Source organism: Noviherbaspirillum humi (assembly GCF_900188095.1).
GTDB classification, from domain to species: domain Bacteria; phylum Pseudomonadota; class Gammaproteobacteria; order Burkholderiales; family Burkholderiaceae_D; genus Noviherbaspirillum; species Noviherbaspirillum humi.
In genome coordinates, this window is sequence record NZ_FZOT01000018.1 from 56,446 (window position 1) to 105,985 (window position 49,540).

Annotated in this window: 37 protein-coding genes (1 of these 37 cut by a window edge); 26 read left to right on the forward strand and 11 right to left on the reverse strand. The window is 64.3% G+C overall.

Annotation, left to right across the window (positions count from 1 at the left end; genetic code table 11):
• Positions 1-23, forward strand: partial view of a PAS domain-containing protein gene (locus CHB88_RS20250; RefSeq protein WP_089401162.1) — the 3' end only. Its footprint begins 427 nt before the window's first position; only the last 23 of its 450 coding nucleotides appear in the window; the start codon falls outside the window, past its left edge; the stop codon is at positions 21-23.
• Positions 24-46: 23 nt separating this feature from the next.
• Here CHB88_RS20250 and CHB88_RS20255 read toward each other — a convergent pair whose 3' ends face one another.
• The 3 genes from CHB88_RS20255 to CHB88_RS20265 form a co-directional block, all read right to left on the reverse strand.
• Positions 47-283, reverse strand: coding sequence for a hypothetical protein (locus CHB88_RS20255; RefSeq protein ID WP_089401163.1), 237 nt, complete (start codon positions 281-283; stop codon positions 47-49).
• Positions 284-395: 112 nt separating this feature from the next.
• The gene (locus tag CHB88_RS20260) at positions 396-1,853 is read right to left on the reverse strand and encodes an aldehyde dehydrogenase family protein (protein ID WP_089401164.1); all 1,458 of its coding nucleotides are present in this window, start codon (positions 1,851-1,853) and stop codon (positions 396-398) included.
• 99 nt (positions 1,854-1,952) lie between these two features.
• Complete coding sequence (locus tag CHB88_RS20265; RefSeq protein ID WP_089401165.1) at positions 1,953-3,059, reverse strand: zinc-binding dehydrogenase; 1,107 nt, start codon at positions 3,057-3,059, stop codon at positions 1,953-1,955.
• Between the two features lie 248 nt (positions 3,060-3,307).
• On the opposite strand from CHB88_RS20265, the gene CHB88_RS20270 reads away from it, so the two are divergent.
• The 4 genes from CHB88_RS20270 (at position 3,308) to CHB88_RS24815 (ending at position 7,026) form a co-directional block, all read left to right on the forward strand.
• Entirely contained in the window at positions 3,308-3,775 is a 468-nt protein-coding gene (locus CHB88_RS20270) for a ProQ/FINO family protein (protein ID WP_089401166.1), read from the forward strand.
• A 457-nt stretch (positions 3,776-4,232) separates the two neighbouring features.
• Entirely contained in the window at positions 4,233-5,279 is a 1,047-nt protein-coding gene (locus tag CHB88_RS20275; RefSeq protein WP_089401167.1) for an aromatic ring-hydroxylating oxygenase subunit alpha, read from the forward strand.
• Between the two features lie 21 nt (positions 5,280-5,300).
• The gene (locus CHB88_RS20280; protein ID WP_089401168.1) at positions 5,301-6,065 is read left to right on the forward strand and encodes a GntR family transcriptional regulator; all 765 of its coding nucleotides are present in this window, start codon (positions 5,301-5,303) and stop codon (positions 6,063-6,065) included.
• A 658-nt stretch (positions 6,066-6,723) separates the two neighbouring features.
• Positions 6,724-7,026: a hypothetical protein gene (locus tag CHB88_RS24815; protein ID WP_143131389.1), complete on the forward strand. Its 303-nt coding sequence runs from the start codon at positions 6,724-6,726 to the stop codon at positions 7,024-7,026.
• A 156-nt stretch (positions 7,027-7,182) separates the two neighbouring features.
• Here CHB88_RS24815 and CHB88_RS20285 read toward each other — a convergent pair whose 3' ends face one another.
• Positions 7,183-8,370, reverse strand: a complete 1,188-nt coding sequence (locus CHB88_RS20285; RefSeq protein ID WP_089401169.1) for an ABC transporter substrate-binding protein — start codon at positions 8,368-8,370, stop codon at positions 7,183-7,185.
• 357 nt (positions 8,371-8,727) lie between these two features.
• Here CHB88_RS20285 and ku point away from each other — a divergent pair, with 357 nt between their 5' ends.
• The 3 genes from ku (at position 8,728) to CHB88_RS20305 (ending at position 12,878) form a co-directional block, all read left to right on the forward strand.
• Entirely contained in the window at positions 8,728-9,615 is an 888-nt protein-coding gene (ku, locus tag CHB88_RS20290; RefSeq protein WP_089401170.1) for a non-homologous end joining protein Ku, read from the forward strand.
• A 21-nt stretch (positions 9,616-9,636) separates the two neighbouring features.
• Positions 9,637-12,273, forward strand: a complete 2,637-nt coding sequence (ligD, locus tag CHB88_RS20295; protein WP_089401171.1) for a DNA ligase D — start codon at positions 9,637-9,639, stop codon at positions 12,271-12,273.
• Positions 12,274-12,476: 203 nt separating this feature from the next.
• Positions 12,477-12,878, forward strand: coding sequence for a hypothetical protein (locus tag CHB88_RS20305; RefSeq protein ID WP_143131390.1), 402 nt, complete (start codon positions 12,477-12,479; stop codon positions 12,876-12,878).
• 108 nt (positions 12,879-12,986) lie between these two features.
• Here the strand turns inward: CHB88_RS20305 and CHB88_RS20310 are convergent, their stop codons facing one another.
• The gene (locus tag CHB88_RS20310; RefSeq protein WP_089401174.1) at positions 12,987-15,503 is read right to left on the reverse strand and encodes a sensor domain-containing protein; all 2,517 of its coding nucleotides are present in this window, start codon (positions 15,501-15,503) and stop codon (positions 12,987-12,989) included.
• 395 nt (positions 15,504-15,898) lie between these two features.
• Entirely contained in the window at positions 15,899-16,561 is a 663-nt protein-coding gene (locus CHB88_RS20315; protein WP_089401199.1) for a GntR family transcriptional regulator, read from the reverse strand.
• A 178-nt stretch (positions 16,562-16,739) separates the two neighbouring features.
• Here CHB88_RS20315 and CHB88_RS20320 point away from each other — a divergent pair, with 178 nt between their 5' ends.
• The 8 genes from CHB88_RS20320 to CHB88_RS20355 all read left to right on the forward strand — a co-directional run bounded on the left by CHB88_RS20320 (position 16,740) and on the right by CHB88_RS20355 (position 23,936).
• Positions 16,740-17,708: a Bug family tripartite tricarboxylate transporter substrate binding protein gene (locus CHB88_RS20320; RefSeq protein ID WP_089401175.1), complete on the forward strand. Its 969-nt coding sequence runs from the start codon at positions 16,740-16,742 to the stop codon at positions 17,706-17,708.
• A gap of 84 nt (positions 17,709-17,792) precedes the next feature.
• Complete coding sequence (gene mdcA / locus CHB88_RS20325) at positions 17,793-19,460, forward strand: malonate decarboxylase subunit alpha (protein ID WP_089401176.1); 1,668 nt, start codon at positions 17,793-17,795, stop codon at positions 19,458-19,460.
• A gap of 18 nt (positions 19,461-19,478) precedes the next feature.
• Positions 19,479-19,820: a malonate decarboxylase acyl carrier protein gene (gene mdcC, locus CHB88_RS20330; RefSeq protein WP_089401177.1), complete on the forward strand. Its 342-nt coding sequence runs from the start codon at positions 19,479-19,481 to the stop codon at positions 19,818-19,820.
• The gene (locus tag CHB88_RS20335) at positions 19,817-20,716 is read left to right on the forward strand and encodes a biotin-independent malonate decarboxylase subunit beta (RefSeq protein WP_089401178.1); all 900 of its coding nucleotides are present in this window, start codon (positions 19,817-19,819) and stop codon (positions 20,714-20,716) included. Before mdcC ends, CHB88_RS20335 begins: the two co-directional genes overlap by 4 nt.
• Entirely contained in the window at positions 20,713-21,429 is a 717-nt protein-coding gene (gene mdcE, locus CHB88_RS20340; protein WP_089401179.1) for a biotin-independent malonate decarboxylase subunit gamma, read from the forward strand. Before CHB88_RS20335 ends, mdcE begins: the two co-directional genes overlap by 4 nt.
• Entirely contained in the window at positions 21,404-22,093 is a 690-nt protein-coding gene (mdcG, locus tag CHB88_RS20345; protein ID WP_245845109.1) for a malonate decarboxylase holo-[acyl-carrier-protein] synthase, read from the forward strand. The genes mdcE and mdcG overlap by 26 nt, the downstream gene beginning before the upstream one ends.
• Positions 22,090-23,004 (forward strand): triphosphoribosyl-dephospho-CoA synthase MdcB, encoded by a 915-nt coding sequence (gene mdcB / locus CHB88_RS20350; protein WP_089401181.1) that lies wholly within the window; start codon positions 22,090-22,092, stop codon positions 23,002-23,004. Before mdcG ends, mdcB begins: the two co-directional genes overlap by 4 nt.
• Positions 23,001-23,936 carry an ACP S-malonyltransferase gene (locus tag CHB88_RS20355; protein WP_089401182.1) on the forward strand — a complete coding sequence of 312 codons (936 nt, stop codon included), beginning with the start codon at positions 23,001-23,003 and terminating at the stop codon, positions 23,934-23,936. The genes mdcB and CHB88_RS20355 overlap by 4 nt, the downstream gene beginning before the upstream one ends.
• Before the next feature lie 40 nt (positions 23,937-23,976).
• On the opposite strand, the gene CHB88_RS20360 is transcribed toward CHB88_RS20355, so the two are convergent.
• Positions 23,977-24,423 (reverse strand): DoxX family protein, encoded by a 447-nt coding sequence (locus CHB88_RS20360; protein WP_089401183.1) that lies wholly within the window; start codon positions 24,421-24,423, stop codon positions 23,977-23,979.
• Positions 24,424-24,756: 333 nt separating this feature from the next.
• On the opposite strand from CHB88_RS20360, the gene CHB88_RS20365 reads away from it, so the two are divergent.
• From CHB88_RS20365 to CHB88_RS20385, 6 genes are all read left to right on the forward strand, one after another.
• Positions 24,757-26,538 (forward strand): N-acetylglutaminylglutamine amidotransferase, encoded by a 1,782-nt coding sequence (locus CHB88_RS20365; RefSeq protein WP_089401184.1) that lies wholly within the window; start codon positions 24,757-24,759, stop codon positions 26,536-26,538.
• A gap of 48 nt (positions 26,539-26,586) precedes the next feature.
• A complete protein-coding gene (gene ngg, locus CHB88_RS20370) occupies positions 26,587-28,314 on the forward strand; it encodes an N-acetylglutaminylglutamine synthetase (RefSeq protein WP_245845111.1) in 1,728 nt (575 codons plus the stop codon).
• A 7-nt stretch (positions 28,315-28,321) separates the two neighbouring features.
• Positions 28,322-29,548, forward strand: coding sequence for an osmoprotectant NAGGN system M42 family peptidase (locus tag CHB88_RS20375; protein WP_089401185.1), 1,227 nt, complete (start codon positions 28,322-28,324; stop codon positions 29,546-29,548).
• 163 nt (positions 29,549-29,711) lie between these two features.
• Positions 29,712-30,137, forward strand: a complete 426-nt coding sequence (locus tag CHB88_RS24820) for a hypothetical protein (RefSeq protein WP_143131391.1) — start codon at positions 29,712-29,714, stop codon at positions 30,135-30,137.
• A gap of 357 nt (positions 30,138-30,494) precedes the next feature.
• On the forward strand, positions 30,495-31,523 hold the full coding sequence (locus tag CHB88_RS20380) for a Bug family tripartite tricarboxylate transporter substrate binding protein (RefSeq protein ID WP_176442572.1): 1,029 nt from the start codon (positions 30,495-30,497) through the stop codon (positions 31,521-31,523).
• 27 nt (positions 31,524-31,550) lie between these two features.
• Positions 31,551-33,020 (forward strand): UbiD family decarboxylase, encoded by a 1,470-nt coding sequence (locus CHB88_RS20385; protein WP_176442573.1) that lies wholly within the window; start codon positions 31,551-31,553, stop codon positions 33,018-33,020.
• Between the two features lie 309 nt (positions 33,021-33,329).
• Here CHB88_RS20385 and CHB88_RS20390 read toward each other — a convergent pair whose 3' ends face one another.
• Both CHB88_RS20390 and CHB88_RS20395 read right to left on the reverse strand, forming a co-directional pair.
• A complete protein-coding gene (locus CHB88_RS20390; protein WP_089401188.1) occupies positions 33,330-33,905 on the reverse strand; it encodes a UbiX family flavin prenyltransferase in 576 nt (191 codons plus the stop codon).
• A 342-nt stretch (positions 33,906-34,247) separates the two neighbouring features.
• Entirely contained in the window at positions 34,248-34,481 is a 234-nt protein-coding gene (locus tag CHB88_RS20395; protein WP_089401189.1) for a DUF3072 domain-containing protein, read from the reverse strand.
• A gap of 236 nt (positions 34,482-34,717) precedes the next feature.
• Between CHB88_RS20395 and CHB88_RS20400 the strand changes: the two genes are divergently transcribed.
• Positions 34,718-35,650 (forward strand): LysR family transcriptional regulator, encoded by a 933-nt coding sequence (locus tag CHB88_RS20400; protein ID WP_089401190.1) that lies wholly within the window; start codon positions 34,718-34,720, stop codon positions 35,648-35,650.
• Positions 35,651-35,655: 5 nt separating this feature from the next.
• Here the strand turns inward: CHB88_RS20400 and CHB88_RS20405 are convergent, their stop codons facing one another.
• Positions 35,656-36,753, reverse strand: a complete 1,098-nt coding sequence (locus tag CHB88_RS20405) for a malate/lactate/ureidoglycolate dehydrogenase (RefSeq protein WP_089401191.1) — start codon at positions 36,751-36,753, stop codon at positions 35,656-35,658.
• A 63-nt stretch (positions 36,754-36,816) separates the two neighbouring features.
• The gene (locus CHB88_RS20410) at positions 36,817-37,800 is read right to left on the reverse strand and encodes a Bug family tripartite tricarboxylate transporter substrate binding protein (RefSeq protein ID WP_089401192.1); all 984 of its coding nucleotides are present in this window, start codon (positions 37,798-37,800) and stop codon (positions 36,817-36,819) included.
• Positions 37,801-38,097: 297 nt separating this feature from the next.
• Here CHB88_RS20410 and CHB88_RS20415 point away from each other — a divergent pair, with 297 nt between their 5' ends.
• From CHB88_RS20415 to CHB88_RS20430, 3 genes are all read left to right on the forward strand, one after another.
• A complete protein-coding gene (locus tag CHB88_RS20415; RefSeq protein WP_176442574.1) occupies positions 38,098-39,804 on the forward strand; it encodes a thiamine pyrophosphate-binding protein in 1,707 nt (568 codons plus the stop codon).
• 343 nt (positions 39,805-40,147) lie between these two features.
• The gene (locus CHB88_RS20425) at positions 40,148-41,137 is read left to right on the forward strand and encodes a Bug family tripartite tricarboxylate transporter substrate binding protein (RefSeq protein WP_089401194.1); all 990 of its coding nucleotides are present in this window, start codon (positions 40,148-40,150) and stop codon (positions 41,135-41,137) included.
• A gap of 192 nt (positions 41,138-41,329) precedes the next feature.
• Positions 41,330-49,540, forward strand: an 8,211-nt coding sequence (locus CHB88_RS20430; protein WP_176442575.1) for an MBG domain-containing protein, incomplete at its 3' end; no start/stop codon positions are given.

The window sequence follows — 49,540 nt, forward strand, 5'->3', positions numbered from 1 at the left end:
GCGGCGCTGGCGCGGCAGGCTGAACCGCCGCGTCAAACCCTGGAAATCAAATCCAGGATTCCCGCACCTGCGGATCGTCGCGCTCGCTGCGCTCCATGCGGAACAGGCCCTTGGGCAGCTTGCTGCGCACGTCGATCAGCGTATCGCCCACCACGAAATCGCTAGTCGGCTGATTCAGGTAGAGACGCCGGGCTACGTACTGGTCGGGGAAGTCGACGGGCGATTCATAGACGACCCAGATGGAGCCGTCGTCTTCGGAGAGGGTTGATTCTTTTTTCTTCATTGCTGGCACTTGTCAGGATAAGTCTTTGGGGTGAGCCGGTATGCGAAGCAACTGACCATCGCGGGCGGCAATAAGTTCGCCGCTTCACCCGGGGGCGAAGCGGCGAACTGTATCAGTAGGGCGCGGTCGGCGCCAAGCTCGGCGCATCCGGACGAAACTGGAGGGATTTGGTTTCCAGGAATTCTTCCAGGCCGTGGACGCCCATCTCGCGGCCATGGCCGGACTGCTTGTAGCCGCCGAAGGGCGCGAACAGATTGTAGGCACCGCCGTTGATGTCGACCTGGCCGGTGCGCAGGCGCCGCGCCACCTTCTGCGCCCGCTCGTCGCTGCCCGCCCACACGCCGCCGGCGAGGCCATATGGCGTGCCGTTGGCGATGCGTACCGCCTCTTCCTCGTCGCGGTAGGTGATGATGGACAGCACCGGGCCGAAGATCTCTTCCTGCGCGATGGTGCTGTCCGGCCGCACCCGGCCGAAGATCGTCGGCTTCACGTAATAACCTTTGGGCAGATCGGCCGGCGCATCCGGTCCGCCGCACAGCAGCTCGGCGCCTTCCTCCATGCCCGTGCGGATGTAGCCGCGCACGCGCTCGCGCTGCGCCTCGGAGATGAGCGGGCCGAGCTTGGCGCTGCCGCCGAAGGGATCGCCGACCGTGAACTTCTGCGCCGCCTCGGCCGCGAGCTTCGCCGCTTCCGCGTAGCGCGATTCCGGCACCAGCATGCGGGTGTGGGCGGAGCAGGTCTGGCCGCTGTTCAGGAAGCAGGCATTCACCGTGCCCTTCACCGCCGCGGCGAGATCGGCATCGTCGAGAATGACGGCGGCCGACTTGCCGCCCAGCTCCAGCGCCACCCGCTTGACGCCGGCGGCGGCGACCTCGGAGATGCGCTTGCCGGCGCGGGTCGAGCCGGTGAAGGACACCATGTCGACCTCGGGATGGCGCACCAGCGCTTCCCCGATCACCGGGCCGGTGCCGGTGACGAGGTTGAACACGCCCGGCGGCAGGCCGGCGGCATCGATCACCTCGGCCAGCACGAAGGCATTCAGCGGCGCCACCTCGGACGGCTTCAGCACCACGGTGCAGCCGGCGGCCAGCGCTGCCGCGACCTTGGCGGCGATCTGGTGCAGCGGATAGTTCCACGGCGTGATGCAGGCCACCACGCCCACCGGCTCGCGCACGATGCGCGAATTGCCGGTCACTTCTTCCCACGTGAATTCCCGGGCCAGTTTGGCGTAGTAGCCGAAGTTGGCGATGGGCGAGCCGACCTGGATGGCGGCGGACAGCTTCAGCGGCATGCCGACCTCGCCGCTGATGACCTGCGCCAGCTCCTCGCTGCGCGCCTTCAGGCCTTCCTTGATCCTGGCGAGGCAGTCGCCGCGCGTGGCCGGCGGCAGGGCGCTCCAGCTGTCGAAGGCGGCGCGGGCCGCGGCCACCGCCGCATCCGCATCCTTTTCGTCGCCCTCGGGAATGGTGGCCATCACTTCCTCGGTGGAGGCGTTGATGACGTCGATGGTCTTGGGGCCGGAGGGCGCGACCCATTGGCCGTTGATGTAGAGCTTGTCGCGTTGCTGCATGGTGTTGTCTCCGTGGTGAAGAGCGCCGCGTTGGCCGCGGTCATGGCTGGTGCATGGTAGCACCGGCCCGGCGATGGCACCGGGCCTCGCATCAGCGTGCTAGAACAGGATCACGCCGCGCGCATTGCGCCCGGCCTGCAGGTCGGCGAAGGCTTGCGGCGCCTCGTCGATGCGGTAGGTTCGGGTGATCAGTTCATCCAGCTTCAATCGGTGCGCCCGGTACAGGCCGATCAGGCGCGGGAAGTCCTCGCGCGGCCGGGCCGATCCGAAATAGCTGCCGGTCAGCGTCTTCTCGCCGAAGGTGAGGCTGGCGGTCTTGATGGTGGTGGTGTCCTTCGGGCTGGCCACGCCCACGACCACCGCCGTGCCGCCCTTGCGCAGTACGCCGTAAGCCTGGGCGGCGACTTCTCCATAGCCGACGCATTCGAAGGCATAGTCGGCGCCGCCTTCGGTCAGCTTCAGCAGCGCCTTGACCGGGTTTTCTTCATTCCTGCTGTTGAGGACATGGGTGGCGCCAAACTGGCGCGCCATCTCCAGCTTCGCATCGGAAGTATCGACCGCCACGATCATGCGCGCGCCGGCAATGGCGCAGCCCTGGATGGCGTTGAGGCCGACGCCGCCGCAGCCGAACACCACGGTGATGGAGCCGGCGTCCACCTTGGCGGTGTTGACCGCGGCGCCGACGCCGGTCATCACGCCGCAGCCGATCAGCGCCGCCTTGTCGAGCGGCATGCTGCTGTCGATCTTCACCAGGTTGTCGGCATGCAGGGTGGCATATTCCGCCATCACCCCGCAGCCGGAGAACACATGCAGCGGCTGGCCAGACGCATCCCGGGTGCGCAGGCTGCCGTCGGGCAGGGAGGTGGCCGCCTTGGCGGCCTGGTCGCACAGCTGCGGCCGGCCGGTCTGGCAATAGCGGCACTTGCCGCACATGCTGACGAAGGAACTCACCACATGGTCGCCGACCTGGAAGCCGGTGACGCCCTCGCCGACCTCGATCACGATGCCGGCGCCCTCGTGGCCCAGCACCACCGGCGTCGGGAACGGGATGGTGCCGTTGGTGGCGGACAGGTCGCTGTGGCAGACGCCGCAGGCGGCCAGCTGGATCATCACTTCGCCGCGGCGCGGCGCTTCCACCGTGATCTCCTCCACCGTGACCGGCTCACCGACGCCGCGGCAGACAACGGCTTTTGCTTTCTTCTCCATGGTCTTTCGTCGTGGCTGTTGAATCAGCCCAAACCTTACCCGAATTGACTGCGGCCTGCGCGACATCGCGCAAAACCACGCCCTGGACGGCGATACCGCCGGGAAAACGCCTTTTTCCCACGTCCCGGCTGAAAATCTGCGGCAAACCGCTGCCGACTGTCGCACTACCGTGTAAAGTGAGCGTTTTTCGATTCAGGCAGGCATCAATTGTGATTGCCCGCCGCTCTTTCCGCTTCAAGATTGACGTAATGGACAACACCAGCCCCACGCCCGAGCAAGGCGCCACGCCCGCCCAGGGACCGACGCCGTTCGAATCCGCCCGCCTCCTGCTGAAGGAGCTCAATGACAAGTTCCCGGTGTTCCGCAAGGGCTTGCCGCTGGCCACCGGGATCGACAAGCAGATCATCGGCCGCATGCCGGAGGTCAACCGGCGCGTGCTGCGGATTGCGCTCGGCATTCACACGCATTCGATGCGCTACCTGAAGGCCATGGAGAAGGGAACCACCCGCCATGACCTCGACGAGAACGCCGCCGGCGAGATCACCGATGCCCATCGCGAGCATGCGACCACCATGCTGCAGGAGCGGCTGAAGAAGGATGCCGAGCGCCGCAAGACCGAACGCAAGGCGAGCGAGGCGCAGAAGAAGCAGGAACAGGTGGAGCGCCAGCGCGAGCAGAAGCTGAGCCAGCTGGTGGAGAAGTTCTCCCGTCGCTGAACGGGGCCACCCTTCGGGTTCTTCGCAGTTTCTCCATCGGCCTGAAGCCGGGCTCAGCCGTCCCCCACGGCGGTTGCCCGGCGATGCATTCATTCCCGCTCTGCCGGTTCGCCGCGCTTCCCCTTTTCCCACCTGATCGCCTCCGTGCGATGGCTCGGGCGCAATCCTGCGCTTTTCCTGCCATTTCCTTTTCCGCTGAACCGCCAGGGAATCTCATTTGGCCTCATTGCTTGGGCACTTGCCGCGGCCCGCCTTCCGTTCGATGGGCTTCTCTCGGTTAGACAAAGATGTATACAAATATCGCCAAACAACTTACATAATCCCTGGATGAAGGCGTTTTTCGGAAGAAAATATGGACTTTCGCATCTGAGTTGTATACAGTATGTTTTATTGCATGGATAAAATCGAAAAACATCCTGTGCAGAATCGCTCAACCCATTCAACACAGAGGTAAGACATGTTCCCGAAAAACGCTTGGTACGTCGCCTGCACTCCGGATGAAATCGAGGGCAAGCCGCTCGGCCGCCAGATCTGCGGCGAAAAGATGGTGTTCTATCGCGGTCCCGGCGGCAAGGTCGCCGCGCTGGAAGATTTCTGCCCGCACCGCGGCGCTCCCCTGTCGCTCGGCTTCGTGCGCGACGAGCAGCTGGTCTGCGGCTACCATGGCCTGGAGATGGGCTGCGACGGCAAGACCATTTCCATGCCGCTGCAGCGGGTGCGCGGCTTCCCCTGCATCAAGAGCTTCCCGGTGATCGAGCGCTATGGCTTCATCTGGGTCTGGCCGGGCGAAAAGGAGAAGGCCGATCCGGCCAAGCTGCATCACCTGGCGTGGGCCGAAAGCCCGGACTGGGCCTATGGCGGCGGCCTGTACCACATCAAGTGCGATTACCGCCTGATGGTCGACAACCTGATGGACCTCACGCACGAAACCTACGTGCACTCCACCAGCATCGGCCAGAAAGAGATCGACGAAGCGCCGGTCATCACCAAGACCGAGGGTGACGAAGTCGTCACCAGCCGCTTCATGGAAAACATCATCGCGCCGCCGTTCTGGAAGCAGGCGCTGCGCTTCAACGGCCTGCCGGAAGACGAGCCGGTGGACCGCTGGCAGATCTGCCACTTCCTGCCGCCCAGCCATGTGCTGATCGAGGTCGGCGTGGCGGTGGCCGGCAAGGGCGGCTACAACGCCGATCCGCAATACAAGGCCAGTTCCATCGTGGTCGACTTCATCACGCCGGAAACCGAGACTTCGCACTGGTACTTCTGGGGCATGGCGCGCAACTTCAAGCCGCAGGACCCGGAACTCACCGCCGCCATCCGCGAAGGCCAGGGCAAGATCTTCGGCGAAGACCGCGAGATGCTGGAGAAGCAGCAGGAGAACATCCTCAAGTACCCGGACCGCAAGCTGCTGATGCTGAACATCGATGCCGGCGGCGTGCAGTCGCGCCGCGTCATCGACCGCTACCTGGCGGAAGAGCGCGAAGCCCGCAGCCTGGTCGGCTAAGCAGGCATGCCGGGAGCCGCCATGCCGGACGTCCAGGAACTCAAGCCGGCCGGCGCCGGCCGGGAAGCCTCGCAGACCGACCGCGCCATCATGGGCTTGCGCGATGCGGTGCTGCGCGGCCGCTTCAAGGCCGGCGAGCGCATCGCCGAGGTCGAGGTGGCCGAGCATCTCGGCGTCTCGCGCACGCCGATCCGCGCCGCCATGCAGCGCCTGGCGGAAGAGGGCCTGCTGGAGCCGGTGCAGCCCACCGGCTACATGGTGCGCGCCTTCTCCCAGACCGACATCGCCGACGCCATCGAAGTGCGCGGCACCATCGAGGCGCTGGCGGCGCGGCTTGCCGCCGAGCGCGGCGTGTCGCGCCTGCTGCTGCAGCAGATGCGCGACTGCGTCGCCAAGATGGATGCGGTGTTCGACGACGCCCTCAGCGACGAGGAGCAGCTGCGCCAGTATGCGCAGTACAACGAGCGCTTCCACGCGCTGATCATGGAAGCCTCCGGCAGCGACATGGTGCAGCGGGCGCTCGGCCGGGTAGTGTCGCTGCCTTTCGCCTCGCCCAATGCCTTCGTCTCGGCCCAGGCCATTCTGCCGGGCTCGCTCGCCATCCTGCGCGTGGCGCAGATGCAGCACCACGACATCGTCGACGCCATCGAAGCCCGCTCCAGCGCGCGGGTGGAGGCGCTGGTGAAGGAACATTCACGCATCGCCCACAAGAACCTGGAACTGGCACTGCGCAATGCGGATGCGCTGGATCAGGTGGTGGGGGCGCCGTTGATTAAGCGGGCTTGAGATCTAACTGTCCGCATCGGATTTGTCAGGAGCGTGTTGCTTGACTTCTCGAGACGCACCAATGTTTACCATTACGCGCCTGTGCAGATGATTCGAGAGGTAAATAGCGTCGGGAGCGCTTGGCGATCAAGCTTCTATATAGCACATCAACCTTGGCTTCTGACCGCACTAGAATTTGGGGTCCAATGGTCTGATCGATCTATTAGGTGCAGAGACTTCTTAGCTTGTGAACTGCTTAATGGTGAAGTGTGGTAGATCGGTCAGTCGTTATTGCCGCCGCCACTGCTTAAATCCGTCCGACTGAAAAGAGAACTTGAATTAGCCTTAGCACGGCAGCCATCTTGGCCAAAGCCGTTGGTGGTCGAATGCAGCTTCGGTTAACAGCATCAAAAGCGGAGCCTTCGAGCGTGCTACGGAAAGCATACCGAGATGCAGGAAACGTTTCTGCAATTAAAACTACATTATCAGTTGCTGGAAAACATCACACAGCTCGTTCTGCAATTCTTTTGCAAGGCGCTCTTTGCCAACCGACCTTCGAAAAACTTCGTAATAGATTAGATAAATTTACACTGTGGCATATGCCTTGCTTGAGGGGATGTCTCTTACTCAGCCGCTAAAGAGCACCTTTTAATATCTCCTTTAATAGGGCCATATTGATATGCAAGTAAACAACGTAATTGCGAAAACTTCCCACAGCAAAAGTTCATCTCCCATTCCCAACTTATCAAAGGAAGCAATTTCAAAAAGCAAGGAATGTGAAAAGGCGATGAATCAGTTTAAGGGGGCGGTATGGGGTGGCGCAGTCAATGGAGCTTTACTTGGTATTTCTTTTCACATGGGCTGGGCCAAAGTTTTTGTGAGTAGTCTAGTGGGAACTTTTTCATCCATTGCGCTCATGATGAATAGACATGACGCTGCAGTGCGTGCATGCACAAATCAGCAACCGAAAAAAACGAATTGAATACTTCCCTTTGAAGCATTAACTAACTGATTGATCAGGAAGTTGCGAGCAAAAGCAAAGAACAACATTGCTTTCTCCGAAATTGAAAACGCCCCGCCCGCAATGCGGGACGGGGCGGTTAAAAATCGCTGAGCTGTTTCAATCGTCGCCTAGAAATCAAGCTCCCGGATCAGCAAACTTCTCAATCTTGTCGAACTCCACATTCCACGGCTGGCCGTTGATCATCTCCGCCTTGCGGATGTAGATGGTCTGCACCATGTCGCGGGTGTTCGGGTCGATGGTCACCGGGCCGCGCACGCTGGTCCACGACAAGCCCTTCATCGCCGCCAGCAGCTTGTCGCCGTTGCTGTCGCCATTGGTCTTCTTCAGCGCCTCGTACAGCGCATGCATGCCGTCGTAGCCGCCCACCGAATGGAAGTTCGGACGCATGCCGGGATTGGCCTTCATGAAGTCGGCCACGTAGGCCTTGTTCTCCGGCGACGGATGCGCGGCCGAGTAGTGCTGGCTGCTGATGACGCCCACCGCCGGCTGGCCGATCGACGGCAGCAGTTCGTCGTCGAGCACGTCGCCGGTGCAGATGAGCTTGATGCCGGCGGCCGCCAGGCCGCGGTCGTTGAACTGCTTCATCAGGCCGGCGCCTTCGCCCGACGGCACGAAGACGAACAGCGCTTCCGGCTTGGCATCCTTGGCGCGCTGCAGGAAGGGCGCATAGTCGGGATTACGCAGCGGCACGCGCAGCGATTCGGCGATCTTGCCGCCGCCTTCGGTGAAGAACTTGGTGAAGGTCTTCTCCGCGTCCAGGCCGGGGCCGTAGTCGCTGACCAGGGTGATGGCGCTCTTGATGTTGTTCTTCGTGGCCCACTGCGCCAGCGGGGCGGTGATCTGCGGCACGGTGAAGCCGGTGCGCACGATGTAGGGCGAGCGCTGCGGGATGATGGAGGTGGCGGCGGCCATGACGACCATCGGCACCTTGGCTTGCGTGGCCACCGGCGCGGCGGCCAGCGCCAGCGGGGTCAGGCCGAAGCCGGCGAGCACCGCGACCTTGTCGCGCGACACCAATTCCTGCGCCAGACGCTTGGTGACTTCGGGGTTGACGCCGCCGTCATCCTTGATGATGACTTCGACTTTACGGCCGGCAACGCTGTCGCCGACCTTCTGCTGGTAGAGCTTGACGGCGGCTTCGATCTCCTTGCCGGTGGAGGCGAAGGGGCCGGACATCGGCAGGATCAGGCCGACCTTGACCGGGTCGGCGGCGAAGGCGACCAGCGGCGACATGCCGGCGGCGACGGCCGCGGTGCCGCCGATCAGCAGGGTGCGGCGGCGGGAGTTGACTTGGTGTGACATGACTTGCTCCTTGTTCCTTGGGGTGGTGTCGCTGTTGATGGTTATTGGTGAGGTCAGCGACGATCGATTTTACCAAGGCGATAACAAATCGGCAGGAGAGGAACCGGGGTTTCATGTAGCGAGTTTGTATCCGATGTATCTGTCTGCGCGGCGGCGCGGTAGTGGTCGGTGAAGTGGGGAGCTCGCTTGCAGTGCGCTCGCGCCGATGACGAGGCAGCGCATCGACGCATCTCTGTCGAATCGCTTCGCCAAACTCTGTGCGCCGATGTGCGAGGCGATTGTCGCCAAAGAACTTCACTTCTCGCCTGCTGTCGTAATGACAACGTCGCCATCGACTTCATCGAGGACATTCCCATCATGCCCCGTGCCATCTGGAAAGGCGCTCTCAACGTCGGCCTGCTTAACGCGCCCGTGTCGCTCATGCCGGCCACCCATCAGGACGAAATCGATTTCGACTGGCTCAAGCGCGACACGCTGCAGCCGGTCGGCTACAAGCGGGTGGTGAAGGAAACCGGCGAGGAGGTGGCGCGGGAGGATATCGTCAAGGCGGTCAAGACCGAAGGCGGCAAGTATGTGCTGCTGTCGGACGAGGAGATACGTTCGGCGAACGTAAAGGCCGCGCACAGCATCGCCATCCAGTGCTTCGTGCCGGCGGAGGACGTGAATTTCCTGTTCTACGAGACGCCGTATTACCTGCAGCCGGCCAAGGGCAGCGAGAAGGTGTACGCGCTGCTGCGCGAAGCGCTGTTCCGGGCGCGGAAGATCGGCATTGCGCTGATCGTGCTGCACCAGAAGCAGCATCTGGCGGCGGTGATTCCGACGCCGCAGGCGCTGGTGCTCAACACGCTGCGCTGGGCCATCGAAGTCAACGACACCGAGGGACTCGCGCTGCCGCCGAAAGGCGTGCGCGGCGCCGGCTTGAGCGAGCGCGAGATCGCCATGGCGACGCAGCTCATCGACGGCATGACCGAGCCGTGGGACCCGGAGCGTTACCGCGATACCTTCCGCGACGACATCATGGCCATGGTGGAGAGGAAGCTGGCCGAGGGCCAGGCCGACAAGGTGATCGAGACGCCGCCCGAGCCGGAAGCGGAGGCGGAGGAAACCGAGACCGATCTCACCGCTTTGCTTCGGCAAAGCCTGCAGGGCATGACCGCGCCGCGCACCGGCGCGCCCGCGCGCATGCCGCCGCCATCGGCGCGGAAACCGGCCCGCACGCGGGCGGCGAAAAGCGGCATGCATTGATCCGGCGACAAGGAGGCTTCCATGCCAGGCAAAGTTTCCCTCACCCGCGAGAAACGCACATTCCCCATTGCGCCCGACGTTCCGAACGAGCCCGCATCGGCGCAGGAAGCATCGCGCTTCGTCGTGCACCGCCACGCGGCGAGCCGGCTGCACTACGACCTGCGGCTGGAGCTCGATGGCGTGCTGAAGAGCTGGGCACTGCCGAAAGGGCCCAGCCTGGATCCTGTGCAGAAGCGGCTGGCGGTGCAGGTCGAGGACCATGCGCTGAGCTACATCGCCTTTGAAGGCCGCATTCCGGACGACCAGTACGGCGCGGGCGACGTATCGGTCTGGGACAGCGGCACCTGGCAGCCGGATGGCGATCCGGAGCGGGGCCTGCGTACCGGCAAGCTGAAATTCGAACTGCACGGGACCAGGCTGCAGGGGCGGTGGAACCTGATACGGACCCGCATGCCGGGCAAGAAGGAGGGCGGCGGGGAGCAATGGCTGCTCATCAAGGAGAAGGATGAGGCGGCGCGCTCGACGCGCGACGTCGACGTGACGGCCGAGCCGCCGGCTGAAACGAATGCATCGGCGATGCCGGCTGCGAAGACGGCACCCTCGGCTGCCCGAAACGCTGCCAAGGCATCGCGCGGCGCAGGAAAGCGTTCGACTGCCAATTCGACCTCGGGCGACGCCGGCCGCAGCAGCCATGCGCCTTTCGCAGCGCTGCCCGAAATGGTCATGCCCCAGCTCGCGACGCTCGTCGATGGCGTGCCGGAGCAGGGCGAATGGATCTATGAGCTCAAGTTCGACGGCTATCGCATCCTCGCCCGTGTAGAAGGCGGCGAAACGCGGCTGGTAACGCGCGACGGCAAGGACTGGACCGCGAAGCTGGCGCCGATACGGGATGCGATCGTTGCCCTCGGGCTGAAGGACGGTTGGCTCGACGGCGAGATCGTGGTGATGGACGGCCAGGGCATTCCCTCGTTCCAGCTGCTGCAAAATGCCTTCGACGAAAAGCGCGGCGCGCAGATTCTCTACTTCCTGTTCGACCTGCTGCATCAGGACGGGCATGACCTGCGGCAGCTGCCATTGATGGAACGGCGCGCGCGCCTGCAAGCGCTGCTGGCAGGCTTGCCGCAGGATGGTCCGCTGCGTTTCAGCGCGCCGATGCGGGAAGCGCCGCAGCAGCTGCTCGACGGCGCCTGCCGCATGGGCATGGAAGGCATCATCGGCAAGCTGGCCGATTCGCGCTACCGCGGCGGCCGCAGCGCCGAATGGATCAAGCTGAAGTGCCGCAAGCGCCAGGAATTCGTGATCGCCGGCTATACCGATCCGCAGGGCAAGCGCGAACTGTTCGGTTCGCTGCTGCTCGGCGTGTATGACGATGACGGCCGCCTGCACTACGCCGGCCGGGTCGGCACGGGCTTCGATCGAACGCGACTGCAAACGGTGTACCGGCAGCTGCAGCGCCTCGGCCAGGCACGGGCGCCATTCGCCGAATTGCCGGCGGCGGCCCGGCGGCTGGACGCGCACTGGGTGAAGCCGACACTGGTGGCGGAAATCTCCTTCGCCGAATGGACCCGCGGCGGCCTGGTGCGGCAAGCGGTGTTCCATGCCCTGCGCCAGGACAAGCCGGCGACGCAGATCCGGCGCGAGCAGGCGGTCGCGGCAGCAAACGTCGCGCCGAGGGAGGACACGGCGAAGGCTGCAGTGGTCAAGCCAGCGGTTGCCGGTCCGGCCGGCCGCATCGGCAGAAAAACCTCCGGCGCGAAGAACGATGCCCCTGCCGATGTGGCCGGCGTTCGCATCACCCATCCGGAGCGCATCATCGACAGCGCGAGCGGCCGCGCCAAGATCGATGTCGCCCGCCATTACGAAGCCGTGGCGGAACGCATGCTGCCCTTCCTCGCCAACCGGCCGGTGTACCTGCTGCGCGCGCCCGAAGGCGTGGCGGGCGAGAAGTTCTTCCAGAAGCATCTCGGACGCACGCCGATCTCCGGCGTGCGGCAGCTCGACCCGGCCATCGATCCGTCGCATCCGCCGCTGCTGGCGATCGATTCGGTGGAAGCGCTGGTGTCCGCCACGCAGATGGGCGTGATCGAATTCCACCTGTGCGGCGCCACCGCCGACCGCATCGACAGGCCGGATTGCATGGTGTTCGACCTCGATCCCGATCCGGGCCTGCCGTGGGAGCGGATGCAGGAAGCGGCGCTGAAGGCCAGGGCGCTGCTGGATGAACTCGACCTGCGCAGCTTCCTCAAGACCAGCGGCGGCAAGGGGCTGCACCTGGTCGTGCCGCTGGCGCGCCGCCATCCATGGAAAGACGTGACCGAGTTTTCCGAGGCGGTGACGCGTCGCCTCGCGCAGGCGCATCCCGATCTCTTCAGCGCCAAGATGGGCGCGCAAAACCGGGTCGGGCGGGTATTCGTCGATTACCTGCGCAATCAGCGTTATGCCAGCACGGTGGCGCCTTATTCACTGCGGGCGCGTCCGGGATTGGGCGTGGCAACGCCGCTGGCATGGGATGAGCTCGATTCGCTCACTGGCGCGGCGATGTGGAATATCGATACGCTCCCGGCACGCATGGCCTCGCTCGATCACGATCCCTGGGCTGACTACTTCCTGAAGAAGCAACAACTGACGGCCGTCATGCGGAGAAAGCTGGGGATGTGAGGTTTTCGGCCGGCTGGTCTGCGGGTATCGGCCGGCCGAGTGTGGCAAACGCGACAAAACGAATGTGTGTCGTTGTCAAAATAGCATTGTTAAATATACAATGTTGTCATTAATGCCATAAAGCAAGGCTGACTGTCATCTTTAGCAGTTGGCTGCCTTCAGTCTCGATCCAGAGACATCCATATACTTCTACGGTGTTCACCATGACGCGCTGCTCAACGGCTTTCAACGATGTCCCCCGCATTCCCCTGGGCGAATCCGCGTCCGGGCCTGTCGTCCCGGGCATGGCGCCCAATTCCGCCATGACGGCCGGTTCCTCTCCCCATCCCCAGTCCTTCGCGGAAGAGGTGGCCAAGATCGAACGAGATATCCAGCAGCTTGCCAACCAGTGGGACCTCCACCGAGGCGCGTTGCCGGCAAGCCTGGAGGCGCAACGGCAGGAACTGAGCCGCAAGATCAGCGACCTGATCATCGCCGGATGCATGGATGCGATCGGATCGAAACGGCTCGTTGGTCCGATCGTCGCCAACCTCAGCTCGCTCCAGGCCTTCCTGTCCAAGCTGCCTTCGCTCCATGGCGGAAGCGGGCCGCAGCCGACCGCCTAGCATTTCGGATCGGCCGGGAGCGATAGTACCGACCTCGCGCCGACCCCGTCTTCGCCTCCCGGGGAAAGCGGCTTCAGTCTTCCTGCCGAGAGCGGTTGGGCGCTCGGCTCATGGCAGCAAAGCCATTCCCGCCTCGGCTTGCCGTCCCGAGCCAGCCAGTCTGTTCTCCCATCCTTCCTGCAAAAGCGCCTCGAACGCATTGGGCGCCAGCGGCGCGCTGACGCAAAAGCCCTGGGCTTCGTCGCACGCCTGGCGACGAAGGAATTCCAGCTGCTCTTTCGATTCCACGCCTTCCGCCACCACCGACAGCTTGAGCGCGTGGGCGAGGTTGATCATTGCCTGCACCAGCTGATCGGGGCTGATGCCTTCCGGATGTTCGTGCAGCAGGAAGGAGCGGTCGAGCTTGACGCAGTCGAGCGGAAAGCGGCACAGGTAGGCGAGGGAAGAGTGGCCGGTGCCGAAGTCATCCACCGCGAGGCGGATGCCGAGCGCCTTCAGCTGCTTCATCATGCTGGCGGCGCGGTCCCGGTCTTCGATCATGCAGGTCTCGGTCAGCTCCAGTTCCAGCAGCCGGGGCGGCAGCGCGCTGACGCGAAGCGCATCCGCCACCGTCGCCACCAGTTCGGCGCTGCGCAACTGCCGGGTCGAGAGGTTGACCGACACCTGGAGAGACAGACCGTAACGGCGGTTCCATTCCTGGGTCTGGCGCGCCGCCTGCCCCAGCACCCAGGCGCCGATCTCGTCGATCAGGCCGGTTTCCTCGGCCAGCGGGATGAACTGTGCCGGCGAAATCGCCCCCAGTTCCGGATGCGTCCAGCGCAGCAGCGCTTCCATGCCGCCGATCTGCAGCGTGCGCAGATCCATGCGCGGCTGGTAATGCACTTCGAACTGGCCGCGCTGCATGGCATGCCGCAAGGCCGACTGCAGCAGCAGCCGGGTGCGGATGGCGGCGCCCATTTCGGCGGTGAAGAAGCAATAGCTGCCGCCGCCGCCGGCCTTGGCGCGGTAGAGCGCGGTATCGGCGTTCTGCAGCAAAACTTCGCTGCTTTCGCCATCCTGCGGATACAGGCTGATGCCGATCGAGGTGCTGCCCTTGATCTCATGCCCGTCCACGCTGACCGGTTCCTCCACCGCGGCGCACAGCTTCTGCGCGATGCGGGTGGCGGACGTGGCGCCGTACTTGCACTCGGCAACCACCACGAACTCATCGCCGCCGAGACGGGCCACGATGTCGTCGGGACGCACGCTCTGCGTCAGGCGCCGCGCGATCGTCTGCAGCAGACGGTCTCCGGCCGCATGGCCGAAGGAATCGTTGACTTCCTTGAAGTCGTCGAGGTCGATGAAGAACACCGCCTGCGGCACCGCACCGCGCCGGTCGTTCAGGCGCTGCTTCAGGCGCTCGTCGAGCAGCGCCCGGTTCGGCAGCTCGGTCAGCACGTCGCGGGTGGCCAGCCGCTCCAGCGCGCGCGCCGCCTTCACTTCGGCGGTGACGTCGCGCGAGACGCCGCGGTAGCCGCAGAACAGGCCGTTTTCGCTGAAGGGTTCGCCGGACATCCGGATATGCCGCACCATGCCCGGATTGCCCGGGGCCAGGGCCGGATAGGTCACATCGCGGAACGGCCGCCGCTTGACTATGGCATCGATGCAGGCAAGGAAGCCGGGGTCGTCATGGTCGGCGGTGGTGTCATGGAAGGTGGTGCCGAGCAGCTGCTCGGGCGAAAGCCGCAGCCGGGTGTAGAAGCCGTCCGAGAAAAACGTGAAGCGGCCCTCGGCATTGGTTTCCCAGTACCAGTCGGAGGACAGCGACGTCAGGCTGCGGAAGCGTTCCTCGCGCCGCACCAGTTCCCGCTCCGCCTCGAGCTGGGCGGTGATGTCGCGCGCCACCGCGACGATGCCGCTGCGCTCGCCGGTCTTGGCGTCGCGAATGGTGCGGGTGCTCGTGCCGAGCCATACCCAGTGCCCGAGCTTGTGGCGGAAGCGAAGGTTGATCAGGCGCAGGCGCGACGTGCCGGGGGCTGGCGGCCGGCTGCTCAGGATGAGATCGTCCGGGTGGATGTGGTCGTAGACCCGGGTGCCGATCAGCTCCTGCGGCCGATAGCCGAGAATGTCGAAGTGCGAAGGCGAAACGTAGACATAGTTGCCGGCGGCGTCGCAGTGAGAAATCAGGTCCAGGGCGTTCTCGGTCAGCAGCCGGTGCTCCGCCTCGCTGTGCGCCAGCCGCTTGCGGTCTTCATAGGTCGCGGTGATATCGACCAGCGCGCCGAGATAACCCGTCAGCCGGCCGGCCGGGTCCAGCCGTGGCGCGGCGCTGCTCAGCATCCAGCGTTCGCTGCCGTCGCTGCGCAGAATGCGGTACTGGACCTGGTATTCGGCCTGCCGCCGTTTCGCCTCCTGCACCACCGCCGTCACCCGCGGCAGATCCTCCGGATGAATGAAGGGCTGCCAGTCGGCGATGTGCACAAGGCAAGGCGTCTCCAGTCCTTTCATCGCGCCCGGATTGAGGTACACGCAGCGGCCATCGGCGTCTGCTTCCCAGATGATCATCTCGGCCTCGTCCGTCAGCCTGCGCGCAAGCATGCGCCGGCTCACGTCGGAGCAAGACGCCATATCGGTTGAATTGGTCATTTCTGTCTCGCTGGCCGATCGCCGGGAGGGATCCGCATCAGGCGCCCATCATCTGGAGCCTTGTTTTCCAGCATTTATTTTATTAACTAAGTGCAATATATCCTGACTTTCGGCGGCGCGTTCAACAAGTCGTTTTCGCCGCGCGTGTTTATACAGTGGCATTGATAATAGTCAATAAATTTCCATGTTGCAATAAAGCTTGCTCTCGCTAAGTCACTGTTTATTCGGCAAATTTGCGTGGCGAAAATCCCACTTATTGGAACGTTATTCTCTATTGGCTTTTTCTTTTTTTTGATGCAGAATGCGTCAGCAGTCAAAAAAATCCATCTCAAAGGAAGATGAGGAGACAAGCAAAAGCCCGCATCGCAAGATGCGGGCTTTTCTACTTTCCGGGGTCAGGCGGTGCGCGGCGCAAGCTGGTTCAGGAAGGCGATCAGGTCCGCGAAGCGCTCGCCCTGGATCATGATGTGGCCGCGCAGCAGCTCGGCCGTGCGCTCGCCATTGCCTTCGCCGATCGCATCCACGATGGCTTGGTGCTCGTTGAAGGAATTTCCGATGCGGTCGCGCACCCGCAGCTGCAGGCGGCGGTAGGGACGCAGCCGCCGCCTCAGGATGCGTGCCTGCTCGGCGAGGAAGGCATTGTGGCTGCCGGCATACAGCGCTTCGTGAAAATCCTCGTTGCGGTAGTAATAGTCATCCGGATCGCGGTTGTCGGCCGCTTCGCGGCAGGCGAGGTGAACTTCCTTCAAGCGCTGCTGCTCCTCTGGCGACATGCGCCGCGCGGCCAGCCGGCCGCACATCGCTTCCAGCTCCGCCATCACCTCGAACATTTCCACCAGCTGCTGCGGCGGTATCTCGGCCACGATGGCGCCGCGCCGCGGCCGGATGACGATCAGACCCACCGAGGCCAGCTGGATGAGCGCTTCCCGGATCGGCGTGCGCGACACGCCGAAGCGATTCGCCAGCTCGGTCTCATCCAGATGCTCGCCGGGCCGGACGGCGCCGGTGGCGATCATCTCCTCGATGGAGTCACGCAGCGTTTCCGAGCGGTTTTTCATGGCTTCCCTGATCAAATACCTATTTCATTACTTTAATGTGTAACAGCCGCTTGCAAAAGTATTTTTTAAAGCTATTCTTGTATACAAGATGGGAGGTAAGGCATAAACAATAACTTTCAATAAAGCAACATAGTCGATAGACTGCGATTTCCATCCAAAACAAAATGAGGAGACAACCATGGTTTTGAAACGCGTAGTGATGCTTGCGGCCGGTGTTGCCCTGTCCGCTTCCTGTTTTGCCCAATCCGGCTGGCCGGCGCGCCCGATCACCGTCATCGTGCCCTTCCCGGCGGGCGGCGGCACCGATACCTTCGCCCGGCCGCTCGCTGCCCAGCTCACCAAGCAGCTCGGCAAGCAGGTCATCATCGACAACCGCGGCGGCGCCGGCGGCACCCTCGGCGCGAATATCGCCGCCAAGTCCACGCCGGACGGCTACACCTTCTTCATGGGCGCGGTGCATCACGCCATCGCCCCGGCCATCTATCCGAAGCTGGACTACGACATCGAGAAGGACTTCACGCCGATCGGACTGGTGGCCACCCCGCCGCAGGTGATCGTCATCAACAGCCAGCGCGTGCCGGTCAACGACCTGAAATCCTTCGTCGACTACGCCAAGAAGAATCCGGGCAAGCTGAACTTCGGCTCGGCCGGCAACGGCACCTCGCACCACCTCGCCGGCGAACTGTTCAAGCTGCAGACCAAGACCCAGATCACCCATGTGCCGTACAAGGGCGCCGGCCCGGCGCTGCAGGACCTGATGGCCGGCCAGATCGACACCATGTTCGATGGCCTCGGCTCCTCCGCCGGCCACATCAAGGCCGGCCGCATCAAGGCGCTGGCGGTGGCGTCGCAGAAGCGGGCGCCCGGCTTCCCGGACATCCCGACCGCCGAGGAAGCGGGCGTGCCGGGCTACAACGTCTCCACCTGGTATGGCCTGTGGGCGCCGAAGAACGTGCCGCAGGACATCGTCGACCGCATGGCGAACGAGCTCAAGACCGCTCTCGCCAATCCGGACATCCAGTCGCGCTGGCACAGCAACGGCAGCGAAGTGCCGCAGATGTACCGCGCCGATTTCGGCAAGATGGTGAAGTCGGAGATCGACCTCTGGGCCAAGGTGGTCAAGGAAGCCAACGTCAAGCTCGACTGATCCGCTCTCCCGGGCGGTCCGGCTGATCGGCCCGGCCGCCATCCGATTTTCAAACCACAACGCCATTTCTAGCGAAGGAAAGCGATGGGCGCGCCCGAACGCATCTGGAATCATCAGCAAGAGAACCGAACTCGCCGCCTGCAGCGCGCCGCCGGCACGCTCGGCGCCGACCTCGCCGGCAAGCAATGCCCCGCCGCCCGCATCGCCGACCTGATGCACGCCGTGCTGGAGCCCGGCGACCGCGTCTGCCTGGAAGGCAACAACCAGAAGCAGGCCGACTTCCTCGCCAGGGCGCTGGCCGCCCTCGACCCGGCCCGAGTCAACAACCTGCACATGCTGCAGTCGGTGCTGGCCCTGCCGGAACACCTCGATGTGTTCGACAAGGGCATCGCCTCCAGGCTGGACTTTTCCTTCTCCGGGCCGCAAGCCGCGCGCCTGGCCAGGCTGGCTTCCGCCGGCAAGCTCAACATCGGCGCCATCCATACCTACCTGGAGCTGTTCGGCCGCTACTTCATCGATCTCACCCCGCGCGTGGCGCTGGTGGCGGCACAGTCTGCCGACCGCTACGGCAACCTCTACACCGGCCCGAATACCGAGGACACGCCGGCCATCGTCGAAGCCACCGCCTTCAGGAGCGGCATCGTCATCGCCCAGGTCAACGAAGTGGTGGATGAGCTGCCGCGCATCGACATCCCGGCCGACTGGGTCGACTTCGTGGTGCCGGCGCCCACGCCGCACTACATCGAGCCGCTGTTCACCCGCGACCCGGCCCAGATCTCGGAAGTGCAGGTGCTGATGGCGATGATGGCCATCAAGGGCATCTATGCCGAATACCAGGTGGAGCGCCTGAATCATGGCATCGGCTTCGACACCGCCGCCATCGAGCTGCTGCTGCCGACCTACGCCGCCTCCCTCGGCCTGAAGGGGAAGATCGCCAGCCACTGGGCGCTGAATCCGCATCCGGCGCTGATTCCCGCCATCGAGGCCGGCTTCGTGCAGTCGGTGCATTCCTTCGGCTCGGAGCTCGGCATGGAAGACTACATCCGCGCCCGCTCCGACGTCTTCTTCGTCGGCCCGGATGGCTCGATGCGCAGCAACCGTGCCTTCTGCCAGGCCGCCGGCCACTATGCCTGCGACATGTTCATCGGCTCCACGCTGCAGATCGATCTGCAGGGCAACTCCTCCACCGCCACCCTGGGCCGCATCTCCGGCTTTGGCGGCGCGCCCAACATGGGTTCCGATGCGCGCGGCCGGCGCCATGTGAGCCCCGCCTGGCTCAAGGCCGGCGAGCAGGCGCGCGCCGGCAGCAACCGCATCCCGCGCGGCCAGAAGCTGGTGGTGCAGATGGTGGAGACCTTCCGCGAGCACATGCAGCCGGCCTTCGTCGAGCGCCTCGACGCCTGGCAGCTGGCCGAGCAGGCCGGCATGGCGATCCCGCCGGTGATGATCTACGGCGAGGACGTTACCCACATCCTGACCGAGGAAGGCATCGCCAACCTGCTGCTGTGCCGCAGCGACGAGGAGCGCGAGCAAGCCATCCGCGGCGTGGCCGGCTACACCCCGGTGGGCCTGGGCCGCGACAAGCGCATGGTGGAGAACCTGCGCGACCGCGGCGTCATCCGCCGCGCCGAGGACCTCGGCATCGACAAGCGCCTGGCCAGCCGCGACCTGCTGGCGGCCAAGACCATGAAGGACCTGGTGCGCGCTTCCGGCGGCCTGTACGACCCGCCCAAGCGCTTCCGCAACTGGTAAGACGCCTACAGGACGCATATGGAAACCCTGACATTTCATTTCGACCGCGGCACCCGGCCGTCCAGCGGCCAGCCGCAGCTGGTGGGCGTGGTCAGCTCCGGCAACCTGGAAGTGCTGATCGAACCGGCCAGCCTCAACGGCGGCTGTGACATCGAGGTGCGCACCGCCGCCCACGGCTTCGGCGCCATCTGGCAAGCGGTGATCAGCGATTTCCACGACCGCTGGCAGCTGGCCGACACCCGCATCGCCATCAACGACATGGGCGCCACGCCGGCGGTGGTCAGCCTGCGCCTGGACCAGGCGGTGGAGACCCTGCTCGGCGGACCGCCCGCGTCGGCACCGACCGGAGGACAGCCATGAGCAGCTATCTGGAAGCCAGCGGCCGCGAGCGCATCCATCAATTGCTGGATGCCGGCACGTTCGAAGAGTTTCTGCCGCCGGCGCGGCGCATCGTCAGCCCGCACCTGGAACAGCTCGATACGCCGGTGTCCTTCGACGACGGCGTGGTCATCGGCCGCGGCCGCCTGCGCGGCAGGATGGTGTACGCGGCGGCGCAGGAAGGCGGCTTCATGGGCGGCGGCGTGGGCGAGGTGCATGGCGCCAAGCTGGTCGGCCTGCTGCGGCGGGCGGTCGCCGACGGCGCCGAAGCCGTGCTGCTGCTGGTGGAAACCGGCGGCGTGCGCCTGCATGAAGCCAATGCCGGCCTGATCGCGGTCTCCGAAGTCATGCGCGCCGTGCTCGACGTGCGCGATGCCGGCATCCCGGTGATCGTGCTGGTGGGCGGCGCCAACGGCTGCTTCGGCGGCATGGGCATCGTCGCCCGCTGCGCCAACCGCATCATCATGTCGGAAGAAGGGCGGCTGGCCATGTCCGGTCCCGAAGTCATCGAGACCGCCAACGGCGTGGAGGAATTCGATTCGCGGGACAGGGCGCTGGTGTGGCGCACCACCGGCGGCAAGCACCGCTACCTGCTGGGCGACTGCCACCGGATCGTCGCTGATAACGTTACCGCGTTCCGCGATGCCGCGAGCGACGCCATCGACGAGGCGAAAGCCGGCGAGGTGGAACTGTCGCTGCAGGAACTGGAGGGCGAGCAGCTGCTGCTGGAGCAGCGCATCCAGCGCTTCGGCGATTGCGCCGACCCGCTCGAGATCTGGAGCGACCTCGGCGTGCCGCAGGCGAAGAAGATACCAATGCTGGAAGCCGACGCCTTCACTGCCATCGCCAATGCCCACCGCCTTGGAGCCAAAGCATGAACTGGAAAGAACTCGTCAACCAGCTGTTCCCGCAAGGTCATGACATCGCCGAGCGCGAATGCTTCCTGTCCGGCAGCGCCCAGGTCGGGCATCAGACGGTGACGGTGATCGGCACCACCGAGCACACGCCGATCGGCATCGAGATCGCGCAGGCGCAGGCGCAGGCGGTGCTGGCCACGGTGCGCGACTATCCCGGCCGGCCGATCGTGATCCTGGTCGATACCCAGGGCCAGCGGCTGCGCCATCGGGATGAAATGCTGGGCATCAACAGCTACATGGCGCACCTCGGCAAGTGCATCGAGCTGGCGCGCCGGCGCGGCCACAAGGTGATCGGCCTGGTGTACGACCAGGCGCTGTCGGGCGGCTTCATCACCAGCGGCCTGATGGCCGACGCCTGCTACGCGCTACCGGACGCCACCATCCGCGTGATGGGCCTGCCGGCGATGGCGCGCATCACCAAGGTGCCGCTGGAGCGGCTCACCGAGCTGGCCAAGGCCAATCCGGTGTTCGCGCCCGGCGCGGAAAACTACTTCCTGATGGGCGGCGTGCAGGCCCTCTGGCAAGGCGACCTCGCGCAGCAGATGCAGGAGGCGCTGGAAAAGGCGGACCCGCACGACCGGCGCGCGGCGCTGGGCGAGGAGCGCGGCGGTCGCAGGCTGGCGCATGGCGTGATGCAGGCGGTGATGAATGATGGCATCGCTGGCACGGCATGACCTGCTCTGGCTGACCGGCGTCGGCTGGGCGCGGGCCATCGATGGCTTGAGCGGCCCGGCGCGGGAAGCGGCGCTGCGCTGGCGCGAGCGGGACTGGCCGGTGGTGGCGCGGCGCCGCGACGCCGATGCGGCCGATGACGAACTCTGCGGCGGCATCGCCCTGCCGCCGCAAGCCGATGGCAGCAAGCCGCGCATCGCCCTGCGCGCGCCGCTGTCGGCGCTCGACCGCCGCTGCGGCGCGTTGCCGCTGAGCGCGGTCATCGACAAGGCGCCGCCCGCTTGGCAGCAGAAGCTCAGCCTGCTGGAAGAACAGGCCCGCGACGCCGGCATCGGCCTGCGGGTGTTCGGCTCGCTCTCCTGGCAAGCGCTGACCGGGCAGGCCTATGTGACGCCGGCGTCCGACATCGATCTTCTGTGCCGTCCTGCCGATCGAAGCGCGCTGGAATCCGCCTGCATCTTGTATGAAACGGGGTCGATGCAACTGCCGCTGGACGGCGAACTGATATTTCCCTCCGGAGCGGCGGTCTCTTGGAAGGAATGGATGGTGGCGCGAAAGGCCGGCTCATCATGCCTTCGGGTGCTGGTGAAGCAGGCGCACACGGTGCGCTTGGCCTTGCCTGCCGAATTGCTGGCGGAATTGCCGGCGGAAATGGCCAGCGCATGACGCCGCTGGAACGCTCGCTCGTCCCGTCCGCCTCTCCGCTGCATGCAGATGCGGCGCATGACCAAGCCTTCTGCGCCGCCGCCGGCCGCCTGGCGGTGCGCAGCCTCTACGAAGAGCTGGTGCTCTATCCCAAGCCCGGACTGGTTTCCCTGATCGACAGCGGCAGTCATCAGGACATGGATGCGCGCACCTTCATGCGCAGCCTGTTTTCCCTGCGCCATTACTTCCTGCGCATCACTGCCGCCGGCATGGCCGGCGCTTGCTTCGACGAATTGAAGCGGCTCGGCATCCGCGCCGAGCGCGAGATGCTGGCGGCCACCGGCGGCATCAATACCCATCGCGGCGCGATCTTCTGCCTCGGCATGCTGTGCGCGGCATTGGGCCGCATCGCCGCCTCCGGCGCGCAGCCCTCGCCGGAAGCGTTGCGCGCCACCCTGCGCCGCGAATGGGGCGCGGCGTTGATGGGCCATGCGGACGCGCGCGATGCGCAGACCCATGGCGCCATCGTCGCCAGCCGCCATGCGGCCAGCGGCGCGCGCGAGGAAATGGCGCTCGGCCTGCCGTCGGTGTTCGACGTGGCGCTGCCGCGCCTGCAAGCGACTTATCAAAGAAGCGGCGACATGCGGCTGGCGCGCATCGATGCGCTGTTCGCGCTGATGGCGCACATGAGCGATACCAATGTCTACTTTCGCGGCGGCGCGGCCGGGGCCGACATGGTGCGGGAACAGGCGGCAGGCTTCCTGCAGGCCGGCGGCGCCGCGGCCGCCGGCTGGGAGGAAAGGGCGCTGGACATGCATCGCCTGCTCGTGCGGCACCGGCTCTCGCCCGGCGGCGCGGCGGATCTGCTGGGCGCCACCTGCCTGGTGCATGAAGCCTGCCGCCGTCCGCTCCCCGGAGCGGACGGCGCATGAATGCCAAGCTGGCCATCCTGTGTCCGGGACAGGGCGGCCAGCATGCCGGCATGTTCGACCTGGCCCTGGCCGACGTCCGCGCGGCGGAATTCGTGCGGCGCAGCCTCGCCATGCTGGATGCGTCGCCGTCGCTCGAGGCGATTCAGCGCGGCGAGGCGGATCTCTTCGCCAACCGGCTGGCCCAGCCGCTGGTGGTCGCCGCCAGCCTGGCGGCATGGATGGCCCTGGGCGACGGCCTGCCTTCGCCGGCGCTGGTGGCCGGCTACAGCATCGGCGAGATCAGCGCCCATGCCGTCGCCGGCACCTTCGACGCGAGGCAAGCCGTGTCCGTCGCCGTGCGCCGGGCGGCCTTGATGGAAGCCTGCCGCGAAGCCGACGGTCCGCAGGGCTTGCTGGCGGTGTCCGGCATGCTGGTCGCGCAGCAGCGCGCATTGGCGCGGGAAGCAGGCGTCGACGTGGCGATCGAAACCGGCGAGGACAGCGCCATCCTCGGCGGGCACCTGCCGGCGCTGGAGGCCTTGCGTCTACGCGCCGAGGGCCTGGGCGGACGCTGCCATCTCCTGCCGGTCGAGGTGGCGTCGCACACGCCGCTGATGCAGGCGGCCGCCAGCGCCTTCGCCGCCATGCTGGAACAAGAGCCGATGCGGCCTTGCGCCGTGCCGGTGCTGTCCGGTATCGGCGCCGAGCGCGTGAGCAGCGTGCCGCTGGCGCGGCTCACCTTGGCGCGGCAGGTCGCCGAAACCGTGCGCTGGAAGGATTGCATGGATGCCCTGGCCGAGTCGGGCGTGACGGTGGCGCTCGAACTCGGGCCCGGCAATGCGCTGGCGCGCATGGTCGCCGCCCGGAATCCGCAGATTGCCTGCCGCTCGGTGAGCGACTTCAAGTCCCTGCAGGGTGCGAAGCGGTGGCTGGAGAGAGCAATCGAAGATTGAACGGGCCGATGCCAGCCGACGCCCGATTGCCCCGGATGCGCTAGTTCCAGCGCCCGTTGATCCCCGCCACGCTGTATCGCCCGGCGCCCATGACCACCAGCGCCAGCGCGGTGAAGAAGTAGAAGGCTTGCAGCTCCAGCGCCCAGCCGCCGGTCTTGCTGATGTCCAGGAACTGGCTGGCGTGGACCAGCGCCACCGCCACCACCATGTTGACCACCACCACCAGCGCGGCCGCCCGGGTCATGATGCCGAACAGAATCAGCAGCGGCGCGACGATCTCGCCGACATACACCAGATAGCCCAGCGCGGACGGCAACCCTGCCTTGGCCACCACGTCCATGATGAAGCCCGGGCCGCTGAAAACCTTGGCGATGCCATGGAACAGCAGCAGGCCGGCCAGCATGATGCGCAGGATGAGCTTGCCGAGGTCATCGGCGGAGCGGGCGCCGTCAACGACGCGGACCGTTCCTGTTTCCCTTGTTTCCATCAACGCTCCTCAATGTAGGTCACCGAATCAAGCCGGCATCGCCTGGATGCTCCGATGAAACCTTGGTGCCTTGCTCATTGCAGAGACAAAAAAATTTCTTTCGGGTTCCGGCAGTTGCGCATCGCTCTAGCCCTGGACCAAAACGTTGCCCGTTTTTAAAGAACGGGGAACGATTTCCCCAGCCCGTCCTCTTAGGAAAAGAACAAGCACGCAGCCATGCACTGCCTCGCTCTCTTGCCTCCCGGGCACGCCGGCTCTTCGAGCCGGTAAATAGAATGCTTTGGCACCGCACCGTGCCCGTTCCTTTTCATCCACTTCCAAGGTATCTACCTCATGTGCGGTATTGCAGGAGAAATTCGTTTCGACGATAACATCGCCGACGTGCGCACCGTGGTCGACATGACCGAGGCCCAATCGCGCCGCGGCCCCAACGGCGAAGGCATCTTCAGCCTCGGTTCGCGCTGCTTCGGCCATCGCCGGCTGAGCATCATGGACCTGAGCCAGCGGGCGCACCAGCCCTTCGTCGACAACCAGCTTGGCATGGGCATCGTCTTCAACGGCGCCATCTACAATCACCATGAACTGCGGCGGGAATTGAGCGAGAAGGGCTACCAGTTCGCGTCCACCGGCGATACCGAAGTCATCATCAAGGCATGGCATGCCTGGGGACCGGAGGCGCTCAACCGCTTCTACGGCATGTTCGCTTTCGCCCTGTGGGAGCGCGACAGCGGCATCACCTATTTTGCCCGGGACCGGCTCGGCATCAAGCCGCTCTACTACACGCTGGACAACCAGCGCCTGCGCTTCGCCTCCGCCCTGCCGGCGCTGCTCAAGGGCAAGGGCGTGGATACCTCCTTCGACCCGCAGGCCCTGCACTACTACCTGACCTTCCATGCGGTGGTGCCGGCGCCGCACACCATCCTGCGCGGCGTGCGCAAGCTGGCGCCGGGCAGCATGATGACGGTGCATCCGAACGGCCGCTGCGAACACAAGGAGTGGTGGCGCCTCGAATTCAAGCGCAGCGCCGAGGACGAATCGCGCAGCTTCGACGACTGGAAGCATCTGGTGCTGGACAGCCTGCGCCGCTCGGTGGAACGGCGCCTGGTGGCCGACGTGCCGGTCGGCGTGCTGCTCTCGGGCGGCCTCGACTCCAGCCTGATCACCGGCCTGCTGGCCGAAGCCGGCGGCAGCGAGCTGCGCACCTACTCCATCGGCTTCGAGGCGGTGGACCAGGAAGCGGGCGACGAATTCCATTATTCCGACCTGATCGCGCGCCATTACGGCACCATCCACGAAAAGCTGCACATTCCCGCCGCCGATCTGCTGCAGGCCTTGCCGGATGCCATCGCCGCCATGGCCGAGCCGATGGTGAGCCATGACTGCGTCGCCTTCTACCTGCTGTCGCAGGCGGTTTCGAAACACAGCCGCGTGGTGCAGAGCGGGCAGGGCGCCGACGAGGTGTTCGGCGGCTATCACTGGTACCCGCCGCTGGCCGGGCTCGGCAATCAGGAGTCGGGCGTGTCGGCCTACCGCCGCGTGTTCTTCGACCGCGACCATGCCGAGATGCGCCAGCTGCTGAATCCGGATTTCGCGATCGAGGATGCCAGCACCCATTTCGTCGAGCAGCATTTCGCCAGGCCCGGCGCTGACAGCGCCATCGATCGCGCGCTGCGCCTCGATACCACGGTGATGCTGGTGGACGACCCGGTCAAGCGCGTCGACAACATGACCATGGCCTTCGGCCTGGAAGCGCGGGTGCCCTTCCTCGACCATGAGCTGGTGGAGCTGGCGGCGCGCATCCCGGCGCGGCACAAGATCGCCGAGGGCGGCAAGCATGTGCTGAAGGAGGCGGCGCGCGCCGTCATCCCGGCTGAAGTGATCGATCGGCCGAAAGGCTATTTCCCGGTGCCGGCGCTGAAGTACCTGCGCGGCGATTTCCTGCACTACGTGCGCGACATCCTCGATTCTTCACGAGCCCGCGAGCGCGGTCTGTTCCGGCGCGAAGCCATCGACCAGATGCTGCAGTCCCCCGACAGCCACATCACGCCGCTGCGCGGCTCCAAGTTGTGGCAGGCGGCGCTGCTGGAAGCCTGGCTGCAGACCAACGGCATCTGATGCCCGTGGGCGCAGGACAGCGTACGATCCCTTAGCAAAGACAACGACATGAATCTCGCCAACCTGAATGCAATGACCCAAGGCGCCGCGCCCGGCATGCTGGCCGCCCAGATGAACGGCGCTTCTACCGAGCTGCCGCGCCCGCGCAACGCCATGCTCGACTGCGGCTGGGGCCGCCTGCTGTACGCGCCGTCCTTCGACTCGCCGCGCGAGCTGGCCGAGGCGCTGCAGCAGGAGCAGCCGGGGCACCGCGACATCGCCCTGTACGTCGAGGCGCCGCAGCTGCTGCTGGCGGAAGCGCCGTCGCGGCTGTTTCTCGATCCGTCGCTCATCTTCCGCAGGATGCTCGATCCGAACCAGCCCGCCGCCGCCCCGGCGCCCGGCGTGGTGATCCGGCCGCTCACCACCCGTTCCGACATCGCCGCCATCAACCGCCTGTACAGCATGCGTCAGATGGTGCCGGTGGACCAGCGCACCGTCTGGGCGCAGCGGCATTCGGAAGCCCTGACCTATGTGGTGGCCGAGGACGAGCGCACCGGCGAGATCATCGGCTCCGCCATGGGCATCGACCACATGGTGGCCTTCGGCGATCCCGCGGGCGGCAGCAGCCTGTGGTGCGTGGTGGTGGACCCGCAGACCGGCCTGTCGGGCACCGGCCAGTCGCTGGTGAATTTCCTCATCAACCATTTCGCCGAGCGCGGCCGCCGCTCGCTTGACCTCTCCGTGCTGCATGACAACGAGACCGCCATCGGCCTGTACCGCAAGCTCGGCTTCGAACAAGCCGGCGGCTTCGTCGTCAAGCACAAGAACTCCATCAACGAGCGCCTGTTCGTCGACACCGCCGAGTTCGGCGGCCTGAACCCCTACGCCCGCATCATCGTCGACGAAGCGCGGCGGCGCGGCATCAGCGTCGACGTGCTGGATGCGCCGGCCGGCATCTTCAAGCTGCGCCACTGCGGCCATGAAATCCTGTGCCGCGAGTCGCTCACCGACCTGACCGGCGGCGTGGCCATGAGCTGGTGCCAGGACAAGGTGCTGACCCTGCGCCGCCTGGCTTCCGTCGGGCTGCGCGTGCCGCGCCAGGCGGTGGCCGGCAGCGTCGAGGAGAATGCCGCCTTCCTCAAGAGCTGCGAGGCGATCGTGGTCAAGCCGGCGCTGGGCGAGCAGGGCAAGGGCATCAGCATCGACGTGCGCACCGAGGAGCACATGCATGAGGCGATCAAGCGCGCTGCCGAGTATGGCGGCCATGTGGTGCTGGAAGACTACTGCCCCGGCCAGGACCTGCGCATCGTCTGCATCGGCTACAAGGTGGTGGCGGCCGCCATCCGCCGCCCGGCTGAGGTGGTGGGCGATGGCGTCTCCACCGTGCTGCAGCTGATCGAGCGCCAGAGCGCCCGACGCGCCGCCGCCACCGGCGGCGAGAGCCGCATCCCGGTCGATGCCGAGACCGAGCGCTGCCTCGCCGGCCAGGGACTGGACTATCAGTCGGTGCCGGAGAACGGGCGCGAAGTCCGGGTGCGCAAGACCGCCAACCTGCATACCGGCGGCACCATCCATGACGTCACGCCCGAGCTCAGCCCGGCGCTGCGCGATGCCGCCGAAACCGCGGCGCGGGCGCTGCGCATTCCGGTAGTGGGGCTGGACTTCCTGGTGCCTTCGCCGGAGGGCGATGAGTATGTGGTGATCGAAGCCAACGAACGCCCCGGCCTGGCCAACCATGAGCCGCAGCCGACGGCGCAGCGCTTCATCGACCTGCTGTTCCCCTTCACCGCCTGATCGTTCCATGGAAAAGCTGAAGATAGACGCCGATTATTTGAAGACCACCCTGCTGGAACTGCTGGCCATTCCCAGCCCGGCGGGGTTGACCGATGCCGTGGTGCACTACACCGGCACCCAGCTCGATGCCATCGGCGTGCCTTATGAACTGACCCGGCGCGGCACCATCCGCGCCGTGCTGCGCCGGAACATCCCTGAACGGCGCAAGAACATGCCGGCCTGCGCCATCGTCGCCCACCTCGACACCCTCGGCGCCATGGTGCGCGAGATCAAGCCGAGCGGGCGGCTGGCGCTGAGTCCGATCGGCACCTGGTCCAGCCGCTGGGCCGAAGGCGGCCGCGTGACCCTGTTCACCGAGCACGGCCGCCACCGCGGTTCGGTGCTGCCGCTGATGGCCGCCGGCCATGTGTACAACGAGGCCATCGATACCCAGCCGGTGACCTGGGACCAGGTCGAAGTGCGGGTCGATGAAACCATCGACAATGCCGACGATGCGCGCGCCCTCGGCATCCAGGTCGGCGACTACGTCGCCTTCGACCCGACGCCGGAGCTGCTGGAGAACGGCTTCATCGTTTCCCGCTACCTGGACGACAAGGCGGGCGTGGCGGCGGTGCTGGCGGCGTTGAAGGCGGTGGTGGACAGCGGCGTGACGGTCCCCATGGACTGCCATGCGGTGTTCACCATCACCGAGGAAGTCGGCTCCGGCGCGCGGGCGGTGATCGAAAGCGATGTCAGCGAGGTGATCGGCATCGACATTGCGCCGGTGGCGCCGGGGCAGGGGTCGCGCGAGCACGGCGTCACCATCCCGCTGATGGACTCCGCCGGGCCGCACGACTATCACCTCACGCGGCGCATGCTCAAGCTGTGCGACGATCACGGCATTCCCAGCTACCGCGACGTGTTCCGCTTCTATCATTCCGATGCCGGCGCGGCGGTCAGCGCCGGCCACGACGTGCGCACCGCCCTGGTCTGCTTCGGCACCGACGCCACCCACGGCTACGAGCGCACCCACCTCTCGGTGCTGGTGCACCTGGCGGAACTGCTGGCGCTGTACGTGCAGAGCGGCCCGGCCCGCTCCGAAGACCGGCAGCGGCGGCTGGATTCGGTGGACGAGTTCTCGCACCAGCTCGATGCCAACCAGCTGGAACGCAGCGACACGCCCCTGCCGGATGCGGGCGAGCTGGTGCAGCCGCCGGATGAGGGACGGACAGGTGGAACGCGGGGGGAGGAGTAATAGAGGCTAGCAATAAAGATTGATTACGTCTGATTGCATCATGGCATTTACTCGAAGATGAGGATTGATTACGTCTGATTGCATCATGGCATTTACTCGAAGATGAGTCTTGCTGGCATCAGTTTTGCTAATTCTCCTGTTCAATTTTTTACAGGAGTTAAGTATGCCTATTAACAATAGCTGCCCGGTATCAAATAATCCTTTAACGCGCATTTTCAATGAGCCTGCTCCGCGGCATATAGGGCCACTTGTTCTCGCGTCTCCCGGTGGTTTGAGCGAGGCGCAGGCAAAAAAAATGGAAGCGGAGCTTACTTTTCCCAATCAATTAGTAGCCAAATTGGCCACGAACCGCGGATACTGGGTAAACCAAGGGAATTTCGTTTCCACCAGCGAGAATGGGGTTCCTTACCTCATTGTTTCATCGCGTAACCAGACCTCGTTCGCCTTGATCAAAACCCCGTATGGCGATCCCCAAATCATTGCAACCGAAACATGCACTACAGTCGATAGATTTAAGAAAAAACATGGTCTCACAGGACCGACGGAGATGGATTATAGGAACGGAAAATGGAGGTTCCCGGCTCGCTGAATCTGTTCTTGAAGTGTCACGGCTTTCTAAAAAACATCTCCCTGATAGGGCTGGAGAGGTTCGTTGCCTGCCGGCGCTCTCGTCAGCAGCGAACTGCCTTTCGGTCTGTCCTTACACTCCGTAACTACGAAAGTCGTTAACGCCAATAAGGGCAGTCCATCGCCAAATGCCCACTTGTCCACTACCGCTAAATCAAGCTAACCGCCGCGATCTTGGTATCGCGGCGCAATCCAGTAGTTTTCCATTCGCCATCCGACGCCAAATTCGGTACTATCTCCTCTGGTAATTAATGGACCTCCGTTCCGCATAAAAGAACTCATGGCGGAGGCAAGCTTCGCAATTTCAGACGGAGTGAAAATGAGGAGACACCATCGGGCGCAGGCGGCCGAGCCAAGCCACGGCATCACGCGCCGCCTTGCGCTGCGAACGATCGCCGCCGCAGCAGGCCTTGCCGCCTTCGGCCAAGCCGGGCCGGCGCTGGCCCAGCAAACCTATCCCAACCGGCCGATCACCATCATCGTGCCGTTTTCGCCGGCCACCGGCGCCGACATCCTGGCGCGTTCCCTCGGGCAGCGGCTGAGTCAGAAGCTCAACACGCCGGTGATGATCGACAATCGCGTCGGCGCCAGCGGCAACATCGGCGCCGAGGCGGTGGCGCGCGCCGCGCCCGACGGCTATACCCTGCTGGTGACCGCCACCACCTTCATCACCAATTCCGCGCTCAACAAGAACCTGCGCTTCGATCCGGTCAAGAATTTCGTGCCGGTGTCGCTGCTGGCCACCGCCAACATGGGCTTCGTGGTGCGCCACGATTTTCCGGCGAAGACGATCAAGGAGCTGGTGGCTTCCACCAAGGCCAAGCCGGGCAGCGTGACCTACGCCTCCTCCGGCGTCGGCACGCCGCAGCATCTGGCGATGGAACTGTTCAAGCTCAATACCGGCGCCGACCTGGTGCACGTGCCGTTCAAGGCCAGCGCCAATGCCACCAACGATCTCGCCGGCGGCCATGTCGATGCGATGATCGCGCCGGTGCACACGCTCACGCCCTTTCTCCAGTCCGGCAGGATGCGGATGCTGGCGGTGATGAGCGAGAACCGCTCGCCGGTGTTCAAGAACATTCCGACCATGGCGGAGGAAGGCTTGCCCAACCTGGAGGTGGACGTCTGGTACGGCATGCTGGCGCCGGCCGGGACGCCGCCGGCCATCATCAACAAGCTGAACAGCGAAATCGACGGCTTTCTCGCCACGGCGGACATCAAGGAAACCTTGTCCCACCAGGGCCTTGTCACCGCTGGCGGACCGCCGGAGCGGTTCGCCAAACTCATCCGCATGGAGCTGGAACGCTGGCCGCGCGTGGTGGCGCAGGCCGGCATCAAGCCAGAATAATCACCAAGAAGAGAAAACGACATGGACATGAAAAAGAAAACCGGCGCCGTCTACAACGAGTACGACGCGCCGCACCGGGACCTGCGCGAGTTCATCGAGCGCGCCGAGCGCGCCGGCGAACTGCTGCGCATCCCGGGCGCCGACTGGAACCTCGAGATGGGGACCCTGGCCGAAGCGGTTTACCAGGGCAAGGCCGACAATCCGCCGGCCATCCTGTTCGAGGACATCCCCGGCTATCCCAAGGGCTTCCGGGTGCTGTCCGGCGCCACCAATTCCTCCAAGCGCCTGGCGATCACGCTCGGCTTCCCGGTGCCGAAGAATCCGCTCGACGTGGTGCGCTCCTACCGCGACCGCATGAAGACCCATGAGCCGATTCCGCCGCGCGTGGTGGAGACGGGGCCGGTAATGGAAAACGTCGACCGCGAGGACGATGTGGACCTGTACAAGTTTCCGGTGCCCTTCCTGCACGAGAAGGATGGCGGCCGCTACATCGGCACCGACGACATCGTCATCATGCGCGATCCGGAGCAAGACTGGGTCAACTGCGGCACCTACCGCTCCCAGGTGCACGACAAGAACCATGTCGGCCTCTGGATGTCGCCCGGCAAGCAGGGCCGCCAGATTCGCGAGAAGTACTTCAAGCAGGGCAAGCCCTGCCCGGTGCTGATCAGCGTCGGCCATGACCCGCTGCTGTTCCTCGCCGGCGGCAACGAGCTGCGCTTCGGCCTCTCCGAATACGACTATGCCGGCGGTCATCGCGGCCTGCCGTTCGACGTCGTGAAGAGCGAGTTGTTCGGCCTGCCCATGCCGGCCCATGCGGAGGTGGTGCTGGAAGGCGAGATGTATCCCGGCGAGACCCATCCGGAAGGGCCGTTCGGCGAATTCACCGGCTACTATGCCGGCGGCAAGAGCGACCAGCCGGTGGTGAAAATCCGCCGCGTCTATTACCGCAACGATCCCATCCTTACCATGGCCACGCCGATGGTGCCGCCGTCCGACTTCTCGTTCAGCAAATGCGTGATGAAGGCTGGCATGATCTGGGACGAGGTGGAGCGCGCCGGCCTGGGCGGCGTCACCGGCGTGTGGTGCCATGAAGCAGGCGCGGCGCGCATGTTCAACGTCATCGCCGTCAAGCAGGCGTATTCCGGCCATGCGCGCCAGGCTGGCATGCTGGCGGCGAGCTGCCAGTCCGGCTCCTACCTCGGCCGCTTCGTGGTGGTAGTGGATGATGACATCGACCCGACCAACCTGTTCCAGGTGACCTGGGCCATGTGCACGCGCTGCGATCCGGCGGAGGATATCGAGATTATGCGCCGCGCCTGGAGCGGCCCGCTCGACCCGCGCATCAAGAAGGGCACGACCCACAACTCGCGTGCCATCATCGACGCCTGCCGGCCTTGGGAGATGCTGGCGGAGTTCCCCGAGGTGGCGCGGGCGACGCCGGAGTTGAGGAGAAGGGTGGAGGAGAAGTTTGCGGGGATTTTAGGGAAGCTGTGAGCGAAGACGTGGTTGAGGTCGCGCCTCTTGAATTACTCCTCCCCTTTCAAGGGGGAGGTTGGGACGGGGATGGGTTTCTTCCAAACATAAAGAATTTCCTTTAAATGCTGCGGAAACCCACCCTCACCCCAGCCCTCTCCCTGAAGGAGAGGGAGCATTCTTTATGGCTCGACCTCACCCACGGCCGGGCCTGCATGCCCGGCTGGCTTCGCGAGCGCAGAGCAGTGCTCCGTCCCACGGGTGCGCTTGCAAGCGCACCCGGCTTCGCAGGCGCAACGCATGCGTTGCGAAACACCTGCTACGCTCCTGCTACACCCAACGTTTCACCGTCTTCGAATCCAGCCCAAACAAATCCAGCACCCGCCCGACGGTGTGATCCACCATCTCTTCCACTGACGCCGGCCTGGCGTAGAACGCCGGCACCGGCGGATAGACGATGGCGCCGGCTTCCGTCACCGCCGTCATGCTGCGCAGATGACCGAGGTGCAAGGGCGTCTCGCGCACCATCAGCACCAGCCGGCGCCGCTCCTTCAGCGTGACGTCCGCCGCCCGCGACAGCAGGCTGCCGGTGACGCCCGTGGCGATCTCGGACAGGGTCTTGATGGAGCAGGGCGCCACCACCATGCCCATCGCCGGATAGGAGCCGCTGGAGATGGCCGCGCCGATGTCGGCGTTGGGATAGCACACGTCCGCCATCGCCTGCACGTCGGCCAGCTTGAGGTCGGTCTCATGGGCAAGGGTGACTTGTGCCGAGCGGCTCATCACGAGGTGGGTCTCGATATTCAGCTGGCGCAGCAGCTGCAGCAAGCGGATGCCATAAATGACGCCGGATGCGCCGCTGATGCCTACGATGAGGCGGGGACGGGACGATGCGTTGGCTTGCATGGAGATGGGCGGGATGCCGTGGCGGCCAGGGCCATCGGTGAAGTTGAAGGGTCGCTCATCTTAGCAGAAGGAGGTTTTGTCCAAGCACGGTTCTGCCCAGTGGAACAGGCATGCAGCCGGTCCTGCGCATGAGTCGAGACTCGTCGCGCGAGCAAGGACGGAAATCATCCTGCGCATGCCGTCTGACTAATGAAATTTATGTGGCGGATGCCAATGGAATGTGTGACGAAAAAGCGGCTAGGCACATGCCCTGGCCGCTTGACCTTCAACGCTGTCGAAGCGAGCTTCGCAGCCTCGGCGTTCAGAAGCGCCGTCGGCTGAAGGCAAGCCCAACGCCGGCCATCAATGCTTCTGTCCGCCCTGCGTGCCGCGCCCGGTTTTCTGCTGCAGCTCATCGATGCGTTTCGAGGCTTCAGCCTTGGTGAGGTTCTCGTCCATTTCCACGCCGGCTTCTTCCGACAGGGTTTTGAGATAGGACTGCTGTGCGCCGGTCATCGGTTCGTCGCCGGTGGTCCAGTCCTTCGGATCCTTCACCATGTTGCTGTGGTCGGCGTTGGCTTGGGTTTGCTTGTCCATTGCTTTCTCTCCGCTAAATATGGCTGTACATATGTACAGTATTAGGAGGCCAGGCGGTATGAAAAGTTCATCCCGGTTTGCCGATCAGCCCGCCGCCGGCGATGCATCGCGTTAATAAGCTCGGGGTTCGCAGAGTGGGCCTGGCAGAACACGGAACCTTTGAAAATCGCACGCAAGCCCGCGTGCTATAGTTTTTGCATTCATGTAACGCCGTTCTGAGCCGGCAAAAAGCAGCGATGAATTCCGACGATCTAGAAAGCTTCGTGCGCGTCGCCCAGTGCGGCAGCATTTCCCGCGCCGCGATGGAACTGGGCAGCGACCAGTCGACCATCAGCCGGCAGATGGCGCGGCTGGAGGCCGACTCGGCGGCGCGGCTGTTCCACCGCAGCGGACGCGGCGTGGTCCTCACCGACGCCGGCATGGCCTTGCTGGCCCAAGCGCGCGAAGTGCTGGCGGCGCTGGAGAAGGCGCGGCAGGTGGTGCATACCTTGTCCGACCAGGGGCCGGCCCGGGTGGTGATCGCCGCCCAGCCGACCATCGCCCGCATGACTTTCGGCCCGGTCGGCCGGGCATTGAAGAAGCAGTTTCCGAAAACGCGCCTGCGCTTCGTCGAAGGCTTGGGTTCGCACATGATGGAGTGGCTGGCGGCGGGCGAGGTGGACATCGCCCTGCTGTATGTGCCCATGCATGCGGCCAACAGCCTGAAGGTGGACATGCTGTTGCGCGAGCCGATCCGCCTCGTCGCGCCGGCCAGCTTCGCGCACATCGGCGCGGAGTTCCCGGTGCGGCAGCTGGGCGAGGTGCCGCTGGTGCTGCCGAGCACGCCTCACGGCCTGCGGCTGCTGGCGGAATCGCTGGCGCAGAAGACCGGCGTCACGCTCGACATTGCGATGGAGTGCGATGCCTCCACCAACGTCACCCACCGCCTGGTGGAGGAAGGCTGCGGCTGCACCCTGCTGCCGCTGGCCTCGGTGAAGAACGAAGTGGCGCAGGGCCGCCTGCGCACCGCCCGCCTGACGGGGCCTGAAGTGGTGCGCGAAGTCGCCATGGCCACCGCCAGGAACCGTCCGCCAGTAAGCCAGCTGTGGGGTGTGATGCAGACCATCCGGCACGAGGTGATCCAGATCGTCGCCGATGGCCACTGGCCGGACGCGCAGCCGGCCGAATAAATTCCTTAAGCCTGCATCGCCAGCGCTGACAAGGGTCCGGGACTGCGGCCCTTTGCCTGCTGCACCTGCGCCGCGGCCTGGTCCATCTGCTGCATCGTGCCGTCATCGATCGGAACCGCTTCCGCGCGAGCCTTGCGCATGGCGCGTTCCGGATCGCCTGGCAGCAGGATGCCGTCGCTGCCGTCCTGCAGCGGCGCCGACTTCACCCAATCGACGAAGGCGCTGAACTCGCCGCCGAACAGGTCGGCCGTGCCCATGCGCTGCGGATCGAAGACGATGGTCAGCATGTTGTTCCAGATCGCGTGCTTCATCTGCGCATTCGGCGGACGGGTGGTGTCGCCGCCTATCAGCGCCGCGCCGAGCAGTTCGCATACCATCGCCAGCGCATAGCCCTTGTGGCCGGCGAACGGCACCAGCGCGCCCGGCGGCGATCCGGCGGGCGGGAACATCACCGCCGGATCGTCGGTGAAATTGCCGTCGCGATCGAGCAGCGATCCGGGCGGCACCTTCACCTGCTTGTTGTAGGCCACTCTGACCTTGCCGAGCGCGATGGCGCTGGTGGCGAAGTCGAGCAGGATGGGTTCGCCGCCGGCCACCGGGATGCCGACGGTGAAGGGATTAGTGAGGAAGCGGCCCTGGGTGCCGCCATGGGGTGCCACGATCGGCTTGCTGACGGCGTTGACGAAGTGGATCGACACCATGCCGGCCGCCACCGCCTGTTCCGCCCAATGGCCGATGCGGCCGATGTGGTGCGCATGCTTCAGGCCCATCACGCACACGCCTTGCTCGCGGGCGCGCTCGATGGCGATGCGCATCGCTTCGTGCGCCACCGACTGGCCCATGCCGCGCGAGCCATCCAGTACCAGCATGCTGCCGCCGTCCTGCGCGACCTGCGGCTGGCGATTGAGCTGCAATTCGTCCGCCAGCCAGGAGTTGACATAGCGCGGCACCATGCCGACGCCATGGGAATCATGGCCGGCGAGATTGGCGCCGACGAGATGGTCGGCGGTGAGGCGCGCTTCGTTCTCGTTCGAGCCGGCGGCGAGCCAGATATCGGTGACCCAGCGGTGCAGGGCGGGAGTGGGAATGAGATGGTGTGCCACGGTTGTCGACGATGCTTGATGAACAAAGGAGGGCGCCCGGGTCCGCGGGCGCTGGGCAAGGGCTTACTCCGGCTTGATGTTCGCCGCCTTGATCAGCTGCGCCCATTTCGCCACTTCCGCCTTCTGGAAGGCGCCGAGTTCCTTCGGGCCGGCGCCGGACGGGTCCACGCCGAGGCCGTTCAGCTTCGCCTTGACTTCGCTGTCCTGCAGGATCTTGCCGATCTCGCCGGCGAGTCGGTCGACGATGGGCTGCGGCGTCGCGGCCGGGGCGAACACCGCCTGCCAGGACACGATCTCGTAGCCGGGCAGGCCGGCTTCGGCCAGCGTCGGCACATCGGGCGCGCTGCTGGAGCGCTTGCTGGAGGTGACGCCGAGCGCGCGCAGCTTGCCGGCCTGGATGTGCGGCACCGCCGCCAGGATGTTCTCGAACACCATGTTGACATCGCCGGACAGCAGCGCCTGCATCGCCGGCGCGCTGCCCTTGTACGGCACGTGCAGCATCTTGGCGCCGGACAGCGACTGGAACAACTCGCCGGAGAGGTGCTGCGAGGTGCCGTTGCCGGAGGAGCCGAAGGACAGCGCTTCCGGCTTGGCCCTGGCAGCGTCGATCAGCTCCTTTACGCTCTTGTACGGGCTGTCGGCGCGTACCACCAGGATGTTGGGCAGGGTGCCGATCAGCGATACCGGCTTGAAGTCCTTCACCGGGTCGTACGGCATCCTGGCGTAGAGGCTGACGTTGATCGCATGCGAGCTGATGGTGCCGCCGAGTATCGTGTGACCGTCCGGCGGCGCCTTGGCGACGAAATCGGAGCCGATGTTGCCGCCGGCTCCCGGCTTGTTGTCGATGATGACGCTGGTGCCCAGCGCCGGCCCGAGCTTGCTGCCGATCAGGCGCGCCAGGATGTCGGTGGTGCCGCCGGCCGCAAACGGCACGACATAGGTGATCGGCTTGGCCGGCCATTTCGCTGCCTCCTGCGCTTGGGCCGGATGCATGCCGACGAGGGCCGTGGCGCAGGTGAGGACGATAAGTCCGCGCTTGAAGTTCATGCCTGTCTCCTTCTGTTCTGCGTTTGTTTTGATGTGCCGGCCGCGGCTGCCGTCATCGTGGGGCTGCCTGCGCCGATGTGCCGAATGTACACGGGATTGGCTCGTCCGCTTTTGCGCCGGGCACATAACTGAAATGCGCAAATGCGGGAGCTGGCGAGACCGGGCTTGGCCATAATTTCGCAACGATGCCGCATGCCTCATGCAGGCGGGACCAGCGTCGATGCGCCGATTCTGCCTGGCGGAAATGAACCGCCGCGGTCTCCCGCTCATCCCTTCACACTCTTTCTCTATTGCGCCATGAATGCACCCGTGCCGACTCCCCAACTGACTGACCAGGCCAAGGCCTCTCCAGGTCCTCGCTCCGGCGGGCGTCTCCTGGTCGATGCCCTGCGCGTGCACGGCGCCGACCGCGTATTCTGCGTGCCCGGCGAAAGCTTTCTCGACGTGCTCGATGCGCTCTACGACCATCCCGAGATGCGCGTCATCGTCACGAAACATGAGGGTGCCGCCGCCAACATGGCCGAGGCCGAAGGCAAGCTCACCGGCCGTCCCGGCATATGCTTCGTCACCCGCGGACCTGGCGCTACCCATGCCAGCATCGGCGTGCACATCGCCGCCCAGGATTCCACGCCGATGATCCTGTTCATCGGCCAGATCGCGCGCGGCCATCGCGGCCGCGAAGCGTTCCAGGAAGTGGATTACCAGGCGATGTTCGGCGGCATGGCGAAGTGGGTGACGGAAATCGACGATGCCGGGCGCATCCCGGAAATTATTGCCCGTGCCTATCAGACTGCCACGTCGGGGCGGCCCGGCCCGGTGGTGATCTCCCTGCCGGAAGACGTGCTCGGCGAAATGGCCGATGTGGCCGATACGCTCGCCTATCGCCCGGTCGCCGCGTCTCCCGCTCATGCCGATGCGGCGGCTTTGTCGGCCGAACTGGCGCGGGCGCAGCGCCCGCTGGTGATCGTCGGCGGTTCCAACTGGACCGAGCAGGCGCGCCGCGATTTCGCCGCCTTCGTCACCGCCTGGAACCTCCCGGTGGCCGCCTCCTTCCGCCGCCAGGACGTGCTCGACAATCGCCACCCCGGCTATATCGGCCATCTCAGCCTGGGCATGAACCCGAAGCTGGCCGACAGGGTGCGCCAGGCCGACCTCATCATCGCCGTCGGCACCCGCCTGAGCGACATTGCGACTTCCGGCTATACCTTGCTTGAGCCGCCGCGCATCCCGCAGCGCCTGGTGCACATCCATGCCGATGCCGGCGAACTCGGCAAGGTATATCAGCCCGACCTCGCCATCCACGCCGGCGTGGCGCAGGCGGCGGCCATGCTGAAGTCCCTGCCTGGCGCCGCCAGCCCGGTCTGGAACGAATGGACCACCACCGCCCGCGGCGAACATGAAGCCTTCTCGCAGCCGCCGGCGCGCCATCCGGAACACCGCGGCGTGGACATGGCGGAAGTGGTGTCGCACTTGAACCGCATCCTGCCGGACGACGCCATCCTCGCCAACGGCGCCGGCAACTACACCGTCTGGGTGCACCGCTTCTATCAATACCGCCAAGGCCGCACCGAGCTGGCGCCCACCTGCGGCGCCATGGGCTACGGCTTCCCGGCGTCGCTCGCCGCCAAGATGCGCCACCCGGACCGCACCGTGATCTGCTTCGCCGGCGACGGCTGCTTCCTGATGTACCCGCAGGAGCTGGCCACCGCCATGCAGTACGACATTCCGGTCATCGTCATCGTGGTCAACAACGGCATGTACGGCACCATCCGCATGCACCAGGAAAAGCATTTTCCGGGTCGCGTCAGCGGCACGCAGTTGCAGACGCCGGACTTCGTGAAAATGGCGGAAGCCTGCGGCGCCTTCGCCGAGCTGGTGGAAACCACCGACGCCTTCCCCGCGGCCTTCGAGCGGGCACGCCAGGCAGGACGGGCTGCGCTGCTCGAGCTGCGCGTCGATCCGCGGCAGATCACACCGGCGATGCGGTTGGCGGATGGAAGCTAAGGTCGAGCAGCGAATCTTTCGCCCTCTCCTCGGGGAGGGTTTCGCAGAGTACTGCTCTGCACTCGCGGAGCCGGTTGCGCTTGCAAGCGCAATCGTGGATAGGTTCAAGCACAAAGAAAGTCCCCTCCCTTTCAAGGGGAGGGATAGGGGCGTAGCAGGGGTTTCGCGGAGCATTGCTCCGCGCCTGCGCAGCCAGCAGCGCTTGCAAGCGCTGCTGTGGGTAGGGATGGGTTTCTGCTGCCCTTAAAGAATGTCCTTTGATTTCGAAAGAACCTCATTTCCACCCATAGCAGCGCTTGCAAGCGCACTAAAAGCCCTTCAACCTCCAACCACAACCACAACAATGAATAACCTCCGCCGCCTCACCCTCGCCACCTGCATCGCCGTCAGCCTTGCCGCCTTCACCACCCAGGCCGCCTTCGCCCAGACCACCGACTATCCGAAGAAGCCGATCAAGATCGTCGTGCCCTTCCCGGCCGGCGGCACTTCCGACGTCATCGCCCGCATGGTCGGGCAGAAGCTGACCGAAGCTTGGGGCCAGCCGGTGATCATCGACAACCGCGCCGGCGCCAACGGCAACATCGGCGCCGACCTCGTCGCCAAATCCGAGCCGGACGGCTATACCCTGGTGCTGATGGACATGGGGAATCTCACCCTCAGCCCGACGCTGTATCCGAAGCTGCCGTTCAATCCGCTGAAGGACCTGGCGCCGGTCACCATGCTGGCCTTCTCGCCGCACATCCTGGTGACCACCAACAGCCTGCCGGTGAAGTCGCAAAGCGAGCTGGTCGCCTACAGCAAAGCCAACAAGGGCCGCCTCAACTTCGCCGCCGCCGCCGGCACCGGCAGCGCCGCCCACCTCGCCGGCGTACTGTTCGCCCAGAAGACCGGCGCCGAATGGGGCTACATTCCCTACAAGGGCGGCGCCCAGGCGCTCACCGACCTGATCAGCGGCCAGGTCGACGTCACGATGAATGGCATGGTCGCCACCTATCCGCATGTGAAGGCGGGCAAGATCCATTTGCTGGCCGTGGCGAGCAGCAAACGCCTTCCGCAGCTGCCGGACGTGCCGACGGTGAGCGAGATGATCCCAGGCTTCGTCACCGGCAGCTGGCAGGGCGTGATGGCGCCGGCCGGCACGCCCAGGGCGGTGATCAACAAGCTCAACGCCGAGATGGCAAGGATCGTGCGGATGCCCGACGTGCGGGAGAAACTGGCGGCGCAGGGCGCGGAAGTGCAGACCGGCAGCCCGGAGGAATTCGGCGCCTGGATGAAGACCGAAGTGGCGAACTGGGCCAAGGTCATCAACGACGCGAAGATCAAGCTCGACTGAGCGTTGATTTGGCGGGCCGCGATGCATGGCATGGCAGGCCTGTGTGATAGCTAAAAACGACGGCGCCTCGGGCGCCGTTTTCATTGGAAGTTGCGCAAACCGACCTGCCATGATTCATATTGTGCGGTTGTCATGCCCTCCCTATGCTGAGTTCTCATGCTCCCGCTTTTCGCGGGACCCAGGAGACCTCGGATGCCTTTCCCCCCGGATGATCGACTCGACCCTACGCCAGGCGGAGTTTCCCCGCAGCGCCAGGGCAAGTCGCGCGTCCTGCGTCTTCGCTTGGGACGCACCCGGCTGACGCTGGTGTGGCGGCCGAGGAAGCGGCCTTCTGTGCTGTGGCAACGCTTGCTGCTGCGCGCCTTCGTCGGCTTGTTCGGCGTCTCGGCGTTGGCCCAGGCCCAAGTCGCATCCAATGCCCTGCCCACCGGCGGCCAAGTCTCTGCCGGTTCCGCCAACATCGCCCAGTCCGGCTCGGCCATGACGGTGACGCAGTCCACCCCCAAGGCCATACTCAACTGGAACAGCTTCGACATCGGCCCGTCCGCTTCCGTCACCTTCAACCAGCCCAGCCGCGATGCCGTGGCGCTGAACCGGGTGGTCGGCGTCTCGCCCAGCCAGATCCAGGGCCAGCTCAATGCCAACGGCCAGATCTTTCTCGTCAACCCGCAGGGCATCCTGTTCGGCCCCACCGCTCAGGTGAATGTGGGGGGCCTGGCCGCCTCCACGTTGTCCATCAGCGATGCCGACTTCTTGAGCGGGAACTACCGCTTCGAGCGCAACGGCAGCACCGCCTCTGTTGTCAACCAGGGCAGACTTACTGCCGCCGATGCCGGCTACATCGCGCTGCTGGCGCCGGAAGTCATTAATGAGGGTGTCATTACCGCCAGGCTCGGCACGGTAGCCATGGCCGCCGGCGAAGCCATCTCGCTGGACTTTCGTGGCGATGGCGTGCTGGGCGTGTCAGTAGATGCAGCCACCGTCAAGACGCTGGTGGAAAACAGGCAGATGGTGATCGCGGAAGGCGGTACCGTCTACTTATCCGCGAAGGCCGCCGGCGCGCTTGGCGGCGTCATGGTCAGCAACAGCGGCACGGTGAAGGCGACCTCGCTGGTGAACCGGGGCGGCATGATCCGGCTGGAGGCCAATGGCGGCGTGATCGACAACAGCGGCACGCTGAGCACGGCCGGTGATGCCGGCGCAGCGGGCGGGCGCATCGAGGTGGCGAACCGGGCGGATGCAGACAGGCCGGTCGGGGTATTGGTGCATACCGGCACCATGAACGCGGATGGCAATGGCGCAGCGGGCGGGCAGATCGCCCTTACGCTGGACAAGCTGCTGAGCGCGGGACAGATCAGCGCCAATGGCACCAATGGCGGCAACGGCGGGCGCATCGATGCGCAGCTTACCGGCGGCCTGCTGGAAACCGCCGCGGCCAGGCTGAGCGCCAATGGCGCCAGCCAGGGCGGCAGCATCATTATGCAGAGCAGCGGCGGGCGCCTGTTCACGTCCGGCCGCTACGAAGCCCGGGGCCAGAGCGGTGGCACCATCGACCTGCTGGGCCAGGACATCGCCCTCAATGGCGCCGCGCTGAATGCCTCGGGCACGCGCCAGGGCGGCACGATCCGCATCGGCGGCGACTGGCAGGGCAGCGGCGAGCTGCAGCGCGCGCAGACGACCTATGTCACCCACGCCGCCACCCTCACGGCGGATGCCACGGACAAGGGCAACGGCGGCAAGGTGGTGGTATGGAGCGAGGGACAGACCAACTTCTACGGCACGGCCAGTGCGCGGGGCGGCGCGCAGGGCGGCGACGGCGGCGCGATCGAAGTGTCGGGCAAGGCGCAGCTGACGTTCGGCGGCATGGGCGATGCGAGCGCGGTAGCGGGCAAGGCCGGCGTGCTGCTGTTGGATCCGAAGAACATTGTCATCGACAGTAGTGGCAGCGGGATTGCCGCGTTTGATCTGCTTGATCCCAATCCCCAGACCGGGGGCGCTTTTGGAATTAGGTCACTTAATAACCAACCGGTTGTTCTTTCGAACGATAATGTGGTGATTGCGAAGCCGAATGACAGCTTTATCGCCACAAATGCAGGTGCGGTGTATGTCTTCAATGGGACGAGTGGCGCCCTTATCAGTACGTTGAACGGATCGCAAGCTAGCGATCAAGTCGGTACTGGCGGTATTAAGGCGCTCAGTAATGGCAATTTCGTCGTACGTAGCTTCAACTGGGCGAACGGTACGGCGACCAAGGCGGGTGCGGCAACATGGGCAAGTGGTGCTACCGGCATATCTGGACTCGTCTCGAGCTCCAATAGCTTGGTGGGCACGGCGGCGAATGATTTGGTCGGCAATAAAAGCATCACTGCTCTAAGCAATGGAAACTATGTCGTAGCCAGCACAAGCTGGGCAAATGGCGCGGCAGCTTCGGCCGGTGCAGCCACATGGGGGAACGGCACATCTGGAACTTATGGTGCGGTATCAAGCATCAATAGTTTGGTTGGTTCGCAAACCAATGATCAAGTTGGAAATGGTGGAGTTGTCGCACTGAGTAATGGAAACTACGTTGTTTCGAGCAGCAACTGGGCAAATGGAACGGCAACTAAAGCCGGTGCTGCCACATGGGCAAACGGAACAACCGGCATCACCGGCTTGATATCTGGCACCAATAGCGTAATTGGGACACAAGCCAACGATAATGTAGGAAGCACGATAACGTCGTTAAGTAATGATAATTACGTTATCAGTAGCTACAATTGGGCTAATGGCACAGTAACGACAGCAGGCGCTGTGACATGGGGAAACGGGACAACCGGCGCCAAGGGTTTTATAACAAACACTAACAGTTTGGTCGGTACGCAAGCCGGCGACAAGGTTGGATTGAATGTTACTGCTCTCACCAATGGAAATTTTGTTGTTGGCAGCAATTTTTGGAAAAACGGAACCGCGACTAATGCTGGAGCAGTTACGTGGGCCAGCGGTTCTGTAAGTATTACAGGCAATATCTCAAGCACAAACAGCTTAGTAGGAACCCAAGCTGGAGATAGGGTTGGAGTATTAATAAATCCACTAGATTCTGGAAGTTATGTAGTAGGAAGTTATTATTGGGCAAATGGAACTGCATCAGCCGCTGGTGCAGCGACGTGGGCAAATGGCACTTCACCATTAAGCGGCGTAATTTCCAGCACTAACAGCTTAGTTGGAACCCAAAGCTCGAGCGGGGTCGGATCAAATTTCATCCTGCTATCCAATGGAAATTATTTAGTAAACAGCCCGAACTGGCAAAATGGCACGGCAACATTTGCCGGTGCAATTACATGGGGCAGTGGATCGACTGGCATTACTGGGGTCGTTTCCAGCACCAACAGCATCGTAGGTACTCAGGCAAACGATAAGATCGGATATGGAAGTGTAATTCCTTTAACAAACGGAAACTATGTAATCAGAAGCTATTTTTGGAACAACGGTACTGCCACCCAAGCGGGCGCAGCGACATGGGGCAACGGGAGTATCGGCACGAGCGGGACAATATCGAGTACCAATAGCTTGGTAGGTGCCCAAGCGAATGACCAGGTCGGACATAATATTTACGCGCTCGCCAATGGAAATTATGTGGTCATGAGCGATTTCTGGAGTAATGGCACCGCAACCAGTGTTGGTGCAGTAACTTGGGGAAATGGTAATGCCGGCATGAGCGGTATTATTTCTAGCACTAATAGCCTATTAGGCTCTCAAGCAAACGACCGAGTTGGAAGCAGCGGCATCGTTCTTGCGAACGGTAACTACATCGTGCAAAGCGCGCTCTGGAGTTATGGAACTTTGACTCAAGTGGGGGCAGTCACATGGGCTAACGGTAGTACTTCACTGACCGGGTTCGTAAGTGCCAGCAATAGCTTTATTGGCACTTATGCGAACGATAGAATAGGCTCGTCAATCGTTTTAGAATTTTCCAATGGCAATGTCTTGGTCGGCAGTTCGTCATCGCGCAGCGGCACGACAAGCAATGCAGGTCGCGTGTCCGTCATCGTGCCAAACAGTCAGAACATCCTCTACAACACCTATCCAGCCAGCGACATCTACCTCAATCCCGCCTACCTCACCAAGATCACCAACACCGGCACAGCCCTCATCCTGCAGGCTAACAACGATATCACGCTAAATAGCGCAGTCACTACCTCAGCCTCCGGCAACGGCGGCGCGCTCACGCTGCAAGCCGGCCGCAGCGTCAATCTCAATGCCAGCATCACCACCGACAACGGCAACCTCACCCTCATCGCCAACGATAAGCTGTCCTCCGGCGTAGTCGATGCCTACCGCGATCCCGGCACGGCGGTGCTGTCCATGGCCAGCGGCACGGCGCTCAATGCCGGCACCGGCAACGTGCTGCTCAAGATCGAGGACGGCGCCGGCAAGACCAACAAGAGCTACGGCAACATGACGCTGCAGCAGGTCCAGGGCAAGACCATTACCGCCACCACGCCCACCGGCTCGAACATCACCCTCAATGGCACAGTGAGTGCCACCGCCAGCGGCAACTCGGTAGTGCTGGCCGCCGGCGGCAACTTCGTCAACAATGCCGGTTCTTCCGCCATCAACCCCGGCGCCGGGCGCTACCTGGTGTACTCGCAGTCGCCGCTGCTCAACACCCTCGGCGGCTTGAACGCCCTGCCGCTGTACAACAAGTCCTATGCCGCCGATCCGCCCGCAACGATCACCAGCAGCGGCAGCCGCTTCATCTACAGCCTCGCGCCGACGCTGACCTACACCGCCAACAACGCCAGCCGGCTGTATGGCGATGCCAATCCATCGCTGAGCTACGGCGTGAGCGGGCTGGTGGGCAGCGATGCGCTCGGCACCGCCGCCAGCGGTACGCCTGTGCTAAGTACCACCGCCACGCCGAGCAGCAACGTCGGCAGCTACGCCATCAGCATCGGCCAGGGTTCGCTGGCCTCCGACCTGGGCTATGGCTTTGCTTTCGCTGACGGCACGCTGAGCGTCACGCCGGCGCCTCTTACCATCACTGCAGACAACGCCAGCCGCCAGTATGGGCTGGCCAATCCCGCCTTTAGCGCTTCCTACAGCGGCTTCAAGAACAGCGATAGCGCATCATCGCTGGGCGGCGCGCTGGCGTTCTCGACGGCTGCGACGGCGGCCTCGAATGTGGGCGGCTACAGCGTTACGCCGAGCGGCTACAGCTCTTCCAACTACAGCATCAGCTACGTGCCCGGCACGCTAAGCATCACGCCAGCGCCGATCACGGTGAGCAGCGGCAACGTGACCAAGACCTATGACGGCACTACCAGTGCGGCGGGCAGCCCCATCATTACTTCAGGGGCTCTCTACAACGGGAACACGCTATCCGGCGGCAGCTACGCCTTCCTCGACAAGAACGCCGGCACCGGCAAGTCGGTGACCGTATCAGGCGTCGCGGTGAACGATGGCAATGGCGGCAACAACTACAGTGTTACCTACGCCAGCAACACAAATAGCACCATCACGCCCAAGGCCCTGACGGTGTCAGCCACGGCGCAAAACAAGGTCTATGACGGCACGACGGCTGCCAGCGTGACATTCAGCGACGACCGCGTTGCCGGCGACGTACTCTCGGCCAGCTACGCTTTCGCGACGTTCAGCGACAAGAACGCCGGCACGGGCAAGCCGGTCACGGTCACCGGCATCGCCCTGTCCGGCGCCGATGCGCTGAACTACACCGCCAACAACTCCGCCGCCTCCACCGCCGACATCACGCCCAGGACGCTGACCATCACCGCCAACGGCCAGAACAAGGTCTATGACGGCACAACGGCCGCCACGGTTGCCTTGGCGGATGACCGCATTGCCGGCGACCTGCTCTCCACCAGCTATGGCAGCGCTTCCTTTGCCGACAAGCATGCCGGCATCGGCAAGGTTGTCACCGTCAGCGGCTTGGGCAAGAGCGGCGCGGATGCCGGCAACTATGTATTGGCCAGCACGGGCGCCGGCACCACGGCCGACATCACGCCGGCAGCATTGACCATCGCCGCCGACGACAAGAGCAGGACCTATGGCGATGCCAATCCGGCGCTGACGGCGAGTTATACCGGCCTGGTCGGCGGCGATACCGCCGCTGCCCTGACCGGCACGCTCAGCTTGGCCACCTCGGCCACCACGGCATCGAATGTCGGCAGCTATGCCATCACGCCGAGCGGCCAGAGCAGCGGCGATTACAGCATCAGCTATGTTCCCGGCACGCTTACCGTCACGCCGGCCACTCTCACCGTGACGGCCGACGACAAGAGCCGTCTGTATGGTGACGCCAATCCCGCTTTCAGCGCGTCCTATGCCGGCTTCAGGAATGGCGATACGGCGGCTGGCCTCGCTGGCAATTTGTCCTTCTCGACGCCTGCCAATACGGCTTCGAACGTCGGCAGCTACGCCGTCACGCCGAGCGGGCAGAGCAGCGGCAACTACAGCATCAGCTATGTCGATGGCACGCTCAGCATCACGCCGGCGCCGCTCACGGTCACTGCGGACAATGCCAGCCGACAGTATGGGCTGGCCAATCCGGTATTCACCGCCTCCTACAGCGGCTTCAAGAACGGCGACATGGCTTCTGCATTGGGCGGTACGCTCGCGTTCTCGACGGCTGCAACGGCAGCCTCGAATGTGGGCAGCTACAGCGTCACGCCGAGTGGCTACACCTCATCGAACTACAGCATCAGCTACGTGCCCGGCACGCTGAGCATCACGCCAGCGCCCATCACCATCAGCAGCGCCAACGTCACCAAGACCTATGACGGCACTACTACTGCGGCGGGCAGTCCCATCGTTACTTCAGGGGCTCTCTACAACGGCAACACGCTGTCAGGCGGCAGCTACGCCTTCCTCGACAAGAACGCCGGCACCGGCAAGACGGTGAGCGTCTCAGGCGTCACAGTCAGCGACGGCAATGGCGGCAACAACTACAGCGTTACCTACGCCAACAATACAAGCAGCACGATTGCGCAGAAGGCCTTGACGGTTACGGCTACCTCCCAGAACAAGGTCTACGATGGAACGACACAAGCTGCCGTCACGCTTGCCGATGACCGCATTCCGGGCGACGTGCTATCCGCCGGCTACGCATCGGCCACCTTCGCTGACAAGAACGCCGGCATTGCCAAGACGGTCACGGTTGCCGGCATCGGCTTGTCGGGGCCGGACGCCGGCAACTATGCGCCCAACCTGAGCGCCACGACATCCGCCGACATCACGCCGAAGACGCTGACCGTCACCGCCACCGGCCAGGACAAGGTCTATGACGGCACGACCGCCGCCATCGTGACGCTGTCCGACGACCGCATCGCCGGCGATGCGCTGTCCACCAGCTTTGCCAATGCCAGCTTTGCCGACAAGCATGCCGGCTTGGGCAAGGCGATCACGATCAATGGCTTGGCCAAGAGCGGCGCCGACGCGGGGAACTACGTCCTCGCGGCGTCGAGCACAACCGCCAGCGCCGACGTCTCTCCCGCGCCGCTGAGCATTACGGCGGACGGCAAAACCAGGACTTATGGCGACGCCAATCCGTCGCTCACCGCTACCTATAGCGGTCTGGTGGGCGGGGATACCGCTGCCTACCTGGCCGGCTCGCTGAGCCTCGCCACGCCAGCCACCGCATCATCGAATGTCGGCAGCTACGTCATCGTACCAAGCGGCCACATCAGCGGCGACTACAGCATCAGCTATGTGCCCGGCACGCTCAGTATCACGCCGGCACCGTTGACGGTGTCCGCAGACAATACGAGCCGCCAGTATGGGCTGTCGAATCCCGTATTTACTGCTTCCTATAGTGGCTTCAAAAATGGTGATATCTCCGCATCACTAGGCGGCGTGCTGGCTTTCTCCACAGCGGCGACGGCCGCATCCAATGTGGGCAGCTACAGCGTTACGCCGAGCGGCTACAGCTCTTCCAACTACAGCATCGGCTATGCGCCTGGAACATTGAGCGTGACGCCGGCGCCCATCACCGTCAGCACTGCAAACGTCGTCAAGACCTACGACGGTACCACCACTGCGGCGGGCAGCCCCATCGTTACGTCAGGCGCTCTCTACAACGGCAATACCTTATCCGGCGGCAGCTACGCCTTCCTCGACAAGAACGCCGGCACCGGCAAGACGGTGAGCGTCTCGGGCGTGACGGTCAACGATGGCAATGGCGGCGGCAACTACAGCGTGACTTACGCCAGCAATACCGGCAGCACCATCAACCCCAAGCCGCTTACGGTCACTGCTACCGGCCAGAACAAGACCTACGACGGCACCGCTGCCGCCACGGTGACCTTGTCGGATGACCGCATTGCCGGCGACATCCTCTCCACCAGCTACGCCAGCGCCGTCTTCGGCAGCAAGAACGCCGGGGCGAATCAGGCCGTCACCGTGAGCGGT

Coding starts and splice junctions, on each gene's coding strand:
- mdcB (WP_089401181.1), top strand. CDS start 22,090: ATGACGCCGCTGGAACGCTCGCTCGTCCCGTCCGCCTCTCCGCTGCAT.
- CHB88_RS20400 (WP_089401190.1), top strand. CDS start 34,718: ATGAATTCCGACGATCTAGAAAGCTTCGTGCGCGTCGCCCAGTGCGGC.
- CHB88_RS20260 (WP_089401164.1), bottom strand. CDS start 1,853: ATGCAGCAACGCGACAAGCTCTACATCAACGGCCAATGGGTCGCGCCC.
- mdcG (WP_245845109.1), top strand. CDS start 21,404: ATGATGGCATCGCTGGCACGGCATGACCTGCTCTGGCTGACCGGCGTC.
- CHB88_RS24815 (WP_143131389.1), top strand. CDS start 6,724: ATGCAAGTAAACAACGTAATTGCGAAAACTTCCCACAGCAAAAGTTCA.
- CHB88_RS20375 (WP_089401185.1), top strand. CDS start 28,322: ATGGAAAAGCTGAAGATAGACGCCGATTATTTGAAGACCACCCTGCTG.
- mdcC (WP_089401177.1), top strand. CDS start 19,479: ATGGAAACCCTGACATTTCATTTCGACCGCGGCACCCGGCCGTCCAGC.
- CHB88_RS20310 (WP_089401174.1), bottom strand. CDS start 15,503: ATGACCAATTCAACCGATATGGCGTCTTGCTCCGACGTGAGCCGGCGC.
- mdcE (WP_089401179.1), top strand. CDS start 20,713: ATGAACTGGAAAGAACTCGTCAACCAGCTGTTCCCGCAAGGTCATGAC.
- CHB88_RS20265 (WP_089401165.1), bottom strand. CDS start 3,059: ATGGAGAAGAAAGCAAAAGCCGTTGTCTGCCGCGGCGTCGGTGAGCCG.
- CHB88_RS20410 (WP_089401192.1), bottom strand. CDS start 37,800: ATGAACTTCAAGCGCGGACTTATCGTCCTCACCTGCGCCACGGCCCTC.
- CHB88_RS24820 (WP_143131391.1), top strand. CDS start 29,712: ATGCCTATTAACAATAGCTGCCCGGTATCAAATAATCCTTTAACGCGC.
- CHB88_RS20270 (WP_089401166.1), top strand. CDS start 3,308: ATGGACAACACCAGCCCCACGCCCGAGCAAGGCGCCACGCCCGCCCAG.
- CHB88_RS20365 (WP_089401184.1), top strand. CDS start 24,757: ATGTGCGGTATTGCAGGAGAAATTCGTTTCGACGATAACATCGCCGAC.
- CHB88_RS20280 (WP_089401168.1), top strand. CDS start 5,301: ATGCCGGACGTCCAGGAACTCAAGCCGGCCGGCGCCGGCCGGGAAGCC.
- CHB88_RS20305 (WP_143131390.1), top strand. CDS start 12,477: ATGACGCGCTGCTCAACGGCTTTCAACGATGTCCCCCGCATTCCCCTG.
- CHB88_RS20315 (WP_089401199.1), bottom strand. CDS start 16,561: ATGAAAAACCGCTCGGAAACGCTGCGTGACTCCATCGAGGAGATGATC.
- ngg (WP_245845111.1), top strand. CDS start 26,587: ATGAATCTCGCCAACCTGAATGCAATGACCCAAGGCGCCGCGCCCGGC.
- CHB88_RS20390 (WP_089401188.1), bottom strand. CDS start 33,905: ATGCAAGCCAACGCATCGTCCCGTCCCCGCCTCATCGTAGGCATCAGC.
- CHB88_RS20360 (WP_089401183.1), bottom strand. CDS start 24,423: ATGGAAACAAGGGAAACAGGAACGGTCCGCGTCGTTGACGGCGCCCGC.
- CHB88_RS20395 (WP_089401189.1), bottom strand. CDS start 34,481: ATGGACAAGCAAACCCAAGCCAACGCCGACCACAGCAACATGGTGAAG.
- CHB88_RS20285 (WP_089401169.1), bottom strand. CDS start 8,370: ATGTCACACCAAGTCAACTCCCGCCGCCGCACCCTGCTGATCGGCGGC.
- mdcA (WP_089401176.1), top strand. CDS start 17,793: ATGGGCGCGCCCGAACGCATCTGGAATCATCAGCAAGAGAACCGAACT.
- CHB88_RS20415 (WP_176442574.1), top strand. CDS start 38,098: ATGAATGCACCCGTGCCGACTCCCCAACTGACTGACCAGGCCAAGGCC.
- CHB88_RS20380 (WP_176442572.1), top strand. CDS start 30,495: ATGAGGAGACACCATCGGGCGCAGGCGGCCGAGCCAAGCCACGGCATC.
- CHB88_RS20355 (WP_089401182.1), top strand. CDS start 23,001: ATGAATGCCAAGCTGGCCATCCTGTGTCCGGGACAGGGCGGCCAGCAT.
- ligD (WP_089401171.1), top strand. CDS start 9,637: ATGCCAGGCAAAGTTTCCCTCACCCGCGAGAAACGCACATTCCCCATT.
- CHB88_RS20425 (WP_089401194.1), top strand. CDS start 40,148: ATGAATAACCTCCGCCGCCTCACCCTCGCCACCTGCATCGCCGTCAGC.
- CHB88_RS20385 (WP_176442573.1), top strand. CDS start 31,551: ATGAAAAAGAAAACCGGCGCCGTCTACAACGAGTACGACGCGCCGCAC.
- CHB88_RS20275 (WP_089401167.1), top strand. CDS start 4,233: ATGTTCCCGAAAAACGCTTGGTACGTCGCCTGCACTCCGGATGAAATC.
- CHB88_RS20335 (WP_089401178.1), top strand. CDS start 19,817: ATGAGCAGCTATCTGGAAGCCAGCGGCCGCGAGCGCATCCATCAATTG.
- ku (WP_089401170.1), top strand. CDS start 8,728: ATGCCCCGTGCCATCTGGAAAGGCGCTCTCAACGTCGGCCTGCTTAAC.
- CHB88_RS20320 (WP_089401175.1), top strand. CDS start 16,740: ATGGTTTTGAAACGCGTAGTGATGCTTGCGGCCGGTGTTGCCCTGTCC.
- CHB88_RS20255 (WP_089401163.1), bottom strand. CDS start 283: ATGAAGAAAAAAGAATCAACCCTCTCCGAAGACGACGGCTCCATCTGG.